The organism is Aeribacillus pallidus (assembly GCF_050478865.1).
Taxonomy (GTDB): Bacteria; Bacillota; Bacilli; order Bacillales; family JACDOC01; genus JACDOC01.
In genome coordinates this window covers 1-57,671 of the sequence record NZ_JBCNBW010000057.1, presented here as the reverse complement: position 1 = coordinate 57,671, position 57,671 = coordinate 1, and the positions used below count along the sequence as shown (strand labels likewise).

Annotated in this window: 53 protein-coding genes, 8 tRNA genes, 1 riboswitch and 1 other annotated feature (1 of these 63 running past the window's edge); of the genes, 49 read left to right on the top strand and 12 right to left on the bottom strand. The window is 40.3% G+C overall.

The window, feature by feature from the left end:
* The 9 genes from ABES52_RS12600 to ABES52_RS12560 form a co-directional block, all read left to right on the top strand.
* Window positions 1-212, top strand: partial view of a DUF2332 domain-containing protein gene (locus tag ABES52_RS12600; protein WP_429651505.1) — the final stretch only. 811 nt of this gene lie to the left of the window's left edge; only the last 212 of its 1,023 coding nucleotides appear in the window; the start codon falls outside the window, past its left edge; its stop codon occupies window positions 210-212.
* An 11-nt stretch (window positions 213-223) separates the two neighbouring features.
* Window positions 224-697: a tetratricopeptide repeat protein gene (locus tag ABES52_RS12595; RefSeq protein ID WP_429651504.1), complete on the top strand. Its 474-nt coding sequence runs from the start codon at window positions 224-226 to the stop codon at window positions 695-697.
* Between the two features lie 243 nt (window positions 698-940).
* On the top strand, window positions 941-2,167 hold the full coding sequence (locus ABES52_RS12590; protein ID WP_429651503.1) for an MFS transporter: 1,227 nt from the start codon (window positions 941-943) through the stop codon (window positions 2,165-2,167).
* A 53-nt stretch (window positions 2,168-2,220) separates the two neighbouring features.
* On the top strand, window positions 2,221-2,853 hold the full coding sequence (locus tag ABES52_RS12585; RefSeq protein ID WP_429651502.1) for a hypothetical protein: 633 nt from the start codon (window positions 2,221-2,223) through the stop codon (window positions 2,851-2,853).
* Window positions 2,854-2,887: 34 nt separating this feature from the next.
* On the top strand, window positions 2,888-3,646 hold the full coding sequence (locus ABES52_RS12580) for a nucleoside phosphorylase (protein WP_429651501.1): 759 nt from the start codon (window positions 2,888-2,890) through the stop codon (window positions 3,644-3,646).
* A 143-nt stretch (window positions 3,647-3,789) separates the two neighbouring features.
* On the top strand, window positions 3,790-4,344 hold the full coding sequence (locus ABES52_RS12575) for an LOG family protein (RefSeq protein ID WP_429651500.1): 555 nt from the start codon (window positions 3,790-3,792) through the stop codon (window positions 4,342-4,344).
* Window positions 4,345-4,766: 422 nt separating this feature from the next.
* The gene (locus tag ABES52_RS12570; protein ID WP_429651499.1) at window positions 4,767-6,089 is read left to right on the top strand and encodes a TrkH family potassium uptake protein; all 1,323 of its coding nucleotides are present in this window, start codon (window positions 4,767-4,769) and stop codon (window positions 6,087-6,089) included.
* A gap of 132 nt (window positions 6,090-6,221) precedes the next feature.
* Entirely contained in the window at window positions 6,222-6,563 is a 342-nt protein-coding gene (locus ABES52_RS12565) for a hypothetical protein (RefSeq protein WP_429651498.1), read from the top strand.
* Window positions 6,564-6,611: 48 nt separating this feature from the next.
* Window positions 6,612-7,166 (top strand): GGDEF domain-containing protein, encoded by a 555-nt coding sequence (locus tag ABES52_RS12560; protein ID WP_429651497.1) that lies wholly within the window; start codon window positions 6,612-6,614, stop codon window positions 7,164-7,166.
* Window positions 7,167-7,238: 72 nt separating this feature from the next.
* Here ABES52_RS12560 and ABES52_RS12555 read toward each other — a convergent pair whose 3' ends face one another.
* Window positions 7,239-7,640, bottom strand: coding sequence for a thiol-disulfide oxidoreductase DCC family protein (locus tag ABES52_RS12555; RefSeq protein WP_429651496.1), 402 nt, complete (start codon window positions 7,638-7,640; stop codon window positions 7,239-7,241).
* Between the two features lie 111 nt (window positions 7,641-7,751).
* Window positions 7,752-9,458 carry an adenine deaminase gene (gene ade, locus ABES52_RS12550; protein WP_429651495.1) on the bottom strand — a complete coding sequence of 569 codons (1,707 nt, stop codon included), beginning with the start codon at window positions 9,456-9,458 and terminating at the stop codon, window positions 7,752-7,754.
* A 112-nt stretch (window positions 9,459-9,570) separates the two neighbouring features.
* A riboswitch (purine riboswitch) is annotated at window positions 9,571-9,672 on the bottom strand.
* A gap of 50 nt (window positions 9,673-9,722) precedes the next feature.
* Here ade and ABES52_RS12545 point away from each other — a divergent pair.
* Window positions 9,723-9,875, top strand: coding sequence for a hypothetical protein (locus tag ABES52_RS12545; RefSeq protein ID WP_429651494.1), 153 nt, complete (start codon window positions 9,723-9,725; stop codon window positions 9,873-9,875).
* Window positions 9,876-10,055: 180 nt separating this feature from the next.
* Here ABES52_RS12545 and shc read toward each other — a convergent pair whose 3' ends face one another.
* Window positions 10,056-11,903, bottom strand: a complete 1,848-nt coding sequence (shc, locus tag ABES52_RS12540) for a squalene--hopene cyclase (RefSeq protein ID WP_429651493.1) — start codon at window positions 11,901-11,903, stop codon at window positions 10,056-10,058.
* A gap of 497 nt (window positions 11,904-12,400) precedes the next feature.
* On the opposite strand from shc, the gene ABES52_RS12535 reads away from it, so the two are divergent.
* From ABES52_RS12535 to ABES52_RS12515, 5 genes are all read left to right on the top strand, one after another.
* Window positions 12,401-13,066, top strand: coding sequence for a haloacid dehalogenase type II (locus ABES52_RS12535; protein ID WP_429651492.1), 666 nt, complete (start codon window positions 12,401-12,403; stop codon window positions 13,064-13,066).
* A gap of 36 nt (window positions 13,067-13,102) precedes the next feature.
* On the top strand, window positions 13,103-13,597 hold the full coding sequence (locus ABES52_RS12530) for a hypothetical protein (protein WP_429651491.1): 495 nt from the start codon (window positions 13,103-13,105) through the stop codon (window positions 13,595-13,597).
* A 187-nt stretch (window positions 13,598-13,784) separates the two neighbouring features.
* Window positions 13,785-14,234 (top strand): transporter, encoded by a 450-nt coding sequence (locus ABES52_RS12525; protein WP_429651490.1) that lies wholly within the window; start codon window positions 13,785-13,787, stop codon window positions 14,232-14,234.
* A gap of 198 nt (window positions 14,235-14,432) precedes the next feature.
* Window positions 14,433-14,573: an Lmo0850 family protein gene (locus ABES52_RS12520; protein ID WP_429651514.1), complete on the top strand. Its 141-nt coding sequence runs from the start codon at window positions 14,433-14,435 to the stop codon at window positions 14,571-14,573.
* A 393-nt stretch (window positions 14,574-14,966) separates the two neighbouring features.
* Complete coding sequence (locus ABES52_RS12515) at window positions 14,967-15,251, top strand: hypothetical protein (protein WP_429651489.1); 285 nt, start codon at window positions 14,967-14,969, stop codon at window positions 15,249-15,251.
* Window positions 15,252-15,819: 568 nt separating this feature from the next.
* On the opposite strand, the gene ABES52_RS12510 is transcribed toward ABES52_RS12515, so the two are convergent.
* The 6 genes from ABES52_RS12510 to mgtE all read right to left on the bottom strand — a co-directional run bounded on the left by ABES52_RS12510 (window position 15,820) and on the right by mgtE (window position 24,208).
* Window positions 15,820-16,401, bottom strand: a complete 582-nt coding sequence (locus ABES52_RS12510) for a YqaA family protein (protein ID WP_429651488.1) — start codon at window positions 16,399-16,401, stop codon at window positions 15,820-15,822.
* A 108-nt stretch (window positions 16,402-16,509) separates the two neighbouring features.
* Entirely contained in the window at window positions 16,510-18,192 is a 1,683-nt protein-coding gene (gene argS, locus ABES52_RS12505) for an arginine--tRNA ligase (protein ID WP_429651487.1), read from the bottom strand.
* A gap of 48 nt (window positions 18,193-18,240) precedes the next feature.
* Window positions 18,241-18,457 (bottom strand) — a binding site (T-box leader).
* Between the two features lie 49 nt (window positions 18,458-18,506).
* Entirely contained in the window at window positions 18,507-19,688 is a 1,182-nt protein-coding gene (locus ABES52_RS12500; protein WP_429651486.1) for an FtsW/RodA/SpoVE family cell cycle protein, read from the bottom strand.
* 111 nt (window positions 19,689-19,799) lie between these two features.
* A complete protein-coding gene (locus ABES52_RS12495) occupies window positions 19,800-21,152 on the bottom strand; it encodes a hemolysin family protein (protein ID WP_429651485.1) in 1,353 nt (450 codons plus the stop codon).
* Between the two features lie 258 nt (window positions 21,153-21,410).
* On the bottom strand, window positions 21,411-22,700 hold the full coding sequence (locus ABES52_RS12490; protein ID WP_429651484.1) for a hemolysin family protein: 1,290 nt from the start codon (window positions 22,698-22,700) through the stop codon (window positions 21,411-21,413).
* A 149-nt stretch (window positions 22,701-22,849) separates the two neighbouring features.
* Window positions 22,850-24,208, bottom strand: a complete 1,359-nt coding sequence (mgtE, locus tag ABES52_RS12485) for a magnesium transporter (protein ID WP_429651483.1) — start codon at window positions 24,206-24,208, stop codon at window positions 22,850-22,852.
* An 804-nt stretch (window positions 24,209-25,012) separates the two neighbouring features.
* On the opposite strand from mgtE, the gene ABES52_RS12480 reads away from it, so the two are divergent.
* The 11 genes from ABES52_RS12480 (at window position 25,013) to carB (ending at window position 38,256) form a co-directional block, all read left to right on the top strand.
* A complete protein-coding gene (locus tag ABES52_RS12480; protein WP_429651482.1) occupies window positions 25,013-25,777 on the top strand; it encodes a hypothetical protein in 765 nt (254 codons plus the stop codon).
* Window positions 25,778-25,789: 12 nt separating this feature from the next.
* Window positions 25,790-26,662 (top strand): fructosamine kinase family protein, encoded by an 873-nt coding sequence (locus ABES52_RS12475; RefSeq protein WP_429651481.1) that lies wholly within the window; start codon window positions 25,790-25,792, stop codon window positions 26,660-26,662.
* An 87-nt stretch (window positions 26,663-26,749) separates the two neighbouring features.
* A complete protein-coding gene (locus ABES52_RS12470) occupies window positions 26,750-27,220 on the top strand; it encodes an NUDIX domain-containing protein (protein ID WP_429651480.1) in 471 nt (156 codons plus the stop codon).
* A 302-nt stretch (window positions 27,221-27,522) separates the two neighbouring features.
* Window positions 27,523-28,992 carry a SulP family inorganic anion transporter gene (locus tag ABES52_RS12465; RefSeq protein ID WP_429651479.1) on the top strand — a complete coding sequence of 490 codons (1,470 nt, stop codon included), beginning with the start codon at window positions 27,523-27,525 and terminating at the stop codon, window positions 28,990-28,992.
* 14 nt (window positions 28,993-29,006) lie between these two features.
* The gene (locus ABES52_RS12460) at window positions 29,007-29,414 is read left to right on the top strand and encodes a universal stress protein (RefSeq protein ID WP_429651478.1); all 408 of its coding nucleotides are present in this window, start codon (window positions 29,007-29,009) and stop codon (window positions 29,412-29,414) included.
* Between the two features lie 447 nt (window positions 29,415-29,861).
* Window positions 29,862-30,899: an N-acetyl-gamma-glutamyl-phosphate reductase gene (gene argC / locus ABES52_RS12455; RefSeq protein ID WP_429651477.1), complete on the top strand. Its 1,038-nt coding sequence runs from the start codon at window positions 29,862-29,864 to the stop codon at window positions 30,897-30,899.
* 25 nt (window positions 30,900-30,924) lie between these two features.
* On the top strand, window positions 30,925-32,151 hold the full coding sequence (argJ, locus tag ABES52_RS12450; RefSeq protein ID WP_429651476.1) for a bifunctional ornithine acetyltransferase/N-acetylglutamate synthase: 1,227 nt from the start codon (window positions 30,925-30,927) through the stop codon (window positions 32,149-32,151).
* On the top strand, window positions 32,114-32,905 hold the full coding sequence (gene argB, locus ABES52_RS12445) for an acetylglutamate kinase (protein WP_429651475.1): 792 nt from the start codon (window positions 32,114-32,116) through the stop codon (window positions 32,903-32,905). Before argJ ends, argB begins: the two co-directional genes overlap by 38 nt.
* 68 nt (window positions 32,906-32,973) lie before the next feature.
* A complete protein-coding gene (gene argD / locus ABES52_RS12440; RefSeq protein WP_429651474.1) occupies window positions 32,974-34,116 on the top strand; it encodes an acetylornithine transaminase in 1,143 nt (380 codons plus the stop codon).
* Between the two features lie 71 nt (window positions 34,117-34,187).
* Window positions 34,188-35,255, top strand: coding sequence for a carbamoyl phosphate synthase small subunit (locus ABES52_RS12435; protein WP_429651473.1), 1,068 nt, complete (start codon window positions 34,188-34,190; stop codon window positions 35,253-35,255).
* Window positions 35,248-38,256 (top strand): carbamoyl-phosphate synthase (glutamine-hydrolyzing) large subunit, encoded by a 3,009-nt coding sequence (gene carB / locus ABES52_RS12430; RefSeq protein ID WP_429651472.1) that lies wholly within the window; start codon window positions 35,248-35,250, stop codon window positions 38,254-38,256. Before ABES52_RS12435 ends, carB begins: the two co-directional genes overlap by 8 nt.
* A 351-nt stretch (window positions 38,257-38,607) precedes the next feature.
* Here carB and ABES52_RS12425 read toward each other — a convergent pair whose 3' ends face one another.
* Complete coding sequence (locus ABES52_RS12425; RefSeq protein ID WP_429651471.1) at window positions 38,608-39,801, bottom strand: dicarboxylate/amino acid:cation symporter; 1,194 nt, start codon at window positions 39,799-39,801, stop codon at window positions 38,608-38,610.
* 283 nt (window positions 39,802-40,084) lie between these two features.
* Between ABES52_RS12425 and ABES52_RS12420 the strand changes: the two genes are divergently transcribed.
* From ABES52_RS12420 to ABES52_RS12395, 6 genes are all read left to right on the top strand, one after another.
* The gene (locus ABES52_RS12420) at window positions 40,085-41,167 is read left to right on the top strand and encodes a D-alanine--D-alanine ligase (protein ID WP_429651470.1); all 1,083 of its coding nucleotides are present in this window, start codon (window positions 40,085-40,087) and stop codon (window positions 41,165-41,167) included.
* Between the two features lie 64 nt (window positions 41,168-41,231).
* On the top strand, window positions 41,232-42,605 hold the full coding sequence (locus tag ABES52_RS12415; protein ID WP_429651469.1) for a UDP-N-acetylmuramoyl-tripeptide--D-alanyl-D-alanine ligase: 1,374 nt from the start codon (window positions 41,232-41,234) through the stop codon (window positions 42,603-42,605).
* Between the two features lie 62 nt (window positions 42,606-42,667).
* A complete protein-coding gene (locus ABES52_RS12410) occupies window positions 42,668-43,360 on the top strand; it encodes an alpha/beta hydrolase (RefSeq protein WP_429651468.1) in 693 nt (230 codons plus the stop codon).
* A 262-nt stretch (window positions 43,361-43,622) separates the two neighbouring features.
* Window positions 43,623-45,032: a degradosome RNA helicase CshA gene (cshA, locus tag ABES52_RS12405; protein ID WP_429651467.1), complete on the top strand. Its 1,410-nt coding sequence runs from the start codon at window positions 43,623-43,625 to the stop codon at window positions 45,030-45,032.
* A gap of 199 nt (window positions 45,033-45,231) precedes the next feature.
* Window positions 45,232-45,717 (top strand): PH domain-containing protein, encoded by a 486-nt coding sequence (locus tag ABES52_RS12400; protein ID WP_429651466.1) that lies wholly within the window; start codon window positions 45,232-45,234, stop codon window positions 45,715-45,717.
* A complete protein-coding gene (locus tag ABES52_RS12395) occupies window positions 45,710-47,215 on the top strand; it encodes a PH domain-containing protein (RefSeq protein WP_429651465.1) in 1,506 nt (501 codons plus the stop codon). The genes ABES52_RS12400 and ABES52_RS12395 overlap by 8 nt, the downstream gene beginning before the upstream one ends.
* Window positions 47,216-47,253: 38 nt before the next feature.
* Here the strand turns inward: ABES52_RS12395 and ABES52_RS12390 are convergent, their stop codons facing one another.
* Window positions 47,254-47,838, bottom strand: coding sequence for a rhomboid family intramembrane serine protease (locus ABES52_RS12390; RefSeq protein WP_429651464.1), 585 nt, complete (start codon window positions 47,836-47,838; stop codon window positions 47,254-47,256).
* Window positions 47,839-47,944: 106 nt separating this feature from the next.
* Here ABES52_RS12390 and acpS point away from each other — a divergent pair, with 106 nt between their 5' ends.
* The 8 genes from acpS to ABES52_RS12350 all read left to right on the top strand — a co-directional run bounded on the left by acpS (window position 47,945) and on the right by ABES52_RS12350 (window position 55,802).
* Window positions 47,945-48,295, top strand: a complete 351-nt coding sequence (gene acpS / locus ABES52_RS12385; protein ID WP_429651463.1) for a holo-ACP synthase — start codon at window positions 47,945-47,947, stop codon at window positions 48,293-48,295.
* Between the two features lie 278 nt (window positions 48,296-48,573).
* Window positions 48,574-49,587, top strand: a complete 1,014-nt coding sequence (locus ABES52_RS12380; RefSeq protein WP_429651462.1) for a LolA family protein — start codon at window positions 48,574-48,576, stop codon at window positions 49,585-49,587.
* Window positions 49,588-50,212: 625 nt separating this feature from the next.
* Window positions 50,213-51,397 (top strand): alanine racemase, encoded by a 1,185-nt coding sequence (gene alr / locus ABES52_RS12375; protein ID WP_429651461.1) that lies wholly within the window; start codon window positions 50,213-50,215, stop codon window positions 51,395-51,397.
* Between the two features lie 149 nt (window positions 51,398-51,546).
* Entirely contained in the window at window positions 51,547-51,828 is a 282-nt protein-coding gene (locus ABES52_RS12370) for a CopG family ribbon-helix-helix protein (RefSeq protein WP_429651460.1), read from the top strand.
* Window positions 51,829-51,832: 4 nt separating this feature from the next.
* Window positions 51,833-52,183, top strand: coding sequence for a type II toxin-antitoxin system endoribonuclease NdoA (gene ndoA / locus ABES52_RS12365; RefSeq protein ID WP_429651459.1), 351 nt, complete (start codon window positions 51,833-51,835; stop codon window positions 52,181-52,183).
* 316 nt (window positions 52,184-52,499) lie between these two features.
* Window positions 52,500-52,730 (top strand): globin family protein, encoded by a 231-nt coding sequence (locus ABES52_RS12360; RefSeq protein ID WP_429651458.1) that lies wholly within the window; start codon window positions 52,500-52,502, stop codon window positions 52,728-52,730.
* Entirely contained in the window at window positions 52,708-53,508 is an 801-nt protein-coding gene (gene sigB / locus ABES52_RS12355; protein ID WP_429651457.1) for an RNA polymerase sigma factor SigB, read from the top strand. The genes ABES52_RS12360 and sigB overlap by 23 nt, the downstream gene beginning before the upstream one ends.
* 113 nt (window positions 53,509-53,621) lie before the next feature.
* Window positions 53,622-55,802 carry a Tex family protein gene (locus ABES52_RS12350; RefSeq protein WP_429651456.1) on the top strand — a complete coding sequence of 727 codons (2,181 nt, stop codon included), beginning with the start codon at window positions 53,622-53,624 and terminating at the stop codon, window positions 55,800-55,802.
* A gap of 17 nt (window positions 55,803-55,819) precedes the next feature.
* On the opposite strand, the gene cmpA is transcribed toward ABES52_RS12350, so the two are convergent.
* Window positions 55,820-55,933, bottom strand: a complete 114-nt coding sequence (gene cmpA, locus ABES52_RS12345) for a cortex morphogenetic protein CmpA (protein WP_429651455.1) — start codon at window positions 55,931-55,933, stop codon at window positions 55,820-55,822.
* 92 nt (window positions 55,934-56,025) lie between these two features.
* Between cmpA and ABES52_RS12340 the strand changes: the two genes are divergently transcribed.
* The 9 genes from ABES52_RS12340 to ABES52_RS12300 all read left to right on the top strand — a co-directional run bounded on the left by ABES52_RS12340 (window position 56,026) and on the right by ABES52_RS12300 (window position 57,641).
* A complete protein-coding gene (locus ABES52_RS12340) occupies window positions 56,026-56,481 on the top strand; it encodes a SprT family protein (protein WP_429651454.1) in 456 nt (151 codons plus the stop codon).
* A gap of 131 nt (window positions 56,482-56,612) precedes the next feature.
* Window positions 56,613-56,687, top strand: a tRNA-Asn gene (locus ABES52_RS12335).
* Between the two features lie 5 nt (window positions 56,688-56,692).
* Window positions 56,693-56,785, top strand: a tRNA-Ser gene (locus ABES52_RS12330).
* 25 nt (window positions 56,786-56,810) lie between these two features.
* A tRNA-Glu gene (locus ABES52_RS12325) sits at window positions 56,811-56,882 on the top strand.
* 42 nt (window positions 56,883-56,924) lie between these two features.
* A tRNA-Asp gene (locus tag ABES52_RS12320) sits at window positions 56,925-57,000 on the top strand.
* Between the two features lie 26 nt (window positions 57,001-57,026).
* Window positions 57,027-57,101, top strand: a tRNA-Gln gene (locus ABES52_RS12315).
* 220 nt (window positions 57,102-57,321) lie between these two features.
* A tRNA-Lys gene (locus ABES52_RS12310) sits at window positions 57,322-57,397 on the top strand.
* A 7-nt stretch (window positions 57,398-57,404) separates the two neighbouring features.
* A tRNA-Leu gene (locus ABES52_RS12305) sits at window positions 57,405-57,486 on the top strand.
* Between the two features lie 71 nt (window positions 57,487-57,557).
* Window positions 57,558-57,641 (top strand) — tRNA-Leu (locus ABES52_RS12300).
* Window positions 57,642-57,671 lie beyond the last annotated feature (30 nt).

Here is a 57,671-nt window from a genome sequence, read left to right as displayed (position 1 = left end):
ATACTCACGTCGCCAATCAAATACCAGAAGAAAGGAAAAAACAATTAATAGAAAACATTCGGACGATTGGCCAAACAAGAGAGGTGTTTCATCTTTATAACAATATGTGGGACCGGAAACTCCACCTTGATTACTTTATCAATATAAAAGAATACAAGACTACTGTTGGAGAAACGGATGGCCATGGTCGCTGGTTTACGTGGGAATTATAGAGGTGAATACGATGTTATATGAATTAAAAAAGCTATTAGAAAATAACGAATTTGAAAAAGCCCGAATAACGCTTCTAAAACTATTAGAAAAACAACCTGATCATCCCGAACTTAACTTTTATTGTGCCTCCGCCCACGATGCGTTAGGTATAGAAAGAGAAGCGATACCGTATTATGAACAAGCACTAGTGTGTCAAATTGAAGGCGAACTTCGTGAGGCCACGTATGTTCAACTAGGTAGTAGTTACAGATGCATAGGTGAGTATGAAAAGGCTAAGCAAGTATTCAAGAAAGGGATAAAAGAGTTTCCAACAAACTTAGCCCTTCAAACATTTATGGCTTTAACGTTGTACAACTTGGAAGAACATTCAGAAGCTGTTTCTACATTACTAAAGGTATGTATTCATTCCTCCGATGACAAGTGGATTTCCAAATACAGAACAGCACTCCAATATTATGGTGAACATCTGGATGAAACTTGGTAAATTTTTTAAAAAACAAATGAAGATTTGGGTAATTATATTCATCTAGTTTGACTTTTTTACATGGAGATTGACACCTGTTCATCATCCTACCCGATCACTGAATAGGGAATTATTTTTTAACTAGTAAATTCGAAAAATTGCGTCATCTATAATTTTGTAAAGTTTACAAAGTGGAGGTGTTCGCCCAGTGTAAAAAACTACCCTTTTTCAACGCAAAAAATAAATTAAAAAGGGGTAGTCATGATGAACAGTCAATCTTTTCGTTCCTTATGGGTTGGTCAGGGGCTGGCGAATTTCGGTGACGTGTTTTATGTCGTTGGGCTCATCGCCATTTTATATTCAATAAGTAAATCGGCGTTTTATTTAGCGCTTTTACCATTTATTACGACGTTCGGAAGGTTTTTAGGCGGGGTCATTTCCCCTATTTTGTTTAATCGGTTTCCTTTAAAATCCTTGCTTGTCGGTTCACAAGTAAGTAAAACCGTCCTATTGCTTTTGCTTGCTTTGGATATGCATGTTACCTCCGAATTGAACTTGTTCGTAATTCTAACGTTAGGTGCGTTCATTGCCTTTTTAGATGGTTGGGCGCTGCCAGCTACACAAGCGATGCTTCCACGGCTTGTTCATGAACGTGAGCTAGTGAAAGCAAACAGTTGGGTCTCAGGTGTTCAGCAGTTGACGCAATTAGGCGGCTGGGGACTCGGGGGCGTACTCGTTGCAGCGATGGGGGGACCAAACATTCTTTGGTTCACGTTTATCCTATACGTGTGTTCATCCGTTTTGATGACGGGGCTTGTAGATCCGACCCCTTTTCAGAAAAGTCGACGTGAAAAAGCAGGCGATGTGTTAAAAGAAGGTTGGAATATCATTTGGTCTCACCCGTTGTTTCGTACGATTCATATTGTGATTTTTCTTGAGGCGATAGCGTATGTCGTTTGGATTGCGGCAATTTTATATGTGTTTGTGACAGAGGTTCTTCAAGCAACGGAAGCTTGGTGGGGGTATATTAACACGTCCTTCTTTATCGGGCTTCTTCTTGGTAGCGTTGTATGTTCTAAGTATGCCACTTTGATCGAACGTCATATGAAACAGGTCATTCTTGTTGCCTCATTTTCTGTCAGCGGCATTACTTTTTGGTTTGGGCTCAATGAGTGGGCGTTATTGGCCTTGGCACTCAGCTTTTTCATAGGGGTCGTAGAACAAATGAAGTCTATTGGAATTGATACCCTCTTGCAAAAAGAAGGGGCACCGGAAAAGTTGCCAAAAATTTATGGAGCACAAAGCACCTTGATTTCCTTTACATTTGGGGTCTCGTCTCTTTTATTTGGAGCTATTGCCGATATGTGGGATGTCCGTGTCGCCTTTTATCTTTCGGCCTTTTTACTTTTAAGTGCATCCATTTATTGGACGGTTAAACAAAAACATCTTCCCGCGAGTATTGAAAAAAGTGAACAGCAAGTTTCTTTATAAGGTTCAGGCTGCATCTTACAAGGTTCAGTCTGATTCAAAAAGGAGGTGATGATTTGTCCAAACCATCTTACCGTTTGGGTTCATTGTTTTTTATAGCGTTCATGCTAGCCATTCTTGGCGGATGCCAAGAGAACAGCGATACCGATGAAGATATTGTCGCTTACATTTCGTTGAATGAGGATTCCGTTTTTAAACAAACGTTTGATCAATTAGCTCTCGGTAACATATTTGATTTTCATCTAAAACTTCCGCAAGCCGATCAAAGTTGGGTCGACATTTGGGTGGAAGGGTATAAAAATGGACAAAAAGTAAGCGACCATCCCATCACACAACTTTCTTTTGGGAAAAGCCCAAAAGAAGTTGACGAGGGTCCAATAGGATTTGGCATCATCAATCCTGGAGACGAGGGACAATTGTATTTTCTTTATGGCCCAGGGGTTTCAGCTAATCCTCATGAAATAGAAGAGGAATTCATCATTGAATCTGGCATGACTGGTTGGGAGGATGGAGTTGGTACAGAGACGGTTCGTTTAACATCAGGTGAAACGAAAATATTAGGGGCCTTTCGCCATACAGAGAATAGTATGGAGACGTATGATCTTTCTGACCCAGAAGCGGTAGAACGTATGATTCAAGAGGACACGTTTGTTCTTTTGGTGAAAATAAAAGTAGAAAAAAGGGATTGATAACTTTTAATTTTAGTAGATAAAGGAGATACGGATGAAATTATATGGTGATTTTGTGAAAGAAGATTGGCTTAAGGCATTTAAAATGGCAGAGCATGATGTCCCATCTTCTATGATTATTAATGGAGCGTGGGATCATAATAAAATCTTAACGAAATGGGAAAAAACGTTTGAGTCGAGGACATGTGCACCCCACTGGAATACCATCGTTGGAACGATTGGTCATCAGCAAATAGGTTTTGCAAATGTGTTTGGGGGTCCAAGCGCGGCGGTCATTACGCATCAATTTGCTATCCTTGGGACGGAGCGGTTCATTCAAACCGGGTATTTCGGTGGACTGGCTGAAGAAGTGCAGTTTGGTGATATTTTGATTGTGACTGGCGCTGAAATGGCTGATGGTGTTTCGCATTGGTACCTACCAGAAAAAAAGATGGTAAAAGCCGATCCTCGTTTAGTAGAAGAGGCGATTGATTTTTGTGAAAAACGAGGATATCGTTATATCACTGGGACGGTTTTTACTACCGGAGCGATTATGGTCGAAACGAAAGAGTTAGTGCAACAATGGGCGAAACGTGGCCATGCAGGTGTCGATATGGAAACCGCTACGACGCTCGCCGTGGCGAAAAAACTTCGCAAGCAAGCCATCGGACTCCTCACCCTTTCTGACCATATCATTAAAGGGGACACGTTTTTCACGATTGATACGAACAACAATATATTGAAAGAAAGAACAAATGAAAGGATAAAGGAATTGGCCCTGTATCTTTCCGGATGTAAAAGTTTAAAAATTTAAGACCTTAGTAAGATGTCCAATAAAATTTAGTTCACGATACTTCCCAGAGAAGTATCCTTTTCTTTTTTGGAGGCACTTGAGAAAGCAATCACCTTCAGTGAAAATAAAAAGTAAAGATTTTAACAAAAATGGAGGACAAGGATATGAAACGTCTAGCGGTATTTTGCGGTTCAAGAAACGGAGTGGCTCCTGAATATCGAGAAGGAGCGATTCAGTTAGGGAAAGAGTTGGTGAAACGAGGACTTTCGCTTGTTTATGGTGGAGGTAGTGTGGGCCTTATGGGCGCTGTAGCGGATTCGATGATAGAAGAAGGCGGGGAAGTGATTGGAGTCATGCCTCATGTGCTTCATGAGCGAGAAATTTCGCATCCCCATTTGACGGAGCTAATTCTGGTCGAAACGATGCACGAGCGTAAAGCGAAGATGGCTAGTATAGCTGACGGATTTATCATTTTACCAGGTGGCCCGGGAACGATGGAGGAATTTTTTGAAGTATTTACATGGGCGGTCATAGGTATTCATCAAAAACCAATTGGCTTGCTAAATGTTCATCAATATTATGAACCACTTCTATCATTGTTTGATCACATGGTCGAACAGCAATTTTTACAAGAAAAAAGCCGCTCGCTGATTATCGTCGAATCCGACCCGAAAGTGTTACTCGACCGACTTTCTATGTATCATAATGAAACGGTTTGACTGGGCCGCTCGTAAGTAAAAAAGAGTAGACTTAGGTAACTGTCTAGTAAAAAATAAGGGCCATGATAACAGTTTTATGGACAAAATCATGTTCTCTCGGCCATTTAGTTTGAATGTCCCGAACATAGGGATCAATGTTCCTATCGGTATTTATGAGCCCCATTTCGGGTTCTATGTGCCAAAATCAGATTTTTCTGAGCTAATGTTTGGATTCTTTGAGCTAAAAATGTGCCAATTGCGTTGTCCTATAAACCCAATCCAAGATTTTTTGAGCCAAATCTAAAACTTTGTGTCTCAATGCTTAAAGGCAGTCATCAAGCATTTGTCCAATGATAAACGAAGCATTACAATAATAGTAATTTATTTCTTTATTCTTCCTTCGAAAGTTGTACAAATCCTACTACAAGTAAAGGTGTTAAACTATGGAATTTCAAAAACGACAATATTTCAAAATGAATCCGGCTAGGTTATTAACTCTCATTTTATTTAGTTTTATCGTTCTAGGAACGGTGCTATTAAAGCTACCAATAGCGGTTGAGCAGGAAATTTCGTGGGTGGATGCGTTTTTTACGACGGTATCTGCCCTGACTGTGACGGGATTAGTTGTTGTTGATACCGGAAGTACGTTTACTACGTTTGGGGAAGTCGTCATTTTACTGTTAATTCAAATCGGTGGCATCGGAATCATGACGTTTGCCGTGTTAATTTTTTTAATGGTAGGTAAACGCATTGGTGTAAAAGAGCGGATGTTAATTCAGCAATCGTTAAACCATATGTCCATCGGTGGGGTCGTCGCGTTAGCGAAAAAAATAATAATCGTTTCTTTAATCATCGAAGCCGTCGCTTTTTGTGCACTTTCGGTACGTTGGGTGCCGGAATATGGCTGGAAAGAAGGAATGTATGTCGCCGTCTTTCATTCCATTTCAGCTTTTAACAATGCGGGATTTTCGATTTGGTCTGACAGTTTATCGAAGTATGTTGCTGACCCGATTGTGAACTTGATCATTAGTTTACTCATTATTCTTGGTGGGTTAGGCTTTACGGTTTTAATTGATTTATGGGAAAAAAAGGACTTTCGCCAATTGAAGCTGCATACGAAATTAATGCTATTTGGGACGATTTTTTTAAACCTTTTTTCCATGGTGGTCATATTCGTACTAGAATATCAAAATACACTTGGAAATTTATCTTGGTTCGGTAAATTGCAAGCGTCGTTTTTCCAAGGGATTGTTCCAAGAACAGCTGGATTTAACTCCGTAGACATTGGAAGTTTAAACGAATCAACATTGTTTTTTATAATGATTTTAATGTTCATTGGTGCTGGAAGTACTTCAACGGGTGGGGGTATTAAATTAACTACTTTTTTAGCGATCACCATATTTGTATTTGCCTTTTTGAAAAATAGAAAAGAGGTCGTATTGTTTCGTAAATCGATTAGCGATACGATCGTGTTTCGAGCGCTTGCGATTGCCATCGTTAGCTTAGGGGTGATCACTTTATCCACCTTTTTATTATCTATTACTGAACAAGGCCATTTTTTAGCTACACTATTTGAAGTGGTGTCTGCCTTTGGAACGGTAGGGCTGTCGATGGGCATCACAAGTCAATTATCTCTTTTTGGGAAAATAGTGATTGCTATCGTTATGTTTATTGGAAAAATTGGACCCCTTACGTTGGCATACTCGATGACAAAACCGGATAGCGTCGTCATTCGTTATCCTAAAGAGGATATTTTAACAGGATAAAATAGTATGAGCAGGATTTCCTGCTTCTTTTTTAATAATTAATATCCAAAAAATTGAATTATTGGATTGACCTGCAAGTGATTCTGGTGTTTTATAAAAAGAGGGATTATTCGAATAGAGGGGGCTGCAACGATGTCGTGGGTACTTGGAGGTATAGTTATTGGTATTTTACTTGATCGTATGATTCAGTTGCCGAAAGCCCGTAGAATCAATAAACGAATAAATGAACTTGAGCGAATTTTTAAATTGGCAGAAAATTCCAAAGACATTATCTATTATTTTGAGCTAAAGCCAGAATGGAAATTTAAATATATAAGTCCTTCATTAGACGCGAACTTAGGAGAAGGGTTAGTCCAGGATAGTTATCAAAACCCATTCGAACCAATTGAACGAATCCATCCTGACGATTATGAGACCCTCTTGAAAAAAATGACTGGAAATCTTGATTATGAAAAGCCAATTATTCAACGGTAGAGAAATAAGGAAGGAAAATATCAATGGTTCGAGGAATACGCTACTCCGGTGTATGAAAAAGGAAAAATGGTAGCGATTCAAGGAATTATTCGAAACATCACAAAAAATATCGAACTACAACAAGAACTGGAGTACAAAAGCACTCATGATAGTTTAACGGGATTGTATAATCGACAATACTTCGATAAATTGATGGATACATATAATGAGAAGTTGAATCTTCCGATATCCTTAATTATTTGTGATTTAGATAACTTAAAACAAATGAATGACCAATTTGGCCATAAACGAGGAGACGATTTACTTTGCCAAGCAGCTCAATTACTCGGAAATTTTACTTCAGAACATACAACGTTGTTTCGAATTGGCGGAGACGAATTTGTATTCCTTGTAGCGATGCCAGACGAAAAAGAAGTCGAACATTTAGTCCAAAACATTGAACGTGAAATTGAGAAACATAATATGAATAATCCGCATTTACCAATTTACGTGTCCATAGGGTACGCCTATACAAACAGTTCGCGAGGTAAAATGGAACAACTGTATATCAAAGCAGATCACCATATGTATCAACAAAAATCGATACGAAAATCACTTGTATAAAAATGAATACAATCAACGACAAGTTTTTCATTATTTCTCGGGAAATCGACATACCTTATCGGGAAATTTGTCTTATACGTCCAACAGGCGCTTTTTCATCTCTGGTGTCATAAGCGAGCATTGGGGTGATGCCGAAAACCATTTGTGTCGGTTGTTTGCCACCCATCGATAAACAGCATCTCTTAATGGACGAGGAAAAAGTAATAACAAACCGCTTATTCTCCAACCCCCACCTAAATCAGTCAATAAACGAATCGCCCCGGACGAATGTGTGTAAGCATGTTCGTTTCGTATATATACGAACGTATCCATCTCATCGGTAGGAAGCCCATATGATTCTAAAAGTTGTACCCCCGTTGGTGATTGTAATGAAGTAAAATAAATGTCTTTTGTTCGATTGTGTCGAAAAACAAACTGTACAGTCCGATTACATAAGCCGCAATCTCCATCATACAGGACAATTTTTTTTACCAACAGGAACCTCTCCTTTTTCATTCATCATCGGGATTATTATAACATAGGTAGGAACATCCCTTTTAACAGAAACCCACCGTTCCTTTTGGATAAGAAACGGTGGGGGTTTGATTATTGAACAGCTACAGAAATATGTTGGAATGTCGTTACATCAAATAAGCCCATGTCGGTAATTTTTAATTCAGGAATCACAGGTAATGCTAAAAAGGACAGCGTTAATAATGGATTGAAATGAGTCGGTGCCCCAACAGCTTTAAGCGCTTGTTCCAATTGATAAAGCTCTTCAACGACTTGTTCTGCAGGATGTTTAGACATTAGTCCACCTATATGAAGTGGTAGAGTTCCGATGATTTTTCCGTTATCGGCGACCACGATGCCCCCTTGCATTCGTTCGATTTCTTGTATACACGTTAACATATCTTCATCGTTCGTTCCGACGGCAATTAAGTTATGGGAGTCGTGAGCAATCGTTGTGGCAATGGCCCCTCGTTGTAGCTTCATCCCTTTTACAATTCCAAGACCGATATTTCCTGTCCGGTGATGCCGTTCAATGACTGTTATTTTTAATTGATCTAGAGCAGTAGAAGGGACGAACAACCCATTTTTGACGGTGACGGATTCAATCCGCTTTTTCGTCATAATCGTATTTGGAATAATTTCCATGACAAGAGCTTGATCGTTCACAGGAATTTGCAATTGTTCTTTTGTTATAGAAGGTAAATGAACAGATTGCGTAAGTTGCTCGGATAAAGTTCTGTCGTTCTGTTTCTTATGAAAACACGTTCCGTTTTGAGCGATGAGTTGTCCTTTGCGCCACACTTGGTAGATGGAAATGGTTTCTAAGTCATTAAGAAGTAAAAGGTCCGCTTCATAGCCTGGTGCAACGGCCCCTTTTGTATAAAGACCAAAGCATTCGGCGGCGTTTAACGTAGCCATTTGAATAGCTACTAAAGGATCGATTCCATGTTGGATGGCGAGTCTAATGCTATGGTCAATCGTCCCTTCTTCAATTAATTCGTCTAAATGTTTATCATCAGTACAAAATAGAAGTCGGCGTGCCGTTTGTTCGTTGATGATAGAAATTAATGCAGGTAAATCTTTGGCTCCTGACCCTTGGCGAATCATAACGTAAAAACCCAAGCGTAACCGGTCTAATGCCTCCTCTGCAGTTACAGCCTCATGGTCATTTCGAATGCCTGCTGTGCGATATACATTCAGTGCTTCTATATTCAAACCTGCGGCATGTCCATCGATTTGATTCGTAACGTTTTGCGTCATCGTTAATTTGTCGAGCATCTGTTTCTCGCCTGTTAAAACCGCTGGATAATCCATGACTTCCGCTAATCCTAAAACGGAAGGGTGTGAGAAAAATGGGGCTAAATCGTCTGCTAATAGAGTGGCTCCTGCATGTTCAAACGACGTCGCCGGGACACAAGAAGGAAGCATAAACCTTAAATCAATCGGTGCTTCTTTGGCATCATCCAGCATAAATTGAATGCCTTCTTTTCCAGCCACATTTGCAATTTCGTGTGGGTCACAAATAGCCGTTGTGACGCCATGAGGTGCTAACATTCTAGCAAACTCTTGCGGTGTCACTAATGAAGATTCGATATGAATATGTCCATCAATAAAACCAGGGCAGATGTAGCGTCCTTCAGCATCGACCATCTTTTTCCCTTCGTAAGAACCAATGCCGACAATTTTTCCTTTATAAATGGCCACATCACCTGACATTATTTCACGAGTGAAAACATTCACAATCTTTCCATTTTTAATCACGACGTCAGCTAATTTCCGTTTTGCACTAACATCGATCATTCTTTAAGCAATTGTTGATTCATGAACATTCCTCCTCCTTATAAAAAAAGACCCTAGGACCTTCCTAGAGTTTGACAATAAGGAGTGGTATGCAAAAAAGACACAATGTCCCTATATTACAAACCACCCCCGTAGTCAAACGATTTACGGTCGTTTGGTAGAGACTTTTGGGCCATATTCCCAAAATTATACGAGGGAAAAAGATATATTGTGTTTTAGTTTAATCAAAAGTACAAACTTTGACAAGAGAAAAATAAACGTAAAGTGCAAGCCAATTGGCCGAAAGTGCAAGCCAATTGGCCGAAAGTGCAAGCCCATCGGCGGAAAGTGCAAGCCCATCGGCGGAAAGTGCAAGCCCATCGGTGGAAAGTGCAAGCCCATCGGCGGAAAGTGCAAGCCCTCCGACTGAAACTGTAAGCCACCGGTCAAAACAGCAATCGAACCAGCCGAAACCGCCTACCACAGTCATTTCACAACATACCGTATAGCGAAAAACGTAACCTAAATACGAAATTATAAACCCTTATCCATTCAATCTGAATTCAGGCATACCACCTGTTCATCTATTTTCCCCATATGACGTCCGGGCAGAACATTTTAAGCATTCTTATTCCGATTTCGTTCGTAATGCGCCAACGTTAAGAGAGGCCATACGTAACGATAGCTATGATAATGAATATAAAAGCCTCCAGGGAGAGCAGCGCCTGTTGGATACTTCGTGCGCCAATCGTTCACGTGATTTAAATTGATTAATGCTTTTATCCCGTGCTGAATCGCACGGTCGTTTATATCGAGGCATGTTAATAAGGCATCAAGTGCCCAAGCGGTTTGAGAGGGGGTGCTTACACCGAGAGGGCAGAACTGCTTTTCATGATCGCTTCGGCACGATTCGCCCCAGCCACCGTCTTCGTTTTGAATCGATAATAGCCACCGAACACCCCGTTGAATGGCAGTATGACTGCCGGGAACTCCAGCAGCCCGCAATCCTTTTAAAGCAGCCCACGTTCCGTAAATGTAACAAATACCCCAGCGCCCGTACCACGAGCCGTTCCGTTCTTGATGTTGCAGCAACCAACGCACAGCCGATTTCACCGAACGATGTTGAAGCGTCTTTTTCCGATATGTGCAAAGAAAACTAAGGACACGACCGGTTAAATCGGCCGTTGATGGATCTGAAAACCCATATTTGGCTCCATCATACGGAAGTAACGTTACCCATTCGGAGTCGGTATTTTTATTAAACGCACTAAATCCACCATCATCGTTTTGCATCGACTCTAACCAATGAGCACCTCGTAACCAGGCATCTCGATAATTCGCATCCGTTTGATATGGATACAACGCAGTTAAGGCAGCCACCGAATCATCGTTATCTGGATTGATGGTATTACTATCAGAAAATCCCCAACCACCAGGACGAACGTCTGGATTTCGATCCACCCAATCCCCATATTTTGTCTGTTGATGCAGTAAAAGATATCGGGCGGCACGTCGTAACGAATCGTGCCAAGGGGAGACCCCGGCTTGTTGATAGGCTGTGCTCATTAAAGCTGTATCCCATACCGTTGAGGTCGAGTTTTGAACGTGGATTGTTTCGTCGGGGTTACATATAAATTCAATCAGTCCGTCAACAGCTTTTACAATCACCGGATTGTCTTTGGAATATCCAAGAGCAAGCAGGGCGTACACCATAAAAAACGTTGCACTGAAATAACTATACAGCGTTCCGTCGGGCTCAATACGTTGTAGCAAATATTGTTCCGCCGTTTTTAATGCTTTTTGATGTAGTTCAGAAGGTAGGAGTAAAAGATGAGATACTGCTTGTTCGAAGAAATCTATTACTTCATCAAAGGACCGAAAAGTGGTAGAACCAAGAATGGGACGAATGTTAGGTGTTTCGTTTGTTGTTATCGAAAAATGTTGATTCGCGCAAACGAGAATGGGTGCTATATGAACACGGGCAGAACTGACTAAATCCTGAAATTGAAACGGAGACCAGTCTGGTAAAAGCAACACTTCTATCGGAACGGTCCACTCTTTGGACCAATCGTACTGTCCATTCATGGCAAGCATCACTTTTGTTAACGAGTGGGCTTGATTGATTCCTCCTTCTTTACGAATAAATTGCTCGGCTAAGCGAAGCTTCGGGTGAGAAGGAGATATCCCCGCATAGCGGAGCGCAAAATAAGCCTCAATTGTTGCGGACACATTTCCTTCTCCTTCATCGTCATACCACTTCCAAGTTCCATCTTCCGTTTGTTTTTTCCATAACCGGTCTACGAGCTGCTCAATCAGTCCATCATACGGGTATTCTAGCATCCGTAATAATATTATCGTATACGCGTCTGTTAAAATACCATTTTCAAAGCAGAAGCGAAACGAACCGTCGTCTGCCTGATAAGGTAATGTTTGTTGGATAATTCTCTGTATTTCTTCCGTACTCAAATTGAAGCCCTCCATCCTTTGAGGTAGTATCTGTTAACACCATATTCCAAAGGAAGGGGCATTATATCCAACTCTGGTACTTCCATAGAAGAAATTCTTTATTGAGAAAAGGGCATAAACTAAAAAGACCGTCATTGCTATTTTTTGGAGCTATCGAGGAATGAAAAGGCAATTGAACATAGTTCGCTGGAAAAAAATGATATAATGAATAAAAAAATACTTCCAACAAAAGGAATTGAAACAAAATAGGGTTGTAATGGATACGATGCACATGTTTTTTATGGCGATACTGAGTAGTTTTATCGGTGAACACGTAATTAATCGTGTTATAGCCCGCCATAAATCGTATGTACAAATTAATCTTTAACTTCCAAGGAAGCTGTTAACTACCATATACCAATACCTCTTCTTTGTTTACCCCAACAAAATTTTATGAACCTCAATTGCGTTATTTATATGCAGTAATCTGATTTATATTGGTAGAAAGGATGAAATTGATGAAAGTAGATGCGCTTGTTTTTGATCTGTACGGAACGCTTTTTGATGTCTTTTCGGTAACGGAAACGTGTCGGTCTTTGTTTGGGGAGAAAGGTCCAAAAGTGAGTGAACGTTGGAGACAGAAGCAGCTTGAATATGCTTTTTTACGACAGGTAATGAAAAACTATGTGCCATTTGATGTCATTACAAAACAAGCGTTACGCTATGCGTGTCGGTTCGAGCAGGTGGAGTTAACACCAGAAGCAGAAAAGGAGCTCCTCAATCAATACGAACGATTAACACCGTTTCCAGAAGTCAAGGAAACGTTAGCCGCCCTTTCCAACAAAACTCGGGCCATTTTTTCAAATGGACCTGCATCGATGCTAACTCCATTATTAGCTCATGCTGGGTTTGAAGTATATTTTGATGAAGTTATTAGCGTAGATGAAATTAAGCAGTACAAACCGTCACCAATGGTGTATCAGCATGTTGTCCATCGGTTAGGGGTTGGAAGAGAACACATCTTGTTTATGTCCGCAAATGCGTGGGATATTGCCGGAGCGAAAAACTTCGGCTTTCAAACGGTGTGGGTAAATCGCGCAGGACTGCCTTTTGATGAACTTGATGTGGAACCAGATTACGTGGTTGATGACCTTTCTAGCTTATCGACATTGTTAAGAAAGTGAGAGAAAGATCAATGTTACGAAGATTTCAATTGTTCTTTGTGGGAAGTATGCTTTTTTTTTGTCGCAAGTTGTTCCGAACAGGATGTATCTTCTTTACAACTGAAGCCTTATACGTTTGATGAGAATGAATTTCGAATTTTAAGTGTAACCCACTTAAATGCAACCGGCTATATCTTACAAGGAAACCTTCATTCCAATGTCGGAATTTTATACGAAATTGAAGAATATATCGACGGCGAACTCGTTGATACGATGAAATTTATGGACTATGGAGCAGAAGATAATTTGAAGTTTCTTATGCTTTTTGGAGATCGAGACCTAGACAACGAGGATGCTCTTGAAATTTCTGTTGGGCGGATAGGTAGATCTTCTTCATATAAAGTCGGACTCATTCCGAATCATCTTGAAATGGGACGGATAACTAGTACTCTAATTGGTGAAACTATCATTCTTGAAAGAGAGGTTCCCGTGTATCAAGTCCATTGTACTAACCGAAATGGGAAAGAGCTACGAGTTTGGGTTTACCAATGATAACATTGTCGAATTAATAAAGAAGAATAAATTCCCACAGGCGTTTCTTTATAAACTCACGTTAATGGATAAAGAAATACTACATGAAAGATTTTAAGTAGATGCAGACAATGAACATGGGATTTCGCACATATCTTTTTCCTTTGCATAAGGTAAAGGGAAGGAAAAAAGAAGAGAGGGAATGCCCATGTATCATCGTCAGTTTAATCCATTAGATTATTTTCTTGGTCAATTGGGACAGCCAAGTTATCCACCATATGATCAAACAGGATACGGTGGTTATCCGACGACTCCACCATCTGGAGCGGGGCAACAACCAGGATTTGGCCCACCACCTAGTTTAGTTCCTTTTCCTGGAGGGGGACAACAGCAAGGATTTGGAGGCCCACCAAGTTCACCACCGCCGTCGTTTACCCCTCAAGTGCAAGAAGGACCAAGTTTACAAGCCGTTGACCCAGGTGCCTTTTACGGATGTTTAAACAAATACACCTATGTCACCTTAACTAATCGAAGGTCGTTTTGGTTTTACCCAACGTATATCGGCCGAACCTCAGTGGCCGGTTGGAGATGGTATGGATCTTACTGGGGTTACTACGGAATGGATACGAGACGAATTCGGTCGTTTCAATGTTTTTAAAAATGTATTAACGGGACGAATAGAGGCTTCCGGTCGGTTGAGTAAGGAAGCTTCTATTTGTGCAAGTACAGGTTAACTTTTTACGTTAGTGAATATTTTTATGAAACTTTTAACGTTCGTTTTCGTATACATAGATACATCCTTGTAGAGGGGAATGTAGGAGAGTGGTAGTAATTGGATTCGTATCAGCAAAAATTAATGCAGTTAGTTCAGAAGTTCTCCCAGGTAGGCGTTAAAATTTCCAAGACAAAATCAAGATTAGATGTTATTAAAAGTATCAAAACATGGACCACCTTACCATCATCCCTAAAGCACGATTTTTATAGTAAGGGACACTAGGTGCCAATCACCTAGTGTTTTTTCTTTTTACTTATGGCAGCGAATACACCTAAAAAAAGGCAATACATATTGCTATCCAAGAAGCAGTATTCAAAGTATTCAGCTCTTATTATCGATTAAAATCGATTAGTTTATCGTAATCGAGGCATTTTTGCAAAAAATCACCTAACGTTTCATAAAAAATAGAAAACTAGGGTAGTTGGTCTGTTCAACAAGGAGATATTTGCACCGAATCGACCACTTTTTTCACCTAAATTCCCCCACGTATGTAAAAAAAACACAAAAATAAATATCTAATTTAGCACTCACTAGGAACAGAATGATGAATCCGATTTCAATTCGTTTCATAAAATGGGAGCATCAAAGATATACATAAAATAGGGAGGGGATGCAATGAATCAGGCGATGTTTGATATGGAGACATTAAAAGATATTCGTCGAACAGCAGATGAAATTTCGTATACGTGTATGAATCGTCACTATTACACAGAAGTGGAAAATTTGAAAAAAGCCCTTGATCATGTATGTCGTGTGCTAGGTACGTTTGCCGACATTGAAATGCATCGGTTAAAAGGGCATTATGTGGCGTATGATCCTCAAGCGTATATAAAAGGGCGGTTACAGCTAGCCTATGACGCTATCAAGGTAGCATCTACAGATGACCAGTTTCCGGCTTAATGTGTGTAAACGTTATTCCTTGTCGAATAACGTTTTTTGTATGCACATTCGTACGGGACGAAGAGAAAGCTATTAACGAAACTTATTCGGATTTTCTATTCTAATCGAAACAACTTCTCCACAATTAAGGCAAAAAGTAAAAATTTTGTTCGAATACGTAGATATGGTTAATTTTTTATCTAACGGTTTGATTGGTATGAAGTCGGTACCCTCGGCAAATTCTGTACCATTACACTTAGGGCAATTCTCATTCATCAACGCCATCTCCCCTTTCTTTTTACTAATATTATTTACGTTGGTAACCAAAAGTTAGATTCAACAATTTTTCTTTATAGAAAGGCTCTGTTAAACGATACTGTTGATATGTATACATTTCGCTTGTGGCGGACGCTTTCCGCGGGCAAGCCGCAAGCCGCAAGCCGCTTCCCTCGCTACGCTCAAGTATGGGTCTTGCTTGGCTTGCTGTTTTCGCTGAGAGTCGCCGCCTTTCGCTTCATGTAAATAACATGCTAAAAATCAACAACATATACATAGCCTATAAAAAAAGAGGGCGTAATCGAAACGCCCTCTATACGATTGACTTTTTTCGCTGAAGCCATTTGTAAATAAGGAAGACGGCAATAATCACCACTCCACCGACAACCGTGAGAAGCGTAAAGTTTTCCTCGATAAATGGCTTTGCTTTCGCACCAAGCGTTAAGATAATGATTGCTTCTAGGAAAAATCGTATGCCGCGTCCTATGACCGACCAGAAAACTAATGTACGAATTTTAATGTTCGAAATCCCTGAAAAAATCGTAAATACTTTATAAGGAATCGGGGTGAGTCCCGCAATTAAAATAGCCATCGAACCGTACTTTTGAAAATAGTCTTCTACTTTCACAATCCGCTCTTCGGAAATGATATACCGTAATACTGGTCGCCCTAGTTTTTTACCAATATACCAACCTAAGAGTGCCCCAAGGACAGAGGCAACCGTCGTGATAAACGCAAACCATAATGCTTTTTCCGGCTGGGCTAAGCTAATCGGAATGAGCAACACATCCGGAGGAATTGGAAAGAACGATGAATCCGCAAAAGAAACGAAAAATAGTCCGATGACACCAAACTCTAATAACCATTGTTCAATGTGATGAATCAACTCTGACATATGTTAAAAAATCTCCTTTTACTCTCGTTTTTGTTCATGAGAAGTATATCATCTTTTAATCAAAGCGTCACCTACAGTTCATATCGGAAAAAAGAGATGTAAAGGGCTTTACATCTCATTTGGTGCTTGAATGCGTAACAATCGAAGGCCTTCTGCTAAAACAATGGTGACGGCCTTCACAAGTGCCAGACGGGAAGGAAGCTCCTCATCGTTTGCAAGAATGCGAACTTTCCCATAATATTTGTTGAATGCCTGTGCCAGCTGGATCACGTATTTCGCGATTAAATGTGGAGCCAGTTGTTTGTACGCTTCTTCAATTACAACTGGGAAGGACTGAAGAAGTTTTACTATTTCCCAACTATCCTCATCAGATAATCCAGTATATTCATAGGAGGCCAACGAATGTTTCCGTAAAAGGGAATGGGCACGCGCATGTGTATATTGGACATACGGACCTGTTTCTCCTTCAAAATGAAGCATATCTTCTAATGAAAATTCGATGGAGTTCATTCGATCGCTTTTTAAATCGTGAAAGACGATCGCGCCAACTCCTACCGCTTTGGCCACTTTTTCTTTGTTCGGTAAATGCGGGTTTTTCCTTTCGATGTTTTCTTTCGCTAATTGGATGGCTTCGTGTAACACCTCTTCTAATAATATGACTCGTCCTTTTCGAGTAGACATCTTTTTCCCATCTTTTAAATACAAGCCGAACGGGACGTGAACCATGTTTTTCGCCCAGTCGAATCCGAGCTTTTTTAACACCGCAAAAATTTGTTGAAAATGTATGGATTGTTCATGACCGACGACATAAATGGCTTGGTCGAACTTATATTCACGTTGACGATAGAGTGCGGCAGCCAAGTCTCGGGTGGCATATAACGTAGCTCCATCTGACTTTTTAATTAAGCACGGTGGCAGCTGTTCATCCGCTAAATCAACGACCTCGGCTCCGTCCGATAACACAAGCAATTGATGCTGTTTTAGTAATTCGATGACTTCTTCCATTTTATCGTTATAAAAAGCTTCTCCGTGATACGAATCGAAGGAGACGTTTAACAGCTCATAGATTTGCTTAAATGCTTGTAACGACTCATCTCGAAACCATTTCCATAATAGTAGTGCCTCCTCATCTCCATCCTCTAATGCTTTAAACGTTTTTCGTGCTACATCTTCTAGGCTCTTATCTTTAGCTGCTTCATCGTGAAAACGTACATACAATTGAAACAGGGAGGCAATTGGCTTTTCCTTTACTTCCGCTTCATTTCCCCACAGGCGATACGCGGTAATGAGCTTTCCAAATTGTGTCCCCCAATCCCCAAGGTGATTAATTTTTACCGTACGGAATCCACATTTTTCAGCAAGGAGGGCAATGGATTGACCGATAACAGTTGAGCGTAGATGTCCCATGGAAAATGGTTTTGCAATATTAGGTGAAGACATATCAATGACGACGGTTTTGTTTTGGCCAAACGTATGCGAACCGTATCTATGTTGCTCTTGTAAAATCGTGTTCACGACTGAATTTCCAACCGACTTATCGAAAAAGACATTCACGTACAGACCGACGGCTTCTACTTTTTTAAAGAGAGGAGAGGTGAGCTTGCTAGCAATCATTTTGGCAATGTCGGCCGGTGATTGACGGAACTCTTTTGCTAACTGAAAACATGGAAAGGCGACATCGCCATGCGACAACTGCTTCGGTGTTTCAATCAACGATTCAATTTTATCTTTTGTCCAATGATCAGGTAAAACTTCGGCTAATTGTTCAGCGAATAAGACGTGTAAGTTCATAAACAAACGCTCCCTTTCTTTTCGTAAATAAAAAAGCTCGCCTCTTCAGAAAGAGACGAGCATACTCTCGCGGTGCCACTCTTTTTGCCATCTTGAGAAAAGATGACCACTTGACAAGTGATAACGGGTTGTACCGTCTGACCCTACTACTGGTTCGGACCAGCATCTCCGAAGTGCGCTTCATAAATAGGTTCATACTAGGCTTCCACCATCCCTAGCTCGCTCTTAATCCCCTATTCACTACTCTCTTCTTCACCGATGTTTCCCTATTGTTTCCATTTATTATACTCATTTGGTTGAAAAAAACAAGTGAATTATATACTTAACACCCGATTTTCTTCTGAAGCGAATAAGTACGAATGATGGTAATAGCGGATACTAAAAATAATGCCCATAGCTAGCATATTCCCCATCAATGAACTTCCGCCGTAACTAATAAAAGGGAGAGGGATTCCCGTAATTGGGAGTACTTGTATCGTCATGCCGATATTTTGAAAGACATGGAACGTTGTCATGCAAATAATACCGGCACAGACGTACGAATTAAAAGGATCGTTCGTATCAAGGGCGATCCTTGTCATATGATAAATGAGGAAAAAGTATAAACAAATGACGAGGCTTCCACCGATAAAACCATATTCTTCACCGATGACACTAAAAATAAAGTCGGTATGGTTTTCGGGAACATATACTTCGCGTTCTTTAAATCCTTTTCCAACAATCTCTCCGGAACCAATAGCTGTTAATGAGCGAACTAAATTAAACCCTTCTAATTGTTGATAATCGTATGGATTAAGCCAAGAATAAATCCGCGCGATTTGATAAGAATCAAGATACTTCTCCAATAAATGAGGAGCATAAAGAGCAATGAAAATGACACATCCAACGAAAAGAGAGGCCGTCATAAACAAAGGAAGTAGGATTTTCCATGTAATACCCGATACGAGCAGTAGCCCACTGGTAATCGCAACAATAACCATACTCGTTCCTAAATCCGGCTGCATCATAATAAATCCAAGCGGAATAAGTACGGTCACCCCAATTTTTACAAGTAAGATCATATCGGTTTGCCATGTTTTCTCCGGATAACGCTCATGGTGCTTCATAATTAATCGACTAACCGCTAAAATCAGAAACGTCTTCATAAACTCTGAAGGTTGAATCGATCCAATATGTTCGAACGTAAACCAACTTTTCGCCCCGTTTCGTGTTTCAGCGATACTGTCTGGAGCTACGTGGAGCAAGGCTAGGGACAACACACCGAAAATATAGAGAATCCATGAAAGACGTTTATATTGATCAGGATCGAAAAGCATGGCACTACAGATAATTCCAAAACCTACTACATACCAAACGACTTGGCGTAAAACGAAATTCGTATGATAAGGACTAGTAATTTGGGCGCTCGCAATGGCTAAACAACTAATGATGAAAAATAATAGCAGGATAAACGCCAACGTCCAGTCAAAACGGCTTGCTGATTGTTTTTGTTCCATAACCATAACCTCTTAATGGTAATATATTTCCTTTTTACTGTATCAAATTAAGTCTCAACTAACAATCATTTCCAATAAAAAAGAAGGAACGACGGATGTCATTCCTTCGAGCTATGAGTAGATTTCCGTTTTGGCAAGAGATAAGGGCGTTTGGGGCTCTTGCGTCATACTCTTTTTCTTTACTTCAATATATTTAATATGGTGCTCTTCCATTTTGATAATTTTGAAATCGTATTGATCGATTTCGATAATGTCTCCTTCTTTCGCATCGTAATTTCGGGTTAGCACCCATCCGCCAATTGTATCTACATCTTCGTCTTCGATATGAATGTTTAACAATTCATTCACTTCGTTTACAAGCACTTTGGAGTCTAATATATAGTGACCTTCCTTTACTTTACGGATATGGGGTACTTCATCCATATCAAATTCGTCCCGAATCTCACCGACGATTTCTTCAATGATATCTTCAACGGTGACGAGTCCCGAGGTACCACCGTATTCGTCCATTAAGATGGCCATATGAATACGTTCCTTTTGCATTTTCAACAAGAGGTCATGGATGGGAATCGTATCAATGACCCGAATAATAGGGCGGATGTAATCTTCAATCGTCTTTGTCGAACGGTCTTTTACATTCAAAATATCGGTTAAAACTTCTTTCACGTTGACAAGGCCAATGACATGGTCTTTGTCTCCATCGATAATCGGATAGCGTGTAAATTTTTCTTCTGTAACGACTTGTAAGAAGGTTTCAAACGTATCGTCTTTCGATAAAGAAATAATTTCGGTACGTGGTACCATAATTTCTTTAGCGATACGATCATCGAATTCAAAAATTTTGTTCACGTATTTATATTCAGACTGATTGATTTCTCCGCTTTTGTAGCTTTCAGACAAAATAATTCGTAATTCTTCTTCTGAATGCGCTAATTCGTGTTCAGATGCTGGCTTCAAGCCAAACACTTTTGTCACGAGTCGAGCCGCACTGTTTAACGACCAAATAATGGGATACATGATTCGGTAAAACCAAATGAGTGGTCGTGCGACCAATAAACTAATGGATTCCGCTTTTTGAATCGCCATTGTTTTTGGCGCTAGTTCACCAACAACGACGTGAAGAAACGTAATGGTTGAAAAGGCGATGGCAAATGAAATGACATGAGCAAGAGAACTAGCAATCCCCCAACGTAAAAATAACGGCTCTAATAAATTAGCCACTGCTGGTTCACCAATCCAACCTAGTCCAAGCGCGGTAATGGTGATGCCGAGTTGACAAGCAGATAAATATTCGTCCAAATTGGTAATAACCTTCTTCGCAGCCACCGCATTTTTGTGACCTTCTTCGATTAGTTGATCAATACGAGAACTTCTCACTTTCACAATTGCAAACTCAGAAGCTACAAAAAAAGCAGTGAAAGCAATTAAAATGGCTACTAGCACCAAGTTATATATGTCGTCCAACCAATTTCCTTACCCGTTCGATAACGAGTAAGGAGTCACCTCCTAAATATACAAAGTTTTGATGATGAATGAAGAATAGGGGCATGTTCCCAACATATTATTCCTTCATTTAATCACCTCAAATTTCTTGATATTACTCATATTATAAGAAATGGAAAAACACATCGTCAATGAATGTTTATTTTACATAGAGAGGTCCTTTTTGCATTATATGATTAATCTTGTATATTTATGAGGGCATACTTACAATCTTTTCCCCTATTGCCGTATGGCTTCGACATACACAACATGATGTCCTTTCATTTCTTTTGCTTTAAAGGTATACGAGTCCACTTCAATTGAATCTCCTTCTCTAAGATCGTATTTTTTCGTTAACAACCAACCGCCAATCGTATCCACTTCTTCGTCCGATAACTCTGTTCCTAACAAGTTATTCACTTCTTGAATTAAAACTTTGGCGTCAAAAATAAAATGATGTTCCTCGATTTGTTGAATCAGCGGTGGTTCGTCAGTATCAAATTCATCTCGGATTTCACCAACAATTTCTTCTAAAATATCTTCGACCGTGACTAATCCGGCAGTCCCACCGTATTCATCGAGAAGGATGGCCATATGCGAGCGTTCTTTTTGCATTTTTAATAACAAGTCATGGATGGGAATCGTTTCAATAACCCGAATAATAGGCTTGATATACGAATCCGACAGCGTGTGTTCCGAGCATCGCTTTAGGACATAGTCGGTTAACACTTCTTTAATATTAATAATACCGATGATATTGTCTTTATCTCCTTCAGTTATTGGATAGCGGGTGTAATTTTCTTTTTTGACGATTTTCATCATTTCACTTAACGAAATATTTTTTTCAAAGCTAACGATTTCGGTTCGGGGGACCATAATTTCTTTTGCCAAGCGGTTATCAAATTCAAATATTTTATTGACGTATTTATATTCGGATTGATTGATTTCTCCCTTTTGAAAGCTTTCCGACAATAATATACGGAGCTCTTCTTCTGAATGAGCAATCTCATGTTCTGAGGCAGGGGAGTAACCAAACAACTTTGTAATAAACCGTGCGGATCCATTGAGAGCCCAAATGAACGGATACATGATTTTGTGGAACCATATGAGCGGTTTAGCGACTAGTAAGGTAATTGGCTCCGCTTTTTGAATCGCTACTGTTTTAGGGGCCAACTCTCCTAATACCACGTGTAAAAACGTGATGATGGTAAATGCGAATGCAAATGAAATCGCGTGGGTTAACGAAGTAGGTAGTCCCAACGATTCAAAAAGAGGATGTAATAACGATTGAACGGTCGGTTCACCGAGCCAACCAAGACCGAGAGCCGTAATCGTGATTCCAAGTTGGCAAGCTGACAAATACCCATCCAAATTATTCAATACAATCTGAGCCGATTTCGCTTGTGGGTGTTCTTCTTCCAAGAGTTGATAAATGCGAGAGGGGCGAACTTTAACAATGGCAAACTCCGAAACGACAAAAAAAGCAGTTAAGGCGATGAACAAGGTGACTAAAAAGAGTTGAAGAATCATGAAGGAAGAAGCTGACGCCAATTAAAGACGTCAGCCACACACCTCCTTTTCTGTAGTACTTGGCATTTTCGTATGATGATTAATGAAACCAGTAGTTTCTTTTACTTTAACCAGAAGCGACCAAGTCCATTCAAAAGAGGTGAGGAGAATTATAATAGGGCGTGTAAAAACCAGGAAGCAATCGTAAAGTACGTAATGAGTGAAAAAATATCATTAATTGTTGTAATTAATGGACCAGAAGCAACAGCTGGATCAATGTTAAAACGGTATAAAATTAACGGAATTATGGTTCCTGCTAACGTACCGATAATTAATGTAAGTAATAGCGAGCTACCTACGACAAAGCCTAATATGAGACTTCCTTGCCAAACATACGCAATGATAGAAATCAACATTCCGCAAGTTAGTCCAATAATTAAACCAACACCAAATTCACGCCAAATGAGCTTCATAATCGTTTTTGAATCAATGTCTTTAGAAGCTAGACCGCGCACGACGACAGCGAGAGATTGTGTTCCCGTATTCCCGGTCATCCCCGCAATCATGGGCATGAAAAAGGCAAGGGCAACGACTCTTTGGAGCGTATCTTCAAAAGAGGAAATAATGCTTCCCGATACGAGTCCGATAAACAATAGTAAAATGAGCCAAGGAAGTCGCCGATAAGCAGCTACAAAAGCTTTTGTATCAAAATCAATCGCTTTACCAGATGCGGACAATTTCTCGATATCTTCGTTTGCTTCTTGAATAACGACGTCGATAATGTCGTCAAACGTTACGATCCCCATTAAAACGCCTTCTTCATTTACAACGGGAATAGCAAGGAAGTCATATCGTTCAATGAGTCGAGCCACTTCTTCTTGGTCGGTATTTACGTCGACCGATATGACCCGCTCGTACATAATATTTTGGATTTTATCATTCATATCGGCCAATAGTAAGTCCCGATAAGAAACAACACCTACAAGTTTTCTGTTTTCATCCACGACGTATAAATAGTTAATCGTTTCTGCAAATTCAGCAAACGATTTTAATTTGTCAACCGCTTCGCGTACTGTGTAGTAGTTTCGAATCCAAACGAAACGGTTCGTCATTAAACGACCAGCCGTTTCCGGGTGATACGTCATCATATTTTGGACGATAGACGACTCTTCTTTTTTCATCCCGGATAAGAAGGATTCAATTTTTTCCGGAGACAAATCGTCAAGTAAAGAAGCTAAGTCGTCGTTGTCCATGTCGTCTAATACTTTCCCCGACTTTTCAGCACCTAATCGGTTCAGAACGTCTAATTGTAATTCACGATCCAGTTCTTGAATCATATCGGCAAGGACAGGAATGCTTAACTGCAACAAGAAACGGGTACGGTGCTTTTCTGGAAGATTGGAGTATACAGTTGCCATATCATATGGCTGCAATTCATCAAGTAAATGTTGCAGCTCTTTTCTTTTACCCTCTTTTAAATATTTGATAACAAATAAGGTAATTTGATCGTGTGTGAATTGTTTTACCATTTGCATTCCCTCCTCCCATTGTTTTATAAATGGTGGTAAAACGGACAAAACCAACTTTCATTATTATAAAGGGAAATATAGCATAATGAAATAAATTCCGGTCAGGTTTGTTTATCCAATGGAAAAAATATTTGAGTCTTTATCAAGTTTTCCTATTTGGTCGGTCAGAAAAAGATGGCTTTAATTTTAGAGGACAGATAAAAAAGAGGACTATAGGTAAAATCCCCTTAGTCCTTTTCCTAATTAAAAAAGAAGTATATACTTTGAACACTAAGTGAAACAAGTAAAAAGCTTAAGAGAACAAAAAGTGCAAATGTAATATATTTCCATATATTTTTGTTTGATGAGGATAGATAAGTAAACAATCTCCATAGAATAAAACTAAATACAAATAAAAAAGCCAAAAAAGCCTGTATTTCAAATAAATATTCCAACATAACCATCCACTCCTTTTTAAACAGAGTATGCAAGTAAGCCAAAAGTGGATACGTTCACAGTACAATTATTTTTATTTTACTTATAATTGAGTAAAGGTCTTTTTTTTATGGGAGAATCGTGTACCGATAAAGTTTAATTAAGGTGTTTTTTATATTCAGAAGAAAATAAACAGTGGATGTTTGATAAATAGAATGGTTTTTCGGACACATGAGGCGTAAAATAGGATGGAATTTCGTTTTTTTTTGAACACATTTTTGAAAATTCCGGCCACATTCTTTCGGACGCTAGGACTTCGCTCCGAAAATTTCTTTATATCCGATATAATAAAAATTAGATAGGCACGCTACTTACAGAGAGGGATTGGGTATGAAACAGTTAGATACGAATGTAATTTATCTTCATGTGAACTATTCAGAACAATTTGTGTTATCGAATGGGATTTCTTTTGGTGAATTTGTTGCTTCCTTACCGACGGACATTCATCAGGTACTATTATTAAAGCATCAGTTTGAAGACACGGAAGTACATATGCATACGTTATTGGACTATGTGAAAAAAGATCCTTTTTACCAGTTAGCACAAGAGGATGTTGCGAGTTATGGGGATTTTTGTTGGGTTGATTTCGAAGAGATAGAAGGAGCTGATGTGTTAGACGGACAAGAAATTGCCGAGCTGTTGTATTTAGGACATATGAAGAAACATCTGCGACTTCCGTTTTTTCAAAAATTGAATAATCGCTACGTTTATCTGTCTCATGACGATGGGTATTGGACAAAAGTGTATTACCGATACTTTGAAGATTTTTATCACATACTTGGAGCAGTAATTGGTCGACGCCTTTCGGGGACAAAGCTAGAACGGAGCTTTCTCCGTTTGAAAAAGAAACACTACCCACCGATTCCAAAAGAATTTCTTTATCCATTTATGGATTATTTGAAAGAAGGAATGGTCATTTCGTTTGATCACGTTCAGTTTTCACGGACAAAAATTGAGCTTCCTGTTTGGATTGCTGGCGATTTTCTGAACATGGACGAAATGTTAGAGCATTTTCAAAAAATAGCGAAACGTGAAGTCGATGGAAAAATTGTGTTTGACCGAAAAACAAGAGAGTGGCGCTCATACATCAACTAAGGAGTGAATAGGATGCAGCTGAAGTCACTCGTTGAAGATGCAGTCAAGCGTGTACTCGGAACCAGCATTGTAACAAATGTCCAAGAAGTAACTGGCGGAGATATTAACCGTGCGTTTCGGGTCGATACGAATGAGGGGCGACTATTTGTCAAAGGAAATCGAGTGTCTCCGACGTTTTTTCAACTGGAGGCACAAGGGTTAAACGAAATTCGCCAAACGAACACCATTGCTGTCCCAAACGTGATTGAGGTGACTGCCACTCCGGATGAATCGTGGTCGTTTCTATTATTAGAATGGATAGAAGGAAAAAAGTCGGCGCGAACAGAGGAATGGTTGGGACACCGGTTAGCCCAGATGCATCGCCAGCCGATGCCGTATCACGGTTATCATACCGACACGTATATCGGTAGTTTACTTCAGAAAAACGGTACGTACGAAAATTGGGTCGAGTATTATCGAGATGTCCGGTTAGCATCCCAAGTTCAGCAAGCGAAACAACGTGGTCGACTCACCCTTGAGCGGGAAAAACGAATTCAACAACTACTGGAGCGAATCGAAGCGTGGCTACCCTCCGATGTACAGCCATCTTTATTACATGGAGATTTATGGGGGGGAAACTGGATGGTAGGTCCGAACGGAGAACCGTATGTAATTGACCCATCTGTTTTTTATGGTGATGCTGAGTTTGATCTTGCGTTTACAGAACTGTTTGGCGGTTTTTCTCCAACGTTTTATGCTGCTTATCAAGAAGTGAAGCCGCTATCTCCTTCATACGAAGAAGTCAAACCGTTATATCAGCTATACTATTTGCTCGTCCATTTAAATTTGTTTGGCGAAACATACGGTCCGTCTGTGGATCGGATAGTGAAGAAATATATAGGCTAACCCCTAATTTTATAACCAATATTTATAAATATTTTAATATTTTGTAAAATAAAAATTCTTCCGATTTAAAAAATATGAGGTGGGCAAATGGGGTATCCGATTCGCGTACGAGCGTGTAGCTTAATTATTGAAAATGAACAAGTTTTACTAGTCAAGTTTCAGTCAGAAGAAGGGATTCATTATAACTTACCGGCTGGTGGTGTAGAAAAAGGAGAAAGTGTCATTGAAGCCGTCCGGCGAGAAGCAAAAGAAGAAGCAGGGATAGACGTCGAAGTAGGGGAACTGGCATTTGTGTTTGAATATGCCCCACATTTATTAAATGAACCGGTAACAAACATTCACGGCCTGCATTTAATTTTTGAATGTCATTTAAAAGAAGGGTCCATCCCCCACATGCCAGCACATCCGGATTCCGATCAAATCGGTGTGGAATGGGTCCCGCTGCATCGGTTAAATGACATCGTCTTATATCCCGCGATACAAAAACATATTGTTACGTTTGCTCACACGAAACGAACGATTCCGTTTTTAGAAGAACGTCTGCTCATATCCACCTAATATTTTCGTTCCTTGAAAGGACCGCTTCGAACTCGATAAGTCCTGGTCTTTTATTAGCCAGGGCCTGTTTTTTTGCTCAAAAAATTTTTTTATTGGTTTATAAGTTTGTATTTTTTTGAAAAATTGAATTTTATGTTTGTGACAAATTTGTTAAATAGGAGTGAATAGGGACGAAAAACGTAGAAAAGGCGAGAGAAAGAAGGAAGTTACCGTTTTCACTCCTTTTTCAATTGCATGTAACGGTATGATATGATGGTACATGTTTAATTTGACGATAGACTTATAAGAAAGAAGGTGGAAAGATGACTTATGGTTGGAAGCAAGAATGGTTTGGTAACGTGAAAGGAGATATTTTATCTGGTATTGTTGTTGCGTTAGCTCTAATTCCGGAAGCGATTGCCTTTTCCATTATTGCCGGTGTCGATCCAATGGTCGGTTTGTATGCCTCCTTCTGTATTGCTGTAGTGATTGCATTTGTTGGTGGACGCCCGGGAATGATTTCAGCAGCAACAGGGGCGATGGCTCTATTAATGGTCAATTTAGTAGATAAACACGGATTGCAATATTTATTTGCTGCAACGATTTTAACGGGAATCATCCAAATTATTTTTGGTTATTTAAAATTGGCTCGGTTTATGAAATTTATTCCTCGTTCGGTGATGATTGGCTTTGTGAATGCGCTCGCGATTTTAATTTTTATGGCTCAGCTTGAACATTTTGTTGGGCAAGGCTGGGTGATGTATGCGTTAACGGCGGGGGCTTTAGCAATTATTTATTTATTCCCGCGCATCACAAAAGCTGTCCCATCTCCATTAGTCGCGATTATTATCATTACGGCAATTGCTGTAGTTACAAAAGTAGATGTGAAAACCATTGGCGACATGGGGGGAATTTCAAAAACGCTACCGATGTTTCTTATTCCTGATGTTCCTCTCAATTGGGAAACGTTAACGATAATTTTCCCTTATTCATTAGCCCTAGCGATTGTCGGTTTACTAGAATCGTTATTAACGGCTTCGATTGTCGATGATTTAACTGATACGGATAGTAATAAAAATAAAGAGTGTAAAGGACAGGGTTTAGCAAATATTGCGGCTGGATTTTTTGGCGGGATGGCTGGTTGTGCAATGATTGGGCAATCGGTCATTAACATTAAATCCGGTGGGCGTGGACGCCTTTCTACATTTGTTGCAGGTACGTTTTTATTATTTCTAATTATTGTTCTTGGGGACTTGGTCGTTCAAATTCCAATGGCGGCATTGGTTGGGGTTATGATTATGGTGTCCATCGGTACGTTTGATTGGAATTCATTAAAAATGATGCGTCAAGTGCCTGTAACGGACTCAATTGTAATGGTTGTAACAGTAGTTACGGTCGTCTTTACGCATGACTTATCAAAAGGGGTCTTTGCGGGTGTTATATTAAGCGCCCTTTTCTTTGCCGCGAAAATGTCAAAGGTGAAGGTAACGGCTCATTTGGATGAAGCATTAGATCGGAAAACATATACAGTATATGGACAATTGTTCTTTGCTTCGGTGACGGATTTACTTGAGCAAATTGAGTGGAAAGAGACCGCTAAACAAGTGGAAATCGATTTTACACATGCCCACGTTTGGGACGATTCGGCAGTTGCAGCGATTGATAAAATTGTATTAAAATTACAAGAAAACGGCACAACCGTCCAATTGAAAGGACTCAATCAACCTAGCTTACGACTTGTTGAACGGTTAGCGGTGCATAAACAAGATCAGGTGAAGCTGTCTAGTCACTAAAACGGGGGATGACGATGAAATCGGTTTTATTAGCTGTTGGCGGTACGACGCACTCCATGAAAGCTGCCGAGACAGCCGTTTCTTTAGGAAACGATCACTTTTATCATATTGTTCATGTTGTTAGTCCATCGGAATCCAAACACGATGCTTGGTTAGGGTGGGATAAAGAAAAGCTACAATTAGAACGGAAACAAAAATTAAAACCAATAACCGATTTATTTGATGAAAAAGGTCTTCGATACGTCGTACATTTTTTAAAAGGAGAACCTGCAGAAAAAATTATTGAATTTGCAAATGCTCATCCGATTGATTTAATCGTGGTTGGTAGTCGAGGATTAAACAAATTCCAAGAATTTGTCCTCGGAAGTGTTAGCCAAGAAGTACTCCACCTTTCAAAAGTGCCTGTGTTAATCGTGAAGTAAAAAAACCGCTCTGCTATCAGAGCGGTTTTTTCTTTTGTTATGTTATATGTCATTGTTGATTTTTAGAAAGTTATTCACACGACGGCGACTCCAGCGGGAACAAGAAGCCACAAGACCCTTACTTGAGCGTAATCGAGGGAAGCGGATTGCGGCTTGCCCGCGGAAAGCGTCCGCCACAAGCGTAATGTATAAATATCAACAGTATCGTTTAACGATTTTCAAAAGAAAACACCAGCATTTCCACAAAAAATTCCCTCTTTGAATGTCTACTCCCACAAAAAATTCTCCCTTTGTGAAGTATAAACAAGTTCTCTCAATTTGTCTTAAAAAACAACGCGATACTTTACAAATATAACGACGAAATTTTTATAAATATACAATTGATTTTATTTTTATACCTGGATATAATGATAAATAATTCCACGAACTGATAAAGGGGATTGAAGTATGAAAATAGGAATAATAGGAGCTTCTGGTTATGGGGGAGTAGAATTGTATCGGATTTTGTCCCTCCATCCGGAAGTGACAGAAATTAATGTTTATACATCAGGAGCCGAGGAGATTCCATATGAAAAGGTTTATCCACATTTATACGGGAAGACGACAGCCCGTTTACAACCATTAAATCCGGAGTACATCCAAAACGAGAACGATTGTATTTTTTTAGCCACACCGTCGGGAATTTCCGCCAGACTAACACCGCAATTACACAACGAGGGCATAAAAATCATTGATTTATCTGGCGATTTACGATTAAAAAACCCGAACCAATATACAGAATGGTACAAAAAAGTTCCGGCACCAGAAACAATTCTTTCTCAAGCGGTATACGGTTTATCGGAATTACAGGCAAAACAGATAAAAGAAGGAACGATTCTAGCCAATCCCGGGTGCTACCCGACGGCTACGTTACTCGGGTTAGCTCCGGTTGTAAAAGAAAATATAGTCAAACCAGGGTCCATCATTATTGATGCCAAGTCCGGCGTATCGGGGGCAGGGCGGAAACCGAATTTAGTGACCCACTTTGTCGAAGTACAAGACAACTTATCGATTTATAAAGTGCATGAACATCAGCACATTCCTGAAATCGAGCAGCAATTACACGATTGGGACAGTCAGATCGGCGCCATCACCTTTAGCACGCATCTTGTTCCGATGACGCGTGGCATTATGGCTACGATTTACGTCGAGTTAAAAGAAGATTGGGGGAATTATAGATTACAAGAATTGTATGAACAGTTTTACGCGGCATCCCCGTTCGTTCATATTCGTACCGATGGCACGTTCCCAAGTACGAAAGAAGTATACGGATCAAACGATTGTGTGATAAGCATAAAAAAAGATCCACGCACGAATCGACTCACGATCGTATCCGTCATCGATAATTTAATGAAAGGAGCAGCAGGGCAAGCGGTACAAAATTTTAACATGATGTACGGGTTTAAAGAAACAACGGCCCTCGACATGTTCCCGCTTTATCCATAACAAAAGAAAGGTGGCATCATCAAAATTGAAAGTAAAAGAACAGTTGATACAAAAGGTCGACAATGGCTCGATAACATCACCAAAAGGGTTTTTGGCTGGCGGAATCCATGCTGGGTTACGTTATTCAAAAAAAGATCTAGGACTTCTCGTCAGCACAAAGCCCGCTTCTTGTGCAGCGGTGTATACACAAAACCATTTTCAAGCCGCCCCGTTAAAAGTAACGCAAGATAGTATCGCCAAAGAGCAAAAGTTACAAGCCATCGTTGTGAATAGCGCGATCGCAAATGCCTGTACTGGGGAAAAAGGGATGCAAGATGCCTATACGATGCGAAAGCTTGTCGCGAAACGTTTACAGATTGACGAACACCTCATAGCCGTCGCTTCAACCGGTGTCATCGGGGAATTTTTAAAAATGGATAAAATTGAAAAAGGTATTGCTGAAGTACCATACTCGGCTACGTTGGAGGGGGCGCACGCTTTTGAAGAAGCGATTTTAACAACGGATACCGTTACGAAAAGTGCCTGTTACCAAATCGAAATCGATGGAGTGCCGGTTGTCATTGGGGGAGCGGCTAAAGGGTCAGGGATGATTCATCCGAACATGGCGACAATGCTTAGTTTTATTACGACAGATGCCAATGTCTCTTCGGAATCGTTACAACAAGCGTTAAAAGAAATTACGGACGTTACGTTTAATCAAATTACCGTTGATGGTGACACCTCAACGAACGACATGGTTATTGTCTTGGCAAACGGGGAAGCACATCATTCCATTTTAACGGAAGAACATCCCGATTGGGCAGTCTTTAAAGCAGGGTTACAAGCGGTGTGCGAAGATTTAGCGAAGCAAATTGCTCGTGACGGAGAAGGAGCGACCAAGCTTGTTGAAGTCGTTGTTGAAGGAGCGAAAACAACAACCGATGCTCAAGCAATTGCGAAACAAATTGTCGGATCCTCCCTTGTCAAAACGGCCGTTTATGGGGAGGATGCGAACTGGGGCCGCATTGTGGCGGCGATTGGTTATACCCAAACGGAAGTGAAACCAGACGAAGTGGCGATTTATATGGGGCCTTATTTATTGTTTAGAGATGGAACGCCACAACTCTTTTCCGAAGAAGCTGCGAGCACTTACTTACAAAATAAACATGTCACGATTACCGTCGTCTTAAACGGAGGAGAGGCGAAGGGGAAAGCGTGGGGGTGTGACTTAACGTATGAATACGTCAAAATCAATGCCAGCTACCGTACGTAATAAGCCAATAATGGTGATTAAGCTTGGTGGAAGTATGCTTCATAAGCTATCACCAGCATTTATGTATAGTTTAAAAGAATTGTTGAAGACAAATCATCTGGTGGTTGTTCATGGTGGCGGCCCGGCTATTAATGCCATGCTGGACCGGTTACAGATTTCAAGTGAATTTGTGAACGGTCAACGAAAAACAACTTCATCGGTACTTGAAGTCGTCGAAATGGTGTTAGCAGGAACAATGAATAAACAATTAGTAAAAACATTGCAGCAACACGAACTTCCAGCCGTAGGATTATCCGGTTGTGACGGCCAACTGTTAACGGCCTCGTACGTAAATCCAGAAACGTTAGGTCTAGTCGGAAAAGTCGAGTGTGTGAATACCCATTTACTCCACGCTTTACTTAAGGCGTCTTATTTTCCAGTTATCGCTCCGTTAGGAAAAACGAAAGAAGGACAGACGGTCAATATTAATGCCGATCTTTGTGCAGCTGCGGTGGCTGAACATATGCAAGCGGAAAAATTGTTATTTGTCACCGACGTCCCTGGAATATTTCATGGAGATACGTTAATCCAAACGGCTACTTCGTCGATGATTACGTCCTTACTCGATCAAGGAGTCATTTACGGAGGAATGGTTCCGAAAGTAACGGCTGCGATGTCGGTTTTGTCAACGAAATTAAAAGAGGTCATGATTGTAGGTGGACATCATGACATATTGAACGATGGTCAAATGGTTGGGACGCGAATAACGAACTAACCTTTCGCGGAGCGGGAAACCCTCCATGGATGGAAATTTCACTATTTATAAAGAGGCGGTGGTTAAGATTGAGTTGCTTGTTTCCGACATACGCTCGGTGGGAGGTTCCAGTCGAACGGGCAAAAGGGACGTACATTTACGATACCTCTGGAAAAGCATATTTAGATTTTACATCAGGAATTGCTGTTTGCAACTTAGGGCATTGTCCTGATGAAGTAAAAAAGGCCATTCAACACCAGCTGGAAAAAGTGTGGCACGTGTCGAATTTGTTTCAGATACCTCTTCAGGAACAAGTTGCACAACTGTTAGTTCATCATTCGGTGGGGGATGCGGTATTTTTCGCCAATAGTGGGGCCGAAGCGAACGAAGCAGCGATTAAACTCGCTCGAAAATATACCGGAAACCATAAAATCATTACCTTTTATCAGTCGTTTCATGGTCGTACGTATGCTACGTTATCAGCAACAGGACAAAAGAAAGTGCAAGAAGGATTTGGCCCGTTAGCACCGACGTTTGTCCATTTACCGTATAACAATGTGAGCGCCATCGAATCGTTACAAGATGATGACATTGCCGCCATTATGGTGGAGGTCGTCCAAGGTGAAGGTGGCGTTGTGCCTGGGGAACAAGCCTTTTTGAACGCCATCGCCGATAAGTGCCGCGAATTAAATGCTTTACTTATTATCGATGAAGTTCAAACAGGGATAGGTCGGACAGGAAAAAAATTTGCGTATGAACATGTCGGCATCGAACCAGATATTATCACACTTGCCAAAGGACTCGGCAGCGGTTTTCCAGTCGGGGCGATGATCGGGAAAAAGCATTTAATTGAAACGTTTCATGCGGGAAGCCACGGCTCAACGTTTGGAGGTAACCCGTTAGCGATGGCCGCTGCGTTAGCAACGATAAAAGTCATTTTTGATGAGAGTTTTTTACAAGACGTTACCCAAAAAGGAGATTATTTTATTCGGCAACTAGCGGACTCATTACATGATGTTCCTTTTGTTCGTGAAATTCGTGGTGTTGGATTAATGATTGGGATTGAGTGTTCGGGAGAAGTTCAACCGCTTATCACTGCTTTACGTGAAAAGGGTCTTCTTGTGTTGTCCGCTGGTCCGAACGTGCTTCGGTTGTTGCCACCATTGACAGTGTCAGTTGAAGAAATAGACATGGCGTTAGACATTATTTCTACTACATTGATTGCAAGTTAGCTATTTTTATAGTTGTGATTGTATAATAATGGAAAAATCATTAAAAACACATCGGAAGAAGGTGTTTTACTTTGAAAGGATTCTTAATCTTATCTGATGGTTCGGTGTTTGAAGGTGAGTTAGATGAACAGGCACCACCCTTGTGTGAAGGGGAAGTGGTTTTTTATACAGGAATGACGGGTTATCAAGAAGTGTTGACCGACCCGTCCTATAAAGGTCAAATTGTGGTGTTTACGTACCCCTTAATTGGAAACTATGGAATCAATAAAGTTGATGGAGAAAGCAAACGTCCCCAAGTAAAGGGGGTTGTAGTCTATCAAGCAACTGAAACATATTCTCATTACTTAGCCAATGAGTCGTTCAAAAGTTATTTAGGCAAATGGAACATCCCTTGCTTATATCATGTCGATACACGCGCAGTGGTGAAAAAAATTCGATCATTTGGCTCACAACAAGCCGTTATTACTACCGACCCTACTTGGACGGTAAAGAAAGGCCTTTCGCAGAATCAAGTAGAAAAAGTGGTAAGTCAAACGATGGAAACGATTGGAAATGGTAATGTGCACATTGCGCTCATCGATTTTGGCTATAAAAAATCGATAGCCACTTCTTTAGTAAAGCGAGGATGTCGTGTGTCCATCGTTCCGTTTCATGAGATGGATACGGTGTATGATTTGAACCCAGATGGAGTGGTGTTATCAAACGGTCCAGGCAATCCGAAATCATTAACACCTTTTTTACCGAACATTAAAAAACTCATTTCATCCTTTCCGACGCTCGGTATTTGTTTAGGGCATCAATTAATCGCCCTTGCATTAGGTGGCGATACAACAAAACTACGCTTCGGTCATCGTGGGGCGAATCATCCGGTAATGGACCATCAAACGGGAAGGGTTTTTATGACATCGCAAAACCATAGCTATGTTGTGAACCCAGATAGTCTGCAACATGTTCCCGTACACATCCGTTTTACAAATATCAATGATCAATCGATAGAAGGGCTTGTTCATCGTCATTTACCGATTCTTTCGGTTCAATTTCATCCAGAAGCCCATCCAGGACCGAAAGAAGCTAGCTGGGTGTTTGATGAATATATAGCCGTATTACTTGCGGTAGGGAGAGAAAAAATATATGCCTAAAGATCCAACGATTAAAAAAGTACTCGTCATCGGATCCGGACCGATTATTATCGGGCAAGCAGCAGAATTTGACTATTCCGGTACACAAGGTTGTTTAGCGTTAAAAGAGGAAGGGATAAAGGTTGTATTAGTCAATAACAATCCCGCGACAATAATGACCGATACGAAATTTGCTGATGTCGTTTATTTTGAACCGCTCACTGTTTCCAGCTTAGAGACGATTATTCAAAAAGAACAACCAGACGGCATTTTAGCGACATTGGGTGGGCAAACGGCATTAAACTTAGCCGTAGACCTTGAAAAAAGTGGAATTCTCAAAAAATATTTCGTTCGTCTTTTAGGAACCTCAAGTGAATCGATTCAACAAGGAGAAGACCGCGAACGTTTCCGGGCGCTCATGAAGGAACTGAATGAGCCAATACCGGAAAGTGAAATTGTAGAAGATATCGCTTCTGCTGTACAGTTTGCACAAACAATCGGGTATCCGATTATCGTTCGTCCTGCGTATACGTTAGGTGGAAAAGGTGGGGGTATTGCGTACAATGAAGCCGAGCTTGTTTCCATCGTTTCCAACGGATTGAACATGAGCCCGATTCACCAAGTGTTAGTGGAAAAAAGTATTGCTGGCTTTAAAGAGATTGAATATGAAGTCATGCGGGATGCGGCCAATACGTGTATCACGGTGTGTAATATGGAAAACATTGACCCCGTCGGAATTCACACAGGAGATTCCATCGTGGTAGCACCTTCACAAACGTTAACAGACGAAGAGTATCAAATGTTACGAAGTGCAGCGTTAAAAATTATTTCGGCGTTAAAGGTTGTCGGTGGTTGCAACATTCAATTTGCCCTCGATCCGCATAGTAACCAATATTACGTCATCGAAGTCAATCCGCGTGTCAGTCGCTCATCCGCTCTTGCTTCCAAAGCGACCGGGTATCCAATTGCACGAATGGCGGCGAAGCTTTCCATTGGCTACACGTTACACGAATTGAAAAACCCGCTTACGGAGTCAACGTATGCAAGTTTTGAACCAGCTTTAGATTATGTCGTTGTTAAATTTCCGCGCTGGCCGTTTGATAAATTTACGAAAGCAAACCGCCGACTCGGAACAAAAATGAAAGCAACAGGTGAAGTGATGGCGATTGATCGAACGTTGGAGGGGGCGTTACAAAAAGCGGTTGAATCGCTTGAATTACCATTAGTCGGTCTGTTGTTGCCAAAATTACAGGCCGAAGAGACCGCCCATTTGATGCAACGTCTTCAAGAAGCGGACGATGAGCGATTTTTCGTTATAACCGAATTGTTACGGCGAGGAGTCGCCGTTGATGTGTTGCATCAACAAACCGGTATCGATCATTATTTTTTATCCGTAGTTGCTCATCTCGTGGCTTTAGAGAAGAAATTGGCGAATGAAGAACTTCAACCTTCTTTACTAGAGGGGGCAAAACGGTACGGCTTTTCTGACCGAGCGATTGCTCATTGGACCGGACTCACGGAAGAAAACATCCGCTCGCTCCGTCAAAAGTGGGGAATTCATGCGGTTTATAAGATGGTCGATACGTGTGCGGCGGAATTTGATGCCCGAACGAATTATTTTTATTCAACGTACGGTGGAGAAAACGAAGCCATTCCGAAAAAAGGAAAGAAAAAAGCGCTGGTGATCGGCTCAGGTCCGATTCGAATCGGTCAAGGGGTCGAATTTGATTATAGTGCGGTACATTGTATTTTAACGTTGCAGCAATTAGGGTATGAAGCGATTATGATCAACAACAATCCAGAAACGGTTAGTACCGATTATGAAATCGCCGATCGCCTTTATTTTGAACCATTAACGGTCGAGCATATATTAAACGTGATTGAGAATGAACAGGTGGATGTCACCCTTGTTCAGTTTGGTGGACAAACAGCCATTAATTTAGTTAAAGGGTTGGAAAAAGCCGGCGTTCCGCTATTAGAAATGAGCACCGATTTACTCGATGAACTCGAGGATCGGGAGAAATTCTACGCGCTTCTTGACCGTGCACACATCCCACATGTTAAAGGGACGGCCGCCAAAACGAAAGAAGAGGCGCAAAAAGCTGTTACAAAGCTTCAGTTTCCTATTTTATTACGCCCTTCATATGTTATTGGCGGAAAAGGAATGGTCCGCGTCGACTCAATGGACACATTTGAAGACATTATTGTCCAAACAGATGATGCTCATTTTCCATTATTGTTAGATGAATTTGTCGAAGGAAAAGAAATTGAAATCGATCTAGTCGCAGATGGAGAGAATGTATGGATTCCAGGTGTCATCGAACATATTGAACCAGCAGGTATCCATTCGGGAGATAGTTATGCTTTGTTTCCGTCACAGCGTGTGTCGTCTTTAGTGAAAAAGCTGGTGAGAGTGTATGCAGAAAAAATAGTTCAGGCGCTTCATTACAAAGGGATTATGAATATCCAATTTTTATTACGCGACAAAGACGTTTTCGTATTGGAAGTCAACCCACGTGCGAGCCGTACCGTTCCGATTGTTAGTAAAATCACAGGGATTTCGTTAGTGGAAAAAGCAACCGAAGTGTTGTGCGGATCATCGTTAACGGATTTAAAATTGCCTGACAAAGCCTCCAGCGAACAGGTCGCTGTTAAGTTTCCGGTCTTTTCATCCCATGCCCTCACCGATGTCGACTTAAAACTCGGTCCGGAAATGAAATCAACCGGTGAAGGAATGTGTGTTGGACTTACAGTCGAAGAAGCGATGAAAAAAGTGTTTGCCCACTTACAACCAATTAATGAACAAAACATTTTTATCGATGACAATGGTAGAGCATCGGACGAATTCGACCAATGGCTAAAATGTGGAGGGGGAAAAGTGTATTACAATCCTCTATCGACTGATGCTGCTAGAAGAAACCGGATAAAAGCCATCGAACGTGGCCTCACCGTCTTTACCGAAAAAGAAACGTTTGAAGCTTTTATCCATGCATGTGGATTGTACCAAAAGGTCAACACATAAGTGTTGGCTTTTGGTTTTTTGATATGTTGGTTGAGCCAAGCCAGCAAGTAAAGTTCTGGATAGACACGTAAATTAAGATGAAGGCAAGTAATTAAGTAAAAGTGGCAAGTAACTTCAAGATCGGCAAGTAAATTTCCGACACTGTCCAGTAAAATCCCAACATTAAGAGTAAACACGGCTAGGAATCTCTCGTCTTAGATATGAAACGTCGTCAATACAACAAAATTGGCCTATATCTAATCGAGTTACTCACAAAAAACAAAAGAGACAGCCATAAAGCTGTCTCTATCACTTCATCCTTTGTTGACCGTGGAAAAAATGTACTACTTACAAATGGCAGTTCGAAAAAACTTACCCTACTTTTTTAACCCCCATTTGTTCTAATTGGTCGGCACGTACAAAACGATCAGTAATGGCTGTTAGGGCACCGTCGCCAGTTACGTTACATGCTGTTCCGAAGCTATCTTGTGCTAAGTAAAGGGCAATCATTAAAGAAAGCATTGTGGAATCAAATCCGAGCATCGATTCAAGAAGCCCTAAAGCGGCCATGACAGCACCACCTGGAACACCAGGAGCGGCAATCATCGTAATCCCAAGCATTAATATAAATGGGAATAACGTACCGAACGTTGGGACCTCTCCTTGCAATAACATAACCGCCATCGCACAGCTTGTTAGTGTAATCGTACTACCAGATAAATGAATGGTCGCTAATAACGGAACGGAAAAATCGGCCACTCGTTCTTTAACTCCTAATGTTTTTGTATGTTTCAATGTGACCGGAATCGTTGAAGCGGAGGACTGGGTACCAAGCGCTGTAAAATAGGCTGGTAACATCTTTTTCAACATACCAAATGGATTTTTTTGACGTAAGGAGCCAGCAACAGAATATTGAATCAATATATATACAAAATGAAGAACGATAATCATGACAAACACTTTGGCGAAAACGCTCATAATGGCTCCTACTTGTCCTCCATTGGTCATATTGGCAAAAATACCAAAAATATGAAGCGGTAATAATGGAATAATCACGCGATCAATTAATTTTTCGATGATGTCTCTGAAATCATTAAGCACTCGTTGTAACGTATCCCCTTTAATAGCCGCTAATCCAAGACCAAGCGTAAACGCAATAAGAAGTGCCGTCATAACCCCCATAATTGGTGGCATGTCCACCGTAAAATATGGTTCGAGCAATACTTCTTCTGGATTCTCGAACTCTCCATGGGTCGTTTGATTGGCTAAAAGAGTTGGGTATAACGTTTTAGCTGCAAAAAAAGCTAACAATCCTGCTCCAATCGTTGATCCATATGCAATACTTGTTGTCAATCCAAGTAGTTTACCAGCTTCTTTTCCCATTGTGCCAATACCCGGTGCAATGAACCCGATGATAATTAACGGGATGGCAAATCCTAAGAAACTACCAAATAAACTATTAAATGTGGCAAACAGTCGAATTCCCCATTCGGGAATGACTAATCCTGCTCCGATCCCTAGAGCAATTGCTAAAATGATTCTAGGGAGTAGTCCAATACGTTTCATGGTACTGTCCTCCTTAAAAGAACAACTGTATTTTATAGGTGGATTATACAAGGTTTATCCATGAGTGTTAAGAGGAAAAAATATATACGGAATAGCAAATAAATTAGAAAAATTCAGTTAAATAAACGTTTGTTTAAATTCAAAGTAGCAAAACAACCTAAAGACGGCATACTAATAAAGAAAGCTGCCTAGAAATAATTTTTTAAGAGTAAGAGAAAGAGTCTCCTACTTGGCATGGAAAGTGTTAAAATAGAGTCATCTCAAGAAATATTGGAGGTTCCTTATGAAAACGAAACTCTGTTTATTATATGGTGGAAAATCTGCTGAACATAAAGTATCTTTACAAACAGCAAAAGCGGTCATCCAAGCGTTGGATCCGGACAAATATGAAATTCATCCTGTTTATATTGATACAGAAGGGGCTTGGATTAAAGGTCCTCAACTGAGCGGACCAGTGGAGGATGTAAAAGCCCTCGTATTCTCCAAAGGAAACGAAATTGTCCCAACGGAATTATCCGTCACTGTTGGTTCTTCTCTGTCCAATGAAAAAGGCTATGATGTCATCTTCCCTCTTTTACACGGACCAAATGGGGAAGACGGAACCGTACAAGGAATGCTTGAACTATTAAATTTACCGTACGTTGGTAATGGAGTGTTAGCTTCCGCGGCAGGCATGGATAAAGTGATTATGAAGAATTTATTCGACCAAGCTGGTTTACCGCAAGTAGACTATGTTTGGTTTATAAAAAGCACGTGGAAAGCCAATCGCGAACTAGCGTATGAACAAGTAGAGCGCCGTCTGGGCTATCCGTGCTTTGTCAAACCAGCCAATCTCGGTTCAAGCGTCGGAATTAGTAAATGTAATAACCGCGAAGAATTAGACAAAGCGTTTGAAGAAGCGTTCCAATTTGACCGAAAAATTATTGTTGAACAAGGCGTTCAAGCACGGGAATTAGAGGTCGGATTATTAGGAAATGACCATCCAGAATGTTCGGTGGTCGGAGAAATTGTTCCGAAAAAAGAATTTTACGATTACAAAGCGAAATATGAAGATGGAGATACCGCATTAATTATTCCGGCAGAGATTCCGGAAGAAGTGGCCAAGGAAATGAAAGAAATGGCCATTCGTGCATTTAAAGCCCTTGACTGTTCGGGTTTAGTTCGGGCAGACTTCTTCTTGACAAAAGATGGAAAACTTTTAATAAACGAAGTAAATACGATGCCGGGATTTACGCCGTTTAGTATGTTCCCTTTACTTTGGAAGCATACAGGAGTAGAATATCCTCAACTCATTGAAAAGCTTATTCAGCTTGCCATCGAGCGGTACGAAGAAAAACAAGAGATTAAACACACAATGGATGAATAAGGGGTGAACTCGGCAGTGGCCGAGTTTTCTTTTTCACCCCTTAAACTTGGAAAGGAGAAGGAAAATGATACGACGAACAATTGGTCAAATTGCCCTTATGATTCCCGTACAAAATGATGTGTCAGTGTATTCAATGATCGAAATTCATGGAGTGTCAATCGACTCAAGAAAAATTGAAAAAGGAAATTTGTTCATTCCATTCCAAGGGGAAAAAGTTGATGGACATCAATTTGTTGAAGATGCCCTTAGAAAAGGAGCAGCCGCATCGCTGTGGAAAAAAGACGTACCGAATCCGCCAAAAGATGTACCGATTTTGATGGTGGACGACCCGTTACACGCGTTGCAAGAACTTGCTCGTGCTTATCGAAATGAACTCCAAACAAAGGTTGTCGGTATAACAGGTAGTAATGGAAAAACGACGACGAAAGATATGACAGCGTCTCTACTTTCACGCAAATACCGGGTCCAAAAAACAGAAGGGAACTTTAACAATCATATCGGATTGCCTTTAACCATCTTATCCTTAAGGGAAGATACAGAAGTTGCGGTCATTGAAATGGGAATGAGTGCAAAAGGGGAGATCTCTTTCTTAACGAAATTAGCTCGACCAGAAGTGGCCATTATTACGAATATTGGGGAATCGCATTTACAAGATCTAGGCTCAAGAGAAGCGATTGCTGATGCGAAATTAGAAATCGTAGAAGGACTACCGAAAGACGGTCTTCTCCTTTACTTCGGTGATGAGCCTCTCCTTCGTGAACGCGTACAGAACATGAAACAGGTTCGTACAAAAACGTTTGGTAAAATGTCAACGAATGACGTGTATCCGACGTTTACTGAGCAAAAAGGGCTTGGAACGGTTTTTTCTATCAACCGCCAACCAAACGAGCAATTTTTCCTTCCTGTTCTTGGAGCTCATAATTTAATGAACGCTTTAGCCGCGATGATGGTGGCCGAAGAGTGGAACATTTCATTTACGGAGATGAAAAAAGGTCTAGAAAACCTTCAGTTAACAAAAATGCGCATGGAATTATTAGAAGGAAAAAATGGTGCGAAATGGATTAACGATGCATACAATGCGAGTCCTACTTCCATGAAAGCAGCGATTCAATTACTGGAATCTCTCCAAGGATTTGAGCGAAAAATTGTTGTACTTGGGGATATGCTAGAACTAGGGCCACAAGAAAAAGAATTTCATTTCCAAGTTGGAAAAAGTATCGATCCTAATCGCATAGACTATGTGTTTACGTACGGAGAATTAGCTGCATTCATTTCAAATGGCGCGAAAGAACAGTTTCCTTCCGATCGTGTGCTTTCGTTCAACGATAAAACAGAGTTAATCAATCACTTAAAACATGTGGTAAAGGCCAATGATGTCATTCTCGTGAAAGCATCGCGAGGAATGCGTTTAGAAGAAGTTGTACAAACGTTTGTTTAAAAAAACAACAGCTTGGCAAAACCGAGTTGCTGAGGCTGTTCTTTTCTAAGGAGGCTTGTATTTTGATTGGTTGTTTATGTCTTCATGGATTTACCGGAGCTCCTTATGAAGTTCAACCATTAGCCGAATACTTAAAGGAACATACCGATTGGAAAATAGTTGTACCAACGCTTCCAGGACATGGAGAGGAGTTACAATTAAAAGGGGTGACCTATCACGATTGGCTACAACATGCGGATGAAGAACTAACTCGTTTAAAAGAGGAATGTGATCACGTGTACTTAATAGGCTTTTCCATGGGAGGATTAATTGCCGCCTATTTAGCTACGAAATACGATGTTCAAAAACTTGTCTTATTAAGCGCCGCTGCCTATTATATAAACCCCTCACAATTAAAAGAAGACGTGCTCATGATGGTGAAAGACTCGGTTCGAGGAAAACTACATGAAAATGAATTGTTTCATCGATACAAAAAGAAAATCGTTGCGACTCCTTTATCAGCGACGATAGAATTTCGAAAATTAGTGAAGTTTGTACGACCGAAATTACGCCACGTAACCATTCCGACACTGATTGCTCAAGGGGAATGTGACGGCATCGTTCCGGTAAAAAGCGCCCAGTATTTGTATGAACGTATCGGTTCTCCAAAAAAAATATTATTTTACTCCAAAAAGGCAAATCATCATATTTGCCATAGTGAAGATTGCGAAGAATTATTTCAAGCGGTGTTAAATTTCCTTCGTGAAAGCATGTAAGAAGTCTGACATGAAAACGTTACATTGAAATCATATGGAATAAATGGTAACATAACGATAACATCTTATGTATTTTTTGAGATACAAGTGGTTTCACTTGTATTTTCATCAATCGCTCTTCTTCGGAAGAGTATCTTTTTTTGATTTGAAAACGTTCTAGTATTCGCTTGTATTGAAGGCTCGGTCCAACCCGAGTTTTCTTTTTAGTAAATCGAGAGCATCATAAGATGATTGACGAATGATTAAAGGAGATTGAGTAACATTGACGAAGTTTTCAGCATTAAATATTAGCCCGACTGTATTAAAATCCATTCGCCGAATAGGCTTTGAAGAGGCCACCCCAATCCAAACAGGAACGATCCCTCTTGGGCTTGAAGGGAAAGATATTATTGGCCAAGCACAAACAGGGACAGGAAAAACCGCGGCGTTTGGTATTCCGTTAGTGGAAAAAATTAATGTCAAAGAACCGGTTGTGCAAGGAATTGTCGTCGCACCAACGAGAGAACTAGCCATTCAAGTATCGGAAGAACTTTATAAAATTGGATCCGATAAAAAAGTCCGCGTATTAGCAGTTTTTGGCGGACAAGATATTCAACGGCAAATTCGAGCGATGAAAAAACGTCCGCATATCATTGTCGGGACACCTGGCCGGTTGCTTGACCATATCCGCAGGCATACGTTAAAGTTGGACCGAGTTCATACGGTGGTTTTAGATGAAGCGGACGAAATGTTAAATATGGGATTTATTCATGATATTGAAGCGATTTTTTCCCATTGCCCTGACGACCGACAAACCTTATTATTCTCAGCAACGATGCCTGAGCCGATTAAAAACATGGCGAAAAAATTTATGAAAGACCCGGAAATGGTTCGTGTACAAGCGAAGGAAGCGACCGTTCCTCAAATTGCGCAATACTATATTCGCGTGCAAGAAAAAGAAAAATTTGATGTTTTATCACGCTTATTAGATGTTCAATCCCCAGAATTGGCCATCGTTTTTGGGCGTACGAAGCGTCGTGTAGATGAGTTAGCGAAGGCGTTGAATATTCGTGGTTATTTAGCGGAAGGAATTCATGGTGACTTGAGCCAAACGAAACGGTTATCTGTGTTAAAAAAATTTAAAGAAGGCCGAATCGACGTGTTAGTAGCAACGGACGTCGCTGCGCGTGGGTTAGATATTTCGGGAGTCACTCACGTTTATAACTTTGACATTCCGCAAGATCCGGAAAGCTACGTGCATCGTATTGGGCGGACGGGTCGAGCGGGGAAAGAAGGGGTGGCAATGACGTTTGTCACTTCCCGTGAAATGGGCTACTTAAAAACTGTGGAGCAAACGATTAAGAAACGAATGATGCCGCTACGTCCGCCAACATGGGATGAGGCGCTTGAAGGGCAGCAACGTTTGGCGAAAGACCGTTTAATCAAAACAATAAACGAAGGTACCATTCAAGAATACGAAGCGGTCGCGAAAGAGCTGTTAAATGAGAATGATGCCCTTTCTATCGTTGCCGCTGCGTTAAAACTGTTAACGAAAGAACCAGACAACACACCAATTCAATTAACAGAAGAATCACCACTACCGAAGAAGAAAGAGCAAAAATACGAATTCCAAAGAAAGCCCCAAACAAGAAAAGGCGGAAAAAAAGAATTTGTCGGAAGCCGCCGAAGATAATCCATTTAAACTTGGCTGACCTTAAACTTGAAGGTCAGCTTTTTTCGTATTATCAATTGAACCGAAAATAAGAGCGTTCAAATTTACAAAAAGATCACCGAATCTCTTTAGCTATTTATCCGTAAATAATTACGGATGAAGAGTGTAAAATGTTGTAAAATAGAAGAAGCGTCAAAGTTAGTCAAGGAAAGTGAGGAGTATGGATGTGAGAGGAGAACCAACCAATCGAATTTCGACGAAAGCATTGAACGTTTGGCGAATTTCCAATGCTTTTTCCGCATTGATTCCATGGGTAGTATTTGGCGGGCTTCTTGCCATGTATTATATTTTCCAATGGCCGCTATGGATTAGTGGAATTGCGCTTATCATCGCCTTTCTTTATACCATTCTTGCTGTTTTTTTATTTCCAAAATTACGGTGGAAGCGATGGCGTTATGAAGTAAGAGACCATGAAATTGAAATTCAACGTGGTGTCTTTATCATTAGTCGCACAATAGTCCCCATGGTTCGCGTCCAACATGTTGATACTGTTCAAGGCCCGATTTTACGAAAATACGACTTAGCAACGGTGTTAATATCAACTGCAGCAACGGTTCATGAAATTCCCGCACTCGATATTAAAGAAGCGGATGAACTTCGACATACGATTTCTATGCTGGCAAGGGTGGCGAAAGAAGATGTCTAGCACGAAACGTTTACATCCGATTTCAGCTGTTTATGAATTATTAAAAATGTTAAAAGAGCTTATTATTCCTATTTTGTTTTTTCTTTTTGTCGGAGAAGATGGAACAACATGGGATAAAATTTCGTTTTGGGCGTCCATGGCCATTATTGTATTTGTGTTTGCAAGCGGCATTTTAAAATGGCTTCGGTTTACATATCGAGTAGAAGAGGGAGAAATCCGAATTGAATCAGGGGCGATTATTCGAACTAAAAGGTACATTCCGTTAGAACGGATTCAAAGTTTAAGTTATACGGAAGGGATTTTACATCGACCGTTTGGATTAGTAAAAGTAAAAATCGAAACCGCTAGTGCTGGAGCTGAAGCGGAAGCAGAGCTAACAGCCATTACAAAAGCAGATGCGGAGGAATTACAACGTATCATTGCTTCTCAAAAAGAGCATGCTCAATCGGAAACGAATACAGGAGAAGAAACTAAAAAACTTGAAAACGATTCAACGATCGTGTATCAAATGACACCAAAAGAGCTTTTAATTATGGCGAGTACATCAAGTGCAATTGGGGTGATTCTTTCCGCTTTTTTTGCTTTATACACCCAGGTGGAACAATTTCTTCCATTAGATTGGTTGTACGATGAGTTAGAGCAGTTGGTTCGCAGCGGGCTTGTAATACTCGCGATTATTTCTATTTTAGGATTGGTCAGTGCATGGGCGTTTGGAATTGTCCTAACCTTTCTTAAATATGGGAATTTTACCGTTAAAAAAGAACGAAATGACGTCATTATCTCTAGAGGTTTATTAGAAAAAGTTTCAATTACCATCCCGATTGAGCGGGTACAAGGAGTAGTTTTTGTTGAAGGAATTCTCCGACAGCCTTTCGGATTTACTTCAGTGAAGCTCGAAAGCGCTGGTGGGGAAGGAAATGAAAAAGATCAAACTGAAAAGGTGATGATTTTACCGTTTATTCATAAAAAACGAGTCGTACCGATTTTACAACAATTATTGCCGGATTACGAGTTTGACGTTCCGTTACAGGCAGTATCCGTGAAAGCAAAAAGACGGTATATGATCCGCGAAGCGTTCAAAACCGTGCCTTTTGTAATTGCATTATCAACTATTTTTTGGCCTTATGGTCTATTTTCTCTGCTACTTCTTGTTCTAGCAGGGGGCTTTGGGTATATAAAGTATAAAGATGCTGGATGGCACGTAACGGCAACCCAACTAACCACTCGCTCAAGGGTGCTCGCTCGCCAAACTTTTTTCATGAAAAAAAATCGTATTCAGTCGATGGAGCTGAAACAAGGATGGCTACAACGACGGAAAGAGCTTGTCAGTGTAACGTCAACCATCCGTTCTGGAGTTTTAGCGGAAGTTGGAAAAGTCGTCGATATGGAGATGGAGGACGGTTTTTATGTTTATGAATGGTACCGTCCGAGAAAAGAACACCCGGAGTACAAGCTTGAAGAGCCCCACTTTAAGATAGGCGATGAACAAAAAAGCTGACTCTTCAATACGAGAGAAGAGTCAGCTTTATTAATAACTTACTTTTTATTCCAAAACCAGCCGATACCGAAGCCAGCGAGTAATCCAGACATATGGGCCGTGATATTGACTCCTGATTGGAAAAACGTCATGATGCTACCAATAATCACAATGGGAATTACGACTTGGGATACTTCCCGAGCAAACCAACTTTTTTGGAGTAAGACAACGGATATGTAATAACCAAATAATCCAAAGATGGCTCCGCTTGATCCGACGTGAATATACGTTAACGGTTGGAGAAAAAATGTAGCAATATTGGCTAATACACCACTAATCAAATAAAGAAATAAAAATTTCCCTTTACCTAATAACCGTTCTAAGGCAGGACCAAAAAGAATTAATGAAAAACTATTAAATAAAACATGTGCAAAACCACTATGTAAAAATATAGGGGTGACTAAACGCCACACTTCCCCATCAGCAATGTAAACGTTTACACCTGACAAAAGAGCGAATAGTTCTTGAGTTGGGAAAAAGGGTGTATTTGTGATGATATAAAGAAGCAGATGAACTGCAACCAAAATCGTAATCACGGGGTAGAGCTTAATAAATTCCGAAAAACTTTCGGTTCGAACAAACATCTTTTCAACCTCCGAATCAACTACAATTGGCCTACTAAGTATTGAATATAACCATATTGTACAATATGAATAGATACTAAAAAAACGTATAAAGAAGGTGAACCGAATGATCAAAGGAATTGGGATTGACATTATCGAGTTTTCTCGAATTCAATCCGTCTTTAAAAGACAGCCAAAATTTATTGAGCGAGTGTTAACACCGGCTGAACAAGAACAATTCCATCAACTTTCTGAACGACGTCAGTTAGAGTTTTTAGCCGGACGTTTTGCAGCGAAAGAAGCGTTTGCTAAAGCGTTGGGCACGGGAATTGGAACCGAACTCTCATTTCAAGATATTGAAATTATAAAAGATGAAAAAGGAAAACCTTATATTCCATATAATGAATACATTGTCCACGTATCCATCTCCCATAGTATAGAATATGCCGTGGCTCAAGTGGTCATTGAAGAAATATAACTTATCCACCATTTTACGAGACGTTCACGAAATTTAGACATACTCCCTTTGGTTGTCTCATATATTCTTAATGCAATAGGAGAGACAAAGTACAAGGAGATTAGGCATTAAAGGAAACTGGGTGATCACCAGTAGTAAAGAGTATGTTCGTTGTTAGGAAAGATTTTTAACCACACCATATAGTTCTCCACCAATAGGTTCAGTTCCTTTTCCAAAAATGATTTCTCCTTGTCATCTCTTCGTGACGTTTAAATGAGACATTAAAAGGGGTTGAATGTATGAGAAAATCGGTCTGGCTGTTCGTTGTTTCGGTATTAACAGTGCTGGCACTTTCGGCATGTGGTTCAAAATCTCAGGAAGAAGTCGTGGAGCATTTAACGAAGAAAGTTGAAAAGTATACGAGCTATAAAGCAAAAGCAAAAATGACGTTAAAAATGGGAATGGACCCCCAAACGTATGACATCGAAGTGTGGCACAATAAACCCGAATATTATCGGGTAAATTTAAAACATGAAGGTAAAAGCGAGAGTCAAATGATCTTAAAAAATGACAGCGGTGTCTATGTATTAACACCAGCGCTAAACAAAAGCTATAAGTTCCAAAGCGATTGGCCAGAAAATACAAGTCAAGCGTACTTATACGAGTCGTTAGTGAAAGATATATTAGAAGATCCGAATGCGAAATTTAAAGAAACAAAAGAAAACTATGTATTTGAAACGAAGACGCGCTACCAAGATACGAAAATGTTACCTTATCAAGAAATTACGTTTAATAAAAAGGATTTGTCTCCGAAAAGTGTAAAAGTAATGGATCCAGACCGAAACACGCTAGTTACTGTTAAATTTTCTGAAGTATCGTTCGACGTAAAGTTTGATAAAGACGCCTTTGATACGAAGAAAAATATGACTGGTGCGCAATTAGAAATTCCGGTATCAACGAATGAAAACGACAATCAATTTACGGTGAAATATCCGATGGCTGAACTTCCAGGAGTTACTCTCGTCGATGAGAAGGAGGTCGTAACAGAAAACGGTAAACGAGTCGTTCTCACGTACGGTGGAGAAAAATCTTTCACTATAGTTCAGCAAAAGGTAGAGGTTATGCCTGCAGCGACTGTATCTACTGTAGTGAACGGAAAAATGGTCGATCTTGGGTTTACCATTGGTGCTATGAACGACCACTCCATTACGTGGATGCACGATGGGGTCGAATATATGTTAGCCTCAACCGACTTATCACCAGAAGAGATGGTGATGTTAGCGAAATCCGTACAAGGTGATATGGTCAAATAAACACATTCTAAAAAGCAGGCTCGAAAAGGGGCCTGTTTTTTCTTTGAGAATGTTCAGCCGAATTCGGGAGGTATGAGTCCGAAATAGTATAAAGTGTTTACAAGATCACCTAAAGTGTTCTCAAAGGTGTTTAACGCGTCTGTAATCACTCGTTATTCGAAACCTAGATAAATATTGTTTTTTAAAGAAGGCTCTACCCTAAAATAACTGTGGATAACTTTTGCTGTTATTTTATTCATCGATATGCCAATGGCAATTGGCATGAATGTCTGTTAAACGATACTGTTGATATTTTTACATTACGCTTGTGGCGGATGCTTTCCGTGGGCAAGGTGCAAGCCGCTTCCCTCGCTACGATCAAGTATGAGTCTTGCGGCTTCTTGTTCCCGCTGGAGTCGCCGCCGTGTGAATAACTTGCTAAAAATCAACAATGACATATAACAGAGCCTTAAAGAAAACGAGTAAAAAAGGAGGGAAGTGACAATGATAACTTGAAGAAGATTGTCAATGAATGAGTTTCTCCATAAAATAATATTAAAAATTCTACCACTAAACGATAGATATGTACCTAAAAATGAACAATTTCTTTTTATACTATGCATCAATTAGAAGGAAGTGAAAATTGTTGAAACAACCATTTTACAGAGATACGTGGGCTGAAATACAGTTAGATTCGTTGTATGAAAATGTACAAAAGATGATAAACTACCTTCCTTCTAACGTACAGGTAATGGCTGTCGTAAAAGCAAATGCATATGGACATGGTGATGTCCAAGTAGCCAAAACAGCGCTGGAGGCTGGAGCCACTCAGCTAGCAGTAGCCATTTTAGATGAAGCTCTTGCGTTAAGATGGAAAGGTATTACGGCTCCCATCCTTGTTCTTGGAGCGAGTCGCCCAGAAGATGTGGAAATAGCTGCAAAAAACGATATATCTTTAACGGTTTTTTCCTTGCAATGGTTACAACAAGCGAAAGCGCACTTAAAAAAAGGGGATCGAGTTCGTATCCATATTAAGTGTGATACTGGAATGGGTAGAATTGGCGTCCGTAATGAAAAAGAACTAAATGCGTTAGTTGAGTACGTAGAAAAAAACGACGAATTTATTTGGGAAGGCATCTTCTCTCATTTTGCGACAGCCGATGAGACGAACCAAGAATATGTCCAACAACAAATGCTTCGCTTTGAACAAATGTTAACCGCGCTCAAGCAACGACCACCTTTTGTTCATATGGCGAACAGTGCAGCTGCTATGCGTTATCAAACCCACTACTGGAATATGATCCGCCTGGGGATAGCAATGTATGGCTTGACCCCTTCATTAGCAATGGTCAATAAGTTGCCGTTTCCGTTAACAGAAGTTTTTTCACTTCATACCCGTCTCGTGCAAGTAAAAAAAATTAAAAAAGGCGAATCGATAAGTTATGGAGCTACGTATACGGCTCAAGAAGACGAATGGATTGGCACGCTCCCGATTGGTTACGCTGACGGCTGGATCCGCAAGTTACAAGGTCAAGAAGTGTTAGTGGAAGGAAAACGAGCTCCGATTGTAGGAAGAATTTGTATGGATCAATGCATGATCAAACTCCCGTATGAAATGCCTATCGGTACAAAGGTGACCTTAATAGGGAAACAAGGGAACGAAAAAATTACCGTGGACGAAATTGCTCAAAAACTTGACACCATTAACTACGAAGTCCCTTGTATGATTTCAGCAAGAGTCCCGCGAGTATTCGTTCGACAAGGGCAGTATGAGGAAATCAAAAATTATCTTTTTTCATTGGGGAATTTAAGAAATCTTCATGAAAAGTAGAATTCATGGAAAGATGATGCATAAAATTGTAAAGTGTTTGACGATAATAGTGAAGAATTGCTGAATTCTCTTTGCATCGGTTATGATTGATGATATTATTAGAGTTGGTAGTGTATATACGGTGTGTAGTGATGGTGGAGGTGTATTCTGTGTCTGAATCCAGTACAACAACAGAAATTTTAATTCGTTTGCCTAAACAGCTACTATCAGAGCTGGATGGCTATGCAGAACAGGAAAACGTGAATCGGAGCGAGTTTATTTATCGTGCCACAAAAATGTACTTACGCGAACGTAAAAAGAGACAAATTCGTGAAACGATGAGACGCGGGTATATGGAAATGGCCAAAATCAATTTAGCCATTGCTTCCGAAGCGATTCAAGCTGAATATGAGGCAGAACACACAGTAGAACGATTAGTAAGCGGAGGATAATCCTTTGATTGTCAAGCGTGGTGACGTGTACTTCGCAGACCTATCCCCGGTGGTTGGTTCAGAGCAAGGCGGTGTCCGTCCTGTGCTAGTAATACAAAATGACATCGGTAACCGATTTAGTCCGACGGTCATAGTCGCTGCCATTACAGCGCAAATCCAAAAAGCGAAGCTGCCTACTCATGTGGAAATCGATGCAGAGCGTTACGGCTTTGAGCGAGATTCCGTTATCCTGCTAGAGCAAATCCGGACAATTGATAAACAACGTTTAACCGATAAGATTACCCATCTAGACGATGAAATGATGGAAAAAGTGGACGAAGCGTTACAAATAAGTCTTGGTCTTATCGAATTTTAATAATAGGATAAAAAAGCTATTGGACTCAATTCCAATAGCTTTTTTATTTTTATTCTTTAATTTTAGGATGCTTTACAATCATACATAATTGTTTATTTTTCTAAGTTTCGTTTTATGTCAACAAGTGTATAGAAATAAAGGATGAATATATCTAATAACCAAATAGAAAATTCTTGCAGGAAAATGACGATTTTTCTGGAAATCCAAATTTGAAGGTACAAAATCTCACGACACTTCATCTTTTTACAATAAAAGATCAACAAGGTATATTTGCAGTCCGGCAAAAAGACTATGTTAAAATGGGGTGAAAGCAAAAATGAACGACCAAATCATACAATATCTTCAATCAGAAAAAGAGAATATCGTTCAAGAATGGAGAGAACTCCTAAAGCAACAAGCCAAAGATCGGATCGTGCCAGTTTTATCTGATCAAGTATTTATGAGTACAAGTCATGAATTTATTGACTTAATATTATCTAATTACCAAAATTCAGGGGAAAAGTATGCTGAAAAGGTGGAGAGGAATGCCAAAACCATCTCAACCTAAACAACCAACAAAAGAGGAGATTAATAGTTGGATTATTAAGTACCAACAGTATGGTGATGAAGAAGCACAAAATCGAGTTGTTATGCATTATAAAACGATGGTGGAAGCCATTGCGAGAAAGTATTCCAACGGTAAATCGTATCAAGAAGATATTGCCCAAGTAGGAATGGTTGGACTACTGGGAGCGATTCAACGTTTTGACCCTTCTGTTGGGAAGAGCTTTGAGGCGTTCGCCATTCCGACTATCATCGGCGAAATTAAACGGTATTTACGTGATAAAACGTGGAGTGTTCACGTCCCTCGTAAAATAAAAGAATTAGGCCCGAAAATTAAATCAATGGTTGAACGGTTAACAATTGAGCTACAACGTTCGCCGAAAATTGAAGAAATTGCTGAAGAATTACAAGTTAGTGAAGAAGAAGTACTTGAAGTGATGGAAATGGGAAAAAGCTATCAAGCGTTATCTGTCGATCATGTCATTGAACCTGATTCAGACGGTAATGCGGTCACGTTGTTAGATGTGGTAGGAAAACAAGATGAAGGGTATGAAAAAGTCACGCAACGTATCGTTTTAGAACAAGTGTTGCCGATTTTAGACGAGCGTGAGCGACTTATTATACATTATACGTTTATTGAAAATTTAAGTCAGAAAGAAACGGGAGAACGATTAGGAATCTCCCAAATGCATGTATCACGACTTCACCGAAAGGTTATTAAAAAATTACAAAATGCTATTTATTGTGATCAACTAACAAAGGAAAGGGCATCAATGAAATAAGAATTTAGCAAGCGGGAATAGAGGCTTGCAATGAGCAAGCTTTTTTCTTTTTTAAGCAGTTTGGGAATCATGTGATAAAATGGATAAGAATACGAAGTGTTGGAGGAACGAATGTGGAAGTAACAGTAGATGTAAAAAGTGAGTTGTTAAAACAAGTAGCGAAAGAGTTAAAGCTATCTGAAAAAAGCGTTCAAAGTGTTATTACTCTTTTAGAAGAAGGGAATACCATACCATTTATTGCTCGTTACCGAAAAGAAATGACCGGGGCGCTAGACGAAGTACAAATTAAATCAATCGCCGATCGCTTTCACTACTTGCTTCATTTAGAAGAGCGAAAAAATGAAGTTCTTCGTCTTATTGAAGAACAAGGAAAGCTCACTGATGAACTTCGTAAGCAAATTGAACGTGCTGGAAAGCTACAGGAAGTTGAAGATTTATACCGACCGTTTAAGCAAAAACGGCGGACAAAAGCAACAATCGCGAAAGAAAAAGGATTGGAACCATTTGCTCAATGGATGATGACGTTTTCGACCAATGAAGATATTCACGAAAAAGCAAAGCTCTTTTTGAATGAAGAAAAAGAATTGGTTTCCATCGAGGATGCCATTCAAGGGGCGCAAGATATTATTGCGGAATGGATTTCCGATGATGCATCCGTTCGGCAATGGATTCGGGATCATACGTATCGCCATGGTACCATTCATTCTACGGTGAAAAATGAAGAAATCGATGAGAAAAAAGTGTACGAAATGTATTACGACTATGAAGAACCAGTGGCAAAAATTGTGCCACATCGGATTTTGGCATTAAATCGTGGTGAAAAAGAAGACGTGTTAAAAGTTTCGATTCGTCCTAATACCGAGGCTATTATCCATGAATTACAACAGCGCTTTGTTAAAAATGATCAATCATCAGCTACACCTTATGTGCAAGAAGCGATTGTTGATGGATATAAACGGTTAATTCAGCCATCCATCGAGCGCGACATCCGTAATGAGTTAACCGAGAAAGCGGAAGATCAAGCCATCCACATTTTCGCGGAGAACTTGAAAAAATTATTACTTCAACCACCGATTAAAGGAAATATTGTATTAGGAATTGACCCAGCTTATCGAACAGGGTGTAAATTAGCCGTTGTGGATGAAACAGGAAAATTGTTACATATTGATGTTATTTATCCGCATCCACCAAAAGCAAAAGTCGAAGAAGCGGTCGAAAAATTACAACACGTGATTAAATCTTATCAAGTGAAAGTAATCGCTATCGGAAACGGAACCGCTTCTCGAGAAACCGAGCAATTTGTTGCAGATGTATTAAAGCAAATCGGGGATGATATTTATTATTTAATTGTCAACGAAGCGGGGGCCAGTGTGTACTCAGCTTCTGAATTAGCCCGGGAAGAATTCCCGACTTTACAGGTAGAAGAAAGAAGTGCGGTGTCAATTGCTCGCCGTCTGCAAGATCCGCTAGCGGAATTAGTAAAAATTGATCCAAAATCGGTTGGGGTAGGTCAATATCAGCATGATGTCTCACAAAAAAAATTATCTGAATCCCTAACGTTCGTTGTCGAGACTGTCGTTAACCAAGTAGGAGTCAATGTTAATACCGCCTCTCCATCTCTATTACAATACGTCGCAGGTTTATCCAAATCAGTAGCTAACAATATTGTGAAGCATCGAGAAGAAAACGGGAAATTTACGAATCGTAATCAACTGAAAACAATCCCACGGTTAGGGGCAAAAACATTTGAACAATGTATTGGCTTTTTACGCATCATTGATGGTGAGGAGCCGTTGGACCGAACACCGATTCACCCTGAAAATTATGAAGTGGTAAGAAAATTGTTAACGAAGCTAGATTGCACAACAGCTGATCTCGGTTCAGAAAAATTACAACATGCTCTTTCTTCCTATTCAGTAGAGCAACTAGCCGATGAACTTGAACTCGGAATTCATACGGTAAAAGATATTGTAGAAGCGTTACTAAAACCAGAACGTGACCCACGGGATGAACTGCCAAAACCGCTCTTAAAGAAAGATGTATTAACATTAGATGATTTAACAGTTGGTATGGAATTACAAGGAACAGTTCGCAATGTGGTCGATTTCGGAGCATTCGTAGACGTCGGATTGAAAAATGATGGGTTAGTGCACATATCCAAATTGAAAAAAGGATTTGTAAAGCATCCGCTTGATGTAGTTTCTGTTGGGGATGTTGTCACCGTTTGGGTGTTAGATGTAGATAAACAAAAAGAGCGTGTAGCCTTAACAATGTTGCCACCAAACGAACAATAAGAAGAAAACGCTGCTTTTTATGAGCAGTGTTTTCTTCTATAATAATACCAGCATTGATTTAATAACTTAATTTGGTATCGATTTTTTTCAAAAAATGCGCGCCGAATTTGATTTTGAAACCAAGTAGGCATCTGTTATACCTCCTCGTTTATCTGCCCAGTTAATTATTAATTTATGTCTTGAAAGCTTGTTCCGTTCAAACTTTTGGGAAAGGGATATGTATATGACGAACGAAGAGTTACAACAATTAGTTGAAACGATTTCCAAAACTTACTTCGGAAAAACTTTTAATCATCAAGCAACATTTAATCCCCGATTACGCACAACAGGTGGACGGTACTTATTAGCTACTCATAATATTGAAATTAACCGAACATATTATGAGGAGTATGGACTAGATGAACTAATTGGTATTATTAAACATGAGCTTTGTCATTATCATTTACATTTAGAAGGGAAAGGGTATCGGCACCGAGATCGTGATTTTAAAGAATTGCTTCACCAAGTTGGTGCACCTCGATATTGTACTCCGCTTCAATCGGCCAAAATTTCTGTAAAAAAAATACAAGTTTATCAATGCACAGAATGTCACACATTGTTTCATAGGAAAAGAAGAGTGAATACAAACCGCTTTGTTTGTGGAAAGTGTAGAGGAAAGATTATGAAAATAGATCGTTGACATACATATGATTGTGTGATAAATTTCTATACCGATATAAAAAAATCCTGACGAGAAAAAGTAAAAAAGTAGTTGACAGGCTTAGGTTGTGTAAATATAATTTAAAGAGTCGAAAGCATTAATAACCTCGTTCCGCAGTAGCTCAGTGGTAGAGCATTCGGCTGTTAACCGAACGGTCGCAGGTTCGAATCCTGCCTGCGGAGCCATCTTTGGGGAAGTACTCAAGTGGCTGAAGAGGACGGTTTGCTAAACCGTTAGGTCGGATTGTTCCGGCGCGCGGGTTCAAATCCCGCCTTCTCCGCCATGTGAGGAACCAAAGCTAAAATTTTGGCCCGTTGGTCAAGTGGTTAAGACACCGCCCTTTCACGGCGGTAACACGGGTTCGAATCCCGTACGGGTCATTCATATTTTTATACAGAAGGAGAAATCCTTCTTTCTTTTATGGTCCCGTGGTGTAGCGGTTAACATGCCTGCCTGTCACGCAGGAGATCGCGGGTTCGATTCCCGTCGGGACCGCCATTTATTTTATAAGTATTTTTAAGTGTTGGGCTATAGCCAAGCGGTAAGGCAACGGACTTTGACTCCGTGATGCGCTGGTTCGAATCCAGCTAGCCCAGCCAATTATAATAATTGAGCCATTAGCTCAGTCGGTAGAGCACGAATGAATAGACATCGTAGCGTTACATCGAGCGCACCACTCGAGCCGCATCTTGAGAAAACTTTCTGAGAGTGGGGCGTCAATAAAAGCTGCGAGTTGTACCGCTCGAACTACAACTTGAATGAACTTACTGAGAGCGGGACATCGACTTTGAGAATTTAATGATAACCAACAATATATTTGAGCCATTAGCTCAGTCGGTAGAGCATCTGACTTTTAATCAGAGGGTCGGAGGTTCGAGTCCTCCATGGCTCACCAGTTTTATGCGGGTGTGGCGGAATTGGCAGACGCACCAGACTTAGGATCTGGCGCCGCAAGGCGTGGGGGTTCAAGTCCCTCCACCCGCACTTAAAAATTTTTTAAAAGTAGTTGACATTCTTTGATTACAATGTATAATAGAGTTTGTCGCTGTTAATGAGCGGTCGTGGCGGAATGGCAGACGCGCTAGGTTGAGGGCCTAGTGGGGGTTAACCCCGTGGAGGTTCAAGTCCTCTCGACCGCATAGAAGTTGTGCGCCCGTAGCTCAATTGGA

Coding starts and splice junctions, on each gene's coding strand:
- ABES52_RS12465 (WP_429651479.1), top strand. CDS start 27,523: ATGACTTATGGTTGGAAGCAAGAATGGTTTGGTAACGTGAAAGGAGAT.
- ade (WP_429651495.1), bottom strand. CDS start 9,458: ATGATCGATGTTAGTGCAAAACGGAAATTAGCTGACGTCGTGATTAAA.
- sigB (WP_429651457.1), top strand. CDS start 52,708: ATGCCAAAACCATCTCAACCTAAACAACCAACAAAAGAGGAGATTAAT.
- ABES52_RS12415 (WP_429651469.1), top strand. CDS start 41,232: ATGATACGACGAACAATTGGTCAAATTGCCCTTATGATTCCCGTACAA.
- ABES52_RS12565 (WP_429651498.1), top strand. CDS start 6,222: ATGTCGTGGGTACTTGGAGGTATAGTTATTGGTATTTTACTTGATCGT.
- ABES52_RS12400 (WP_429651466.1), top strand. CDS start 45,232: ATGGATGTGAGAGGAGAACCAACCAATCGAATTTCGACGAAAGCATTG.
- acpS (WP_429651463.1), top strand. CDS start 47,945: ATGATCAAAGGAATTGGGATTGACATTATCGAGTTTTCTCGAATTCAA.
- argC (WP_429651477.1), top strand. CDS start 29,862: ATGAAAATAGGAATAATAGGAGCTTCTGGTTATGGGGGAGTAGAATTG.
- ABES52_RS12460 (WP_429651478.1), top strand. CDS start 29,007: ATGAAATCGGTTTTATTAGCTGTTGGCGGTACGACGCACTCCATGAAA.
- ABES52_RS12580 (WP_429651501.1), top strand. CDS start 2,888: ATGAAATTATATGGTGATTTTGTGAAAGAAGATTGGCTTAAGGCATTT.
- ABES52_RS12590 (WP_429651503.1), top strand. CDS start 941: ATGAACAGTCAATCTTTTCGTTCCTTATGGGTTGGTCAGGGGCTGGCG.
- ABES52_RS12490 (WP_429651484.1), bottom strand. CDS start 22,700: ATGATTCTTCAACTCTTTTTAGTCACCTTGTTCATCGCCTTAACTGCT.
- ABES52_RS12360 (WP_429651458.1), top strand. CDS start 52,500: ATGAACGACCAAATCATACAATATCTTCAATCAGAAAAAGAGAATATC.
- ABES52_RS12510 (WP_429651488.1), bottom strand. CDS start 16,401: ATGTCAGAGTTGATTCATCACATTGAACAATGGTTATTAGAGTTTGGT.
- argS (WP_429651487.1), bottom strand. CDS start 18,192: ATGAACTTACACGTCTTATTCGCTGAACAATTAGCCGAAGTTTTACCT.
- argB (WP_429651475.1), top strand. CDS start 32,114: ATGAATACGTCAAAATCAATGCCAGCTACCGTACGTAATAAGCCAATA.
- ABES52_RS12425 (WP_429651471.1), bottom strand. CDS start 39,801: ATGAAACGTATTGGACTACTCCCTAGAATCATTTTAGCAATTGCTCTA.
- ABES52_RS12515 (WP_429651489.1), top strand. CDS start 14,967: ATGAATCAGGCGATGTTTGATATGGAGACATTAAAAGATATTCGTCGA.
- ABES52_RS12475 (WP_429651481.1), top strand. CDS start 25,790: ATGCAGCTGAAGTCACTCGTTGAAGATGCAGTCAAGCGTGTACTCGGA.
- ABES52_RS12340 (WP_429651454.1), top strand. CDS start 56,026: ATGACGAACGAAGAGTTACAACAATTAGTTGAAACGATTTCCAAAACT.
- ABES52_RS12480 (WP_429651482.1), top strand. CDS start 25,013: ATGAAACAGTTAGATACGAATGTAATTTATCTTCATGTGAACTATTCA.
- carB (WP_429651472.1), top strand. CDS start 35,248: ATGCCTAAAGATCCAACGATTAAAAAAGTACTCGTCATCGGATCCGGA.
- ABES52_RS12570 (WP_429651499.1), top strand. CDS start 4,767: ATGGAATTTCAAAAACGACAATATTTCAAAATGAATCCGGCTAGGTTA.
- ABES52_RS12575 (WP_429651500.1), top strand. CDS start 3,790: ATGAAACGTCTAGCGGTATTTTGCGGTTCAAGAAACGGAGTGGCTCCT.
- cmpA (WP_429651455.1), bottom strand. CDS start 55,933: ATGCCTACTTGGTTTCAAAATCAAATTCGGCGCGCATTTTTTGAAAAA.
- ABES52_RS12470 (WP_429651480.1), top strand. CDS start 26,750: ATGGGGTATCCGATTCGCGTACGAGCGTGTAGCTTAATTATTGAAAAT.
- ABES52_RS12525 (WP_429651490.1), top strand. CDS start 13,785: ATGTATCATCGTCAGTTTAATCCATTAGATTATTTTCTTGGTCAATTG.
- ABES52_RS12595 (WP_429651504.1), top strand. CDS start 224: ATGTTATATGAATTAAAAAAGCTATTAGAAAATAACGAATTTGAAAAA.
- ABES52_RS12380 (WP_429651462.1), top strand. CDS start 48,574: ATGAGAAAATCGGTCTGGCTGTTCGTTGTTTCGGTATTAACAGTGCTG.
- ABES52_RS12535 (WP_429651492.1), top strand. CDS start 12,401: ATGAAAGTAGATGCGCTTGTTTTTGATCTGTACGGAACGCTTTTTGAT.
- ABES52_RS12390 (WP_429651464.1), bottom strand. CDS start 47,838: ATGTTTGTTCGAACCGAAAGTTTTTCGGAATTTATTAAGCTCTACCCC.
- mgtE (WP_429651483.1), bottom strand. CDS start 24,208: ATGGTAAAACAATTCACACACGATCAAATTACCTTATTTGTTATCAAA.
- ABES52_RS12520 (WP_429651514.1), top strand. CDS start 14,433: ATGCAGTTAGTTCAGAAGTTCTCCCAGGTAGGCGTTAAAATTTCCAAG.
- ABES52_RS12395 (WP_429651465.1), top strand. CDS start 45,710: ATGTCTAGCACGAAACGTTTACATCCGATTTCAGCTGTTTATGAATTA.
- ABES52_RS12500 (WP_429651486.1), bottom strand. CDS start 19,688: ATGGAACAAAAACAATCAGCAAGCCGTTTTGACTGGACGTTGGCGTTT.
- ABES52_RS12420 (WP_429651470.1), top strand. CDS start 40,085: ATGAAAACGAAACTCTGTTTATTATATGGTGGAAAATCTGCTGAACAT.